Below are 55862 nucleotides of genomic sequence, written 5' to 3'. Positions count from 1 at the left end.
GCATCATGCGAAGCTCCACCTCGTCGTCCTGGACCGGCCGCTCCTGCCGGGGGTCGTCGGCCAGGTCGTACAGGAGGGTGCCGAAGCGGTAGGGGTCGAAGCCGGGCGCGGTTCTGGCCGGGGCCCGCAGCGTGCGGACGCCCTTGGTGAAGGTGAAGGGGCCGGCGAGTTCGGCGTCGACCAGTTCGTGCGGGGCGAAGCGGCCGCGGCCGTGGGTGGGCATCAGGGTGTGCTCGTACAGCGGTGAGTTCGTCGCGTCGTGGCAGGCGCGCATGTAGACCCAGCGGCCGTCGGTGATGTTGACGTGACCGCCGAACATGCCGAAGAGCGCGGACTCGCGCAGCGGCACCTCAGCGCCCGATTCGTCCGTCGCCTCGCACAGGGGACGGCCCTGCATGTCGGGTGTGCGGTCGACGCCGAAGAACTCCAGGAGTGTGGGCGCGAGGTCGATGGTCTGGACGAGCCCGGAGTGACGGCTGCCCGCGAGTGTCGGCCTGCGCGGGTCGTGCACGAACAGCGGTGTGTGCGCGAGTTCGTTGAACCAGGGCTGGACGAGCTTTCCCCACCAGCCCTTCTCGCCGAGCAGCAGGCCGTGGTCGGTGCAGACGACCAGCAGGGTGTCCGACCACATGTCGTACGCGTCCATGGCGTTGAGGACTCGGCCCAACGAGTGGTCGCACATGGAGAGGAGCGCGGCGTACTCCATCCGGGCGTGGCTCGCCTGCTCCTCGGTCTCAGTGACCTTGCCGTAGTCCGGCCAGTCGAAGTGCGGCCCTTCGTAGTCGTGCGGATAGAGGTCCTTGTACTGCTGGTGCGAGAAGAAGGGTTCGTGCGGATCGAAGGTCTCGATCTGTACGAACCAATTGTCCGCGGCCTGGTTCACGCGGAGGAACTCGAGCCCGGCGTCGAAGGTCAGCGTCTGCGGATGCGTCTCCTCGGTGTCCATGTGCGCCCTGTTCACCCAGTCCTGGCGCCACAGATCGTGGCGCTTGCCGCGCAGGTTCTCCGGGATCACCGGGTCGGCGATCTGCCCCTTCCAGGCGTCGCCCTCCTGTCCGCGGAAGAACTCCCAGGTGTTGTAGCGGCCGTGATAGGTGGAGCCGCCGTCCTCCCAGTAGTGCTGGTGGTCACTGGTCAGATGGGTGTACACGCCGCGCTGCTTGAGGAGTTCGGGCATCGAGTCGTCGAACGGTTCCAGCGGGCCCCAGCTGCGGTGCAGGAAGTTGTAGCGGCCCGTGTGCAGTTCGCGGCGCGCCGGCATGCAGGGCATCGACCCCACGTAGCAGTTGTCGTACGCGGTGGAACGGGCCGCGAGGCGGGTGAAGTTGGGGGCATGGGTCCAGTCCGCGCCGTACGGCGGCAGCATGCGCCGGTTCATGCTGTCGAACATGACCATGATGGCCTTCACGGGCGGGCCCTCTCCCTCGTCTCGGTGTTGGTCTCGCATCCGGACTCGATGGCCGCGGGGCGGAGTTGAGCCGCGCGGATGCGTTCCATGTCGAACTTCTCCGAGCGGTCGAAGGCGAAGAGGCCGTTCTCCTCCTGGAAGACGTCGGTGAGCTGCGTGTAGCAGTAGCCGAACATGTCCGGGTGGTCGAGCAGCACACCGACCAGCCCCTCGAACCGGGTGTGAAACTCCTCCTGGGTGCGCACCCGGTCGCCGTAGCCCCACGACCCCGCCCGGGTGTCCGACTGCGGCCGGTCGGCCTCTGCCGGGTTCCACCAGATGCCGCCGAACTCGCTGACGAAGAAGGGCTGTCCTCGGTAGCCGATGGACCAGGACTCGCCAGTGGTGTCGGAGCGGTTCACGTAGGGATCACCGTCGGCCAGTGCCTTGTGGTTGGCGGCGAAGAGCCGCGGGTCCTGCTCGTAGTCGTGACTGTCGAACACGTCCGACTCGGCGACCCGGTGCGCATAGCCGGAGGTGTCGAGGACCGGGCGTGAAGTGTCGTGGGACTTGGTGGCCAGGAACATCGCGCGCATCACGTCGTCGAGCGCGGTGATCCGGTCGCCGTAGTCCTGCCAGGTCTCGTTCATCGGGCACCAGCCGATGACCGACGGATGGGAGTGGTCCCGCTCCAGCACCTCCAGCCACTCCTGTACGTAGGAGGCGTCCGGCTGCTGGTTGGTGGACTGGCCCTGTTCGGTGTTGCAGCCCCAGTCGCCGAACTCGCCCCACACCAGATAGCCGAGGCGGTCGGCGTGGTGGAGATAGCGTTCCTCGAAGACCTTCTGGTGCAGGCGCGCGCCGTTGAAGCCGGCGGCCAGGCCGAGTTCGATGTCACGGACCAGGGCGGCGTCGTCGGGAGCGGTCATCAGGCCGTCGGGGTAGTAGCCCTGGTCGAGGACGAGGCGCTGGAACACGACCTCGCCGTTGATGCATACCTGCTTTCCGGTGACGGCGACACTGCGCAGACCGGCGTACGACTCGACCGTGTCGACCAATTGGCCTTCTGCGTCCCGGAGTTCGATACGCAGGTCGTAGAGGTGCGGGTCCTGTGGACACCACAGCCGGATCCGCTCCGGGGGCAGCGGCAGGCTCAGCCGTGGCGCGAGGTCGAGGTCGGCGCGTACGGAGGGTGGTGCTCGGCGGGCCGCTGTGGGACCGCCTCGGTCCGGCGTTCCTCCCGGTCGTGCCGGACCTCGTGGCGAACGAACTCGTGGCGGCGCGCGAAGGCATCCGCGTCGAGGGTTCCGTGGTGGGGGTCCAAGTCGCCGCTCAGGGTGCCGCGGAACTGGTGATGGACCACTTCCTGGCGCCGCGGGCCTCGGCGCTGATGGTGGACTGAGACCGGTCGGGCCCTGGAGGCCCGCCCCCGCCCACCCCTTGCCCTGAGCCGAGCCCGTATGCGATCTTAAAGTCATCCACATCATGGAAACGTTTCCATGGAATGGAGTCCACGAGGAGGTGGGGCCACGGATGGCCACGATCAAGGACGTCGCGGCGCGGGCCGGAGTCGCTCTGGGGACCGCGTCGCGGGTACTCAGCGGGAGCAGTCAGACCTCGGCGGACTCGCGTCGGCGCGTGCTCGCGGCCGCCGCTGAGTTGGGCTACGTCGCCAACGGGCCCGCCCGCGCGCTGCGGCGCGCACGGACCGACGTACTGGGGCTGCTCGTCTCGGACATCCGCAACCCGTTCTTCTCCGAACTGGCGCACGCCGCCGAGCAGGAGGCCCGCCTGCACGGCTACACCGTCCTGCTGGCCAACGCCAACGAGGATGCCGACCAGGCAGACGCCTACCTGCAGACCTTCGCCTCCCAGCGCATCGACGGCCTGCTGTTCGCGCCGCAGAGCACCGTCTCGCCGCAGCTCGCCGCCACCGTCGCCTCGGGCCTTCCGCTCGTCTTCCTCAACCGCACCATCGACGGCATCGACGCGCCCATGTACGGGACGGACAACGCCCAGGGCGTCGGGCAGGTGCTCGACTGGCTGCGCCGGCGCGGGCATCGCGACGTCGCCTTCATCGGAGGACCCGACACCATCTCCACCGGCGCCGAGCGCCGGGCCGCCTACCTCGCCGGGCGCGAGGAGCACGGCATCAGCACCGCCCAAGGGCTGCTGGAGGCCGGTGACTTCCTCGCCGAGGGGGCGGCCAAGGCCATGAATCGCGTGCTCGACCGGGGCGTCCCGTTCACGGCCGTGTTCGGCGCGAACGGACCGACCACGCTCGGCGCCGTGCGCGCGATGCGCGAGCGGCTCGGCGTCGAAGGGGCGGCCCGTATCGAGGTCGTGTCCGTCGACGACCTCGACTGGTTCGAGTTCGCCTCGCCGCCCATCAGCGCGCTCCGCCAGGACGCGGCGGAGATCGGACGGCTCGGCGTGCGCGGGGTCGTGGACCTCATCGCCGGGCGCGGAGCCACCGGCGAACGCGTGCCCACGTCCTTCGTCGACCGGTCGCCCAAGGCCCAACAGTGAGCGCGCGCAAGGTACTTGTGCACAGTGAAATCCGAAAGGCAGGACAACACATGAGGGTCGCCCTCGGCGCGGACCACGCCGGTTTCGCACTCAAGGACACCGTCCGGCAGGCCATCGAGACGCTCGGGCACGAAGTGGTGGACTGCGGCACCCACGGCAGCGAACCCGTCGACTTCCCCGACATCACCCGCGCCACCTGCGAGCCGGTGCTCAGCGGTGCCGCCGACCGCGCCGTGCTCGTGTGCGGTACCGGGCAGGGCGCCGTCATGGCCGCCAACAAGTTGCCCGGCATCCGCTGCGGTCTCGCCCACGAGCCGTACTCCGCCCACCAGTCGGTCGAGCACGACGACGCCAACGCCATCGCCATGGGTGCCTGGCTGGTGCCGCACGCGCTCGTGCCCGACATCGTCCGCGAGTTCCTCGGCGCCACCTTCGACGACGACGCGGACACCCGCCGCCGCGTCGCGAAACTCAACGCCCTCGACACCCTGACGCCCAGCACCGTCTGACACCCCCCCCGCTCTTCCCGCTCCCGCACCGACTCCCTCCCCACGCCCGCGCACGCACCGCGCCGGGCGTCCCCTCGGCGTACCCGCACGTGCCCCGAACCCGCAGGAGATCCCCATGTCCACCCGCACCCCCGCAGGGCAGCCGAGCGTGCTCGGCTCCAAGGACCGCGTCAAAACCGCGATCGCTGCCGCCTTCGGCACCAGCGTCGAGAACTACGACTTCATCGCGTACGGCACCGCGTCCGCCCTCTACTTCGGCGCCGTCTTCTTCCCCGAAAGCGACCGCTTCGTCGGCACGCTGCTCTCCTTCGCCACGCTCGCGGTCGGCTTCGTCATGCGCCCGCTCGGCGGCGCCGTCGGCGGCTATTTCGCCGACAAGTTCGGCCGCAAGCCCGTCCTCGTCGCCGCGATGATCGTCATGGGTGCGGCCACCTTCCTCATCGGCACACTCCCCACATACGAACAGGTGGGTGTGCTCGCCCCCGTCCTGCTCACCGTGATCCGCATGGTGCAGGGCCTCGCGTTCGGGGCCGAATGGGGCGGGGCGATCACCATGGCGTACGAGCACGCGCCCTGGCACCGGCGCGGCATGTTCGCCGCGATACCCCAGTCGGGCAACCCGCTGGGCATCGCCCTGGCCAGCGGCGTGTTCGCCTGGAGCGCCACCCTGGAGGGCAGTTGGCAGTGGCGGACCCCGTTCCTGGTGAGCGCCGTGCTCGTCGTCGCCGCGCTGATCGTGCGCTCGCGGCTCTCGGAATCCCCCGAGTTCCAGGAGGCCCGGGCCGAGGGCAGGACGGAGAAGAACCCCTTCCTGGCGACACTGGCGGGGGACTGGCGCGGAATCGTGCGGGTCATCGCGCTGCGCGTCGTGGAGTCCTTCACCTACTACTCCACCGCGACCTACTTGCTCAGTTACATCACCGACCACCACCCCGACCTGCGGCCCGTGGCCCTCGGCGCGATCACCGTCGCCAGCGTCCTGGCCATCGGCGTCACCTTCCTGGCGGGCGCGCTCACCGACCGCATCGGACGCCGACCCATCTATATCGCCGGGTGCACGGCCGCCATCCTCTTCGCGTTCCCGATGTATCTGCTCACCAATTCCGCCCAACCCGCCCTGGTCGTCGCGGTGTTCATCATCGGCATCGGCCTCATCCACGCTTCGCTCACCGGCACCCAGGGCTCCCTGCTCACCGAACAGTTCCGCACCGCGACGCGTACATCGGGCGCCTCGCTCGGCTACCAGATTGCGGCGGCCATCGGCGGCTTCGCCCCGCTGCTCGCCGCCGCCCTGGTGGGCGCCTTCGGCTGGCCGGGCGCCGCGCTGCTGTACCTCGCCGCGGCCGTGATCGGCCTCGTCGGCATCCTGGTCACGAAGGAGACCTGGGGCCGCGCCGAACGCGAGCGCGTGAGCGGCCTTGTCGCCGCGGAACTCCGGGCGGCGCCGGCCACTGGGGCTGCGGCGAGTGGTGCGAGGACCTGAGGCGATGCCGGGGGCAACTCCGCGGCTACGATCCCGCGATCGCGACGAGCCCCTCCGTGAAGGGGCCCGGATCTACGTCGTCCCGCACGGCAAGCTGCTGGCTGTAGGCCTGGCAGAGGGCGACGAAGGCCTCGGCGGTCCGGGCCGCGCGTACCGGCTCGTGGTCGGGCAGCAGCGCGGACACCGCCTCGCGCAGTTCCCCGAGTTGGCGGGTGACGAGCGCGGCGAGGCTCGGTGAGACCGCGGCCTCGGCGTAGATCTGGGCGACCAGTCGGGCGTGGCCCTCCTCGCGCGCCAGGGTGCGGATGTGGTCGAGGAAGTCCTGGATGGACTCGGCGGTCAGCTCCGCGGGGAACGCCTGGCTCGACTGTTCGCAGATCGCGGCGACGATCTCGTCCTTGCTCTTGAAGTACCGGTAGATCGCCCCCGTGGAGAGCCCCGAGGCCCGGACGATGTCGGGCATGGAGGTCCGTGCGAAGCCGTCGGCGGCGAAGCGGGCGCGGGCGGCGTCGATGATCTGCTGGCGGCGGGCGTCGAGGTGGGCCTGGCTGACCTTCGGCATAAGAGAATGACCATTCGTTTTACGTGTTAGTGTCGTCGACCGTACCGCAGAATCCGAGGAGGATCACATGCGCTACCAGACTTTCGGACGACACAGCGGCCTGCGGGTGTCGGAGTACGTGCTGGGTACGGCCAACTTCGGTTCGGCCCCGGCAGCGGCGGGCCTGGAGGGGGCCGGAGCGATCTTCGAGTCGTTCGTGGCGGCAGGCGGGACCACCTTCGACGTCTCGAACATCTACCAGAACGGCGAGGCCGAGACCGTCCTCGGCGAGCTGCTGGGCCGCGACCGCGACGACTACGTGGTGATCACCAAGTACAGCGGTACCAGAAGCGCCCAGGTTCGCCCCGGCACCACGGGCAACAGCCGCAAGGCCATGATCCGGTCCCTGGAGGAGAGCCTGCGACGGCTGGGGACCGACTACGTCGATGTCTTCATGCCGCACTTCCCCGATGGCGTGACTCCGCTGCCGGCGATCCTGGCCGCCTTCGAGGACCTGGTCCGGGCGGGCAAGATTCGCTACGGCGGACTGTCGAACTTCCCGGCCTGGCGGGTGGCGGGCGCCGCCGTCAGGTCGGAGTTGGGCGGGCGCATGCCGTTGGTCGGCGTCCAGACCGAGTACAGCCTGGCCGAACGTTCGGCGGAGCGGGAGCTCCTTCCGATGGCCGAGGCGCACGGCCTGGGTGTGGTTCTCTATTCACCGCTGGCCGGAGGCCTGTTGACCGGAAAGTACCGTCATGGCGAGCAGGGGCGGCTCAGCGCCCGGGCCGTGTCCGACGGCACGACCGGCGAGGGCAGCGGGCAACGTACCGCCGTGCTCGACGCCGTCCTCGCAGTCGCCGATGAACTGGGTACCGGCCCGGTCCAGGTCGCGCTGGCCTGGCTGCGTGAACGCGCGGCGCGGGCCGGGACCTCGCTGCTCCCCATCGTGGGGCCCCGCACGCCGGCCCATCTGGAGGGCTACCTCGACGCCCTGAACGTCGAACTCGCCCCGCAGCACTACCAGAAGCTGGACGAGGTCAGCGCGATCCGGCTCGGCGCCCCGCACGAGGACGTGGCCGCCGCGCTGGCCCACGGCGCCGACGGGGACCGGAGTCTTCTCGACGGCCCGGTCGTTCCGGTGGTCTGACACACAGGCCGGCCCGGCGGCCGGTTGCCGGGTCACCCGCCCGCCTCACGCCGTCCCGCGCACCACCAAGCGGTGAGCCACCGTCAGATCCTGTGCGGGCACGGCGTTCTCGGGGCTGTATATGCGGTCGGCCAGGCATTGCGGGGCGCCCAGGGAGAGTTCGTCGCTGAAGGCGAACGCCGTGTCCGGAGGCTCGGGGCCGTCGAGGAGTTCGGTCATGGCGTGGGCGCCGTCCGCCCGGTCCAGTGCCTGGTGGAAGGGGCGTTCACTGGAACGCATCGAGCGGGCACTGCACAGCCCGCTGCCGTTCCGGAAGGCGCTGGAGGAGCGCTGAGACGTGCGCGGCGGTCCCCGTGAAGGGCCTGCTTCAGCGCAGGTCGAGCAGCATCACATCATGGAGGTCGACGTCTGTCCCGCCTCCCGGCCTGCCCTGGCCGATCCTGCGGTACCCCCACGAGCGGTAGGCGGTCGGCGCCGCCCCGCTCGCCGGGTGGACGTTCAACAGGACCCGCTCGGCTCCGATGCCGTCGAGCAGCATCGCGTGCAGACGCCGTGCGACACCCCGCCCGCGCCAGGCGTCGCGCACCGCGAGTTCCATGAGCCCGAAGGTGCGCCGCCCGTCCTCGCGGCGCATGTCGGCGGGCACGGGCTGCTCGATGAGCTCGTCCCACCACACCGTGTCGGGCCTGAGCGGGTGCCCGTACGCCATGCCCACCGGCTCGCCGCCCTCGCTCCGGGCCAGGACGGCGCGGAATCCGTGATTGCGGGCCTGGGCGGGGAAGCGGCGGAAGGCGGCGTCGACGTCGTCCGCGGACTCGTCGTACGGGGGGCCGGCGAATGCCTCGGCGTAGATCAGCCTGAACGCGTCCTCGGCCTGCACCGCCGCGGCCCCGTCCATGTGCTCCATCGAGAGGGGGCCGCGTCGCGTCGTGTGTGTCATGCGCCGACCCTCCCATCCACGTCCCTTGCCGATCGTGCGGGTCGTCGCCCCCCCCGCCGACTCGTCCCTCGTAGGAATGCGGACGGTTCACCTGACGGACCCGACTGTGACCATTGGGTGAGGGCGGCATAACGGTTCGGGCAGGTCCGCGCCCGTGCGCGGTGCAGTGTCGTTTCCCCGGTATGAGCGACACCGTGCGCGCCGAGGAACCGGCCGACCTGACCGAACCGAACGGGCCCGATTCACCTCCGCTCGGGCACGAGCCGCCGCCGTACGAGTGTGAGGGTTCCAGACCGCCCTGGTCCCGGGCGGCGACCCTTCGCCTCGTTCTGGTCGGTCTGGCGAGCGGGCTGATCGTCGTGGGGCTCGCGGTGGCCCTGATGGAGTAGGAGCGCCTGGCGCGCCGTGCCCGCGATGGCCAGATTCTTGCGACCCATGTCCGTCTGGCCACTGATGCCGTACGAGGGCCAGGGCGCACGCTCGAGGCATGAACATCCTCTGGGTCTACGCCCACCCCGAACAGCGCTCACTCAACGGCTCCTTGATGACCGACGCGCTCGTCGCTCTCGATGGGCTCGGGCACGCGTACCAGGTGTCCGACCTGTACGCGATGAAGTGGAAAGCGGTCCTCGACGCCGAGGACTTCGGCGGCGGGCCGCCCGGCGACGACCGGCTCTTCATCGGCGCCGAGCAGGAACGCGCGTACACGACGGGCGAGTTGAGCGCCGACATCCGTGCCGAGATCGAGAAACTGGCCTGGGCCGATGTGGTGGTCCTGCACTTCCCGTTGTGGTGGTTCGGGCCTCCGGCGATCCTCAAGGGCTGGTTCGACCGGGTCCTGGTGCAGGGGCTCGGGTTCGGTGTGAAGGCGGCGGACGGGCACACCCGCCGGTACGGCGACGGGGGTCTGGCCGGAAAGCGGGCCCTGGTCGTCACCTCGGTGGGGGCCAGGGTGTCCGGGTTCGGGCCGCGCGGGATCCACGGGCGGCTGGACCAGGTGCTGTTCCCGCTGCTGCACGGCACGTTCTGGTACACGGGGATGGCGCCGCTCGAACCGTTCGTCGCGTACGGCGCGGACCGGCACGACGCGGCGGACTACGCCCGTACGTCCGCCGCGCTGCGGGAGCGGCTGCGCACGCTGCCCGATGAGGAACCGCTGGCGTACCGGTCCGAGGCGGGCGGCGACTACGACGAGGACCTCGTCCTGCGCCCCGACCTCGCGCCGGGCCGCGACGGCCTCGGGGTGCATCGGTGGTGAGGGCGCGCCGCGCACTCCGGGAGCGTCAGGCCGCCCCGCCGCCGAGGCTGATCTCGTTGCCGTCCGCGTCCCGGTAGCTCACCTTGGTCACGCCGCCGTCGTATGTCTCGCGCTTCGTGGCCTCGATGCCGCGCCGCGCGATCGCGTCGACCCGGGTGTCGAGGTCGTCGACGAACGACAGCACCAGGGCGTGCCCGGCCCGCTCGGGGTCCTCCACGATGTAGACGTAGCGGTGCTCGGCCACCTCCCACACCGCCTCGATGTCGTTCGGCAGAAACGACGGCTCCGCGCCGAAGAACCGCTCGTACCAGGGGAGCGCGGCGGCGTAGTCGGTGACAGGGATGCCGGCGAAGAGATCCAGGGGCATGGCGTTCTCCATGGAGAGTCGAGGGGGCGTGCATGCGGGCCCGTCGTCTGTACTGACCGTGGCGGCGCCCCAAAGTCATCGCGGCGGTGTCGCCCCGCCCACCCTTCGCGTCAACTCCCGCGCCGTCTGCGCCACATGCCCCGCGATCCGCTGCTGCTCCGCCTCGTCGGCCGTCTCCTCGGGGAACGTCACCGCGATCCCGGCGATCGGATGGGCGTGGTGGTCGAGGACGGGGGCGGCGACCGAGGACAGGCCCGGGGTGACCTCACCCTCCTCCGTCGCGTAGCCGCGGCGGCGTGCCTGGGTGAGCAGGGTGCGCAGCGCGGTGAGCGTCGCCGGGCCCGCCCCGTGCCGCTGCACGAACGCCGAGCGGTCGGGGAACAACGCCCGTACCTGCGCGGGCGGAAGGAGCGCGAGGACCGCGCGTCCGCTCGCCGTCAGGTGGGCGGGCAGCCGGACGCCCACCTCACTGATCAACGGCGGACGGCCCGGGGCGCGCTCCTCGATGACGTAGATGACCTCGCGGCCGTGCAGCACGGCGAGGTTCGCGTTGTGTCCCGTGCGGTCGACGAGCGCGGCGAGCGGAGCGCGGGCCAGGCGCTGGAACGGGGCCTGGCGCTCGTAGCCGGAGGCGAGTTCGAAGGCGCTGACCCCGAGCCCGTAGCGCCGCTCCTCCGGCAGATGGACCACGAAGCCGTCCGCCGCCAGGGTGTCGAGCAGGTGGTACGTCGTCGAGCGCGGCAGCCCGACGTCCCGGCTGATGGCGGCCGCGGGCACGGGGGCCGCCTGGCGTGCCAGATAGCGCAGGACGGCCAGGACCTGCGCGGCGGCCGGGACGATGCTCATGGGGCGAGCGTAGACCAGGGATGTCGCAAACCATCTGTCTGGGATCCCAGAGGAAGCGTCTTGGATCCCAGACACAAGACCTGTCGCACGACTCGCGAACCCTTGCCCAACTGCGGCTTCATAGGGGCATGAACGTTGTTGTTGGTGTCGGTGCCCTCGCGGCCGACGAAGTTGTTTCCGTTGCCCGTCACGGCGCCCAGGTGTCCCTCGCCCCCGAGGCCCTCCAGGAGATCGCCCGCAGTCGCGAGGTCATCAAGGCCCTCGCCGACGACGTCAAGCCCCACTACGGCGTCTCCACGGGCTTCGGCGCCCTGGCCACCCGGCACATCCCCACCGAGCTGCGCGCCCAGCTCCAGCGCAGCCTCGTCCGCTCCCACGCCGCGGGTTCGGGTCCCGAGGTCGAGCGCGAGGTCGTGCGCGCCCTCATGCTGCTGCGTCTGTCCACCCTCGCCACCGGCCGCACCGGCGTGCGCACCGAGACCGCCGAGGCCTACGCCGCGCTCCTGAACGCGGGCATCACCCCGGTCGTCCACGAGTACGGCTCGCTCGGCTGCTCCGGCGACCTGGCCCCGCTCGCGCACTGCGCGCTCGCCGTCATGGGCGAGGGCGTCGTGCGCACCGCCGACGGTGAGAAGAAGCCCGCCGGCGAGGCGCTCGCCGCCGCCGGCATCACGCCGGTCGTCCTGGAGGAGAAGGAGGGCCTCGCCCTCATCAACGGCACCGACGGCATGCTCGGCATGCTCGTCCTCGCCGCCCACGACCTGCGCCGCCTGCTGAGCACCGCCGACATCTCCGCCGCCATGAGCGTCGAGGGCCAGCTCGGCACCGACGCCGTGTTCGCCGCCGACCTGCAGGCCATGCGCCCGCATCCCGGTCAGGGCGACAGCGCGGGCAACCTGCGCTCCCTGCTCGCCGACTCGGGGATCATCGCCAGCCACGCGGGCCCCGACTGCACCTACGTGCAGGACGCTTACTCGCTGCGCTGCACCCCGCAGGTCCACGGCTCCGCCCGCGACACCCTCGGACACGCCGAACTGGTCGCCTCCCGCGAGCTCGCCAGCGCCGTCGACAACCCGGTCGTCACCCTCGACGGCCGCGTCGAGTCCAACGGCAACTTCCACGGCGCCCCGGTCGCCGCCGTGCTCGACTTCCTCGCGATCACCGTCGCCGACGTCGCCTCGATCTGCGAGCGCCGCACCGACCGCTTCCTCGACCCGGCCCGCAACCGCGGTCTGAACGCCTTCCTGGCCGACGACCCGGGCGTCGACTCCGGCCACATGATCGCCCAGTACACGCAGGCCGCGATCGTCTCCGAGCTCAAGCGGCTCGCCACCCCGGCCTCCGTCGACTCGATCCCCTCCAGCGCCATGCAGGAGGACCACGTCTCCATGGGCTGGTCGGCCGCCCGCAAGCTGCGCCGCGCCATCGACGGCCTCGGCCGCGTCCTCGCCGTCGAGCTCTACACCGCCGCCCGCGCCCTGGACCTGCGCGCGCCGCTGACCCCCGCCCCGGCCACGGCCGCGGTGCGCGACGGGCTGCGCGAGACCGTCGAGGGCCCCGGCACCGACCGCTGGCTTGCGCCGGAGATCGAGGAGGCCGTCCAGTACGTCGCCTCCGGCCGCGCCCTGGCCGCCGCCGAGTCGGTCACCGGCTCCCTGGTCTGACCTGGCCGCTCCACATCACACCTCCGGGGTCCTGCGGGGCCCCGGAGGTTCGGCACTTCCACCCAACGCCTTCGCGTACGGTCGTCCGCATCACGGCACACGGCCGGGCGCCGGTATCCGGGCGCCGGCCGGAAGAAAGGACAACTCACCTTCATGGCACCCCAGATCCTGCGCGCCCACGAGCGAACCCCCGCACCGTGGAAGAACGGCGGCGGAGTCACCACCGAGGTTCTGGCGCACCCCGAGGGCTCCGGCACGGACGACTTCGCGTGGCGGATCAGCCTCGCCGACGTCGCCGGCAGCGGGCCCTTCTCGGCGTTCGAGGGCGTCGACCGGATCATCACCGTCGTAGAGGGCCCTGGCATGGCCCTCACCGTCGACGGCACGGAGCACGTCGTGGACACCCGCTTCGCGCCGTTCGCCTTCTCCGGCGACGCCACCACCGACTGCCGGCTCCTCGGCGGCCCCCTGGTCGACTTCAACGTCATGCTCCGCCGTACCCAGGCGAAGGGCGACGTCCGCATCGAGCACGGCCCGACGCGCCTCGAACCGGCCCCCGGCACCCGCGTCCTGGCGCTCGTCCTCGACGGCACCGCGACCCTGCACCGGGACTCCGTCCACCTCGACCGCCTGGACGCGGTCCTGCTCCAGGACGACGAGGACCCGGCCGACATCGCCGTCGACGGGGTGCTGGCGGTCGTGTCCCTCACCGCGGTCGACTGAGGTCGACTGAGGTCGATTGAGGTCAATTGAGGTCAATAACCTTTGGCGGAGCGTCAGTTGGATCGGTAGGTTCTCCGCGGTGACCTCGATGGAGACGCAGGGCCTCGCGCCGATGACCGACACGGCCCGGCTGAGCTGGACAGCGCTGGGGGACGACCGGGCCCGCAAACCGCCCGTCGTCCTGCTGCACGGCGGCCCGGGACTGCCGGACTACCTGGGCGAGGTCGCCGCCATGATCGGCGACCTCGCACCCGTGTACCGCTACGACCAGCGCGGCACGGGCCGCTCCCCGTGGCGCGGGCGGCACACCCTCGCCCGGCACGTCGACGACCTCGCCGAGCTGCTCGACACGTGGCACGCGCCGCAGGCCGTGCTGATCGGGCACTCCTACGGCACCGACCTGGCGAGCCGCTTCTGCCTGGCACACCCCGGCCGGGTGGCCGCGACGCTGCTGATGTGCGGGCCGTTCGTGGGTGACTGGCGCACCGGGTACCGGGCGGAGCGGGGCCGCCGCATGTCCGCGGCACAGCAGGCGCGGCGCGAAGCGCTGGAAGAGCTGCCGGACCGCACGGAGGAGCAGGAGGTCGAGCTGCTCACCCTGTCCTGGTTCACCGACCACGCCGAGCCCGAACGCGGGCACCGCTGGGCCGCTCAGGACGCCCGTCGGCGGCGCCCCGTCAACTGGGCCATGAACGCCGAACTCGGCAGTGACGGACGCGCGGACCCGCTCGATGAGCGTCTGGACGAGCTGCGCGCGTGCCTGCCCGCGCGCACCGAACTCCTCGGTGGCGCCGATGATCCCCGTCCCGTAGCGGCTCTCGCATCGCTCGGGCGCCGGCTCGATGTTCCGCTGACACGCATCGAGGGGGCCGGGCACGAACCCTGGCTGGAGCGGCCCCGGGCCGTGCGCGCACACCTTCGCCGATTCGTGCGGGACGCGGTGCCGGGCTAGCGCGGCACCGCGGCTCCGTGCTGCCCCCATAGGATTCGCTGTAGTCAGCAGAAGCCGGTAGCGGGGGAGTGGATGGCGAGGACAGTGGGCGATGTGACGGTGGACCAGGCCGAGCTGGCCCGCTGGTACGAGCGGGGCGCGAGCGGCGCCATGCCCGCGTACCAGCGCGTCAAGGAGCTCGTCGAGCGGCAGATCAGGGACGGCCACTGGCAGGAGGACGACGCCCTGCCCTCGGAGAGCCAGTTCGTCGAGGCGCTCGGCCTGTCGCGGATGACGGTCAACCGCGCACTGCGCGAGCTCGCCGCCGACGGACTCATCCGCCGGGTCATGGGCGTCGGCAGCTTCGTTGCCGAACGCAAAGCCAGCTCCGCGCTCCTGGAGGTCCACAACATCGCCGACGAGGTGCACCACCGCGGCCACCGCTACTCGGCCCGCGTGCTGTCCCTGGGCGAGGAGGAGGCCGACGAGCGGACCGGCGCTCACCTCGGCCTCGGCAAGGGCCGGCCGGTCTTCCGCTCACAGGTCGTGCACTACGAGGACGGGGTGCCGCTCCAGTTGGAGGACCGGTACGTCAACCCGGCCTTCGCGCCCGGCTACCTGGAGCAGGACTTCACGCTGCAGACGCCGTCCACGTTCCTGTCGAAGGTCGCGCCGCTCGGCCGCGGCGAGCACATCGTGGAAGCGGTCCTGGCCTCGCCGGAGGAGTGCGCGATCCTCGACGTCGGCCCGGCCGAGCCGTGTCTGCTGATCCAGCGCCGCACCTGGTCGCGGGACGCCCTCGTGAGCATCGCGCGGCTGCTCCATCCAGGCACCCGCTACCGCCTCGAAGGGGCGTTCGCCACGCACTGACCCTGCCGTGGTAGGCCCGCGAGCGCGAAAGGCGCAGGTCACCGGCTAGAGTGTCCGCTTGCACCAGGCCAGGTCGGCCGACGGGGTACAGCAGGATGTCCAGAGCGCGTCCCACTGTCGGGGACGCGCTCGACGTGGTTCCGGGGGTCGTTCGGGACTGCTCGTGTGTTCACTCATCGGACCACCTCTTGACGGACCTGTATATACAGGAATATACAGGCTGCCGTTCGTCATTGGGAGCCAGGACGACAGGTCATCCGGAACGTCCGTCGGCCCCGCCCCGAAGAGGGAGACACTCGTTTGCGTACCGAAAAGGCCGGCCTGAGCCGTGGGCTCAACTCGCGGCACATCCGCTTCATCGCGCTCGGCTCCGCCATCGGCACGGGGCTGTTCTACGGCTCCTCCGAGTCCATCCAGGCGGGCGGCCCGGCCGTCCTGCTCGCCTATCTGATCGGCGGCGCCGCCGTCTTCCTCGTCCTGAGATCCCTGGGTGAGATGGCCGTGGCCTCGCCCACGGCCGGCTCCTTCGGCGAGTACGCGAACCGGTACCTCGGGCCACTGGCCGGCTTTGTCACCGGCTGGACGTACGCCTTCGAGATGGTCATCGTGGCCGTCGCCGACGTCACCGCCATCGGCGTCTACATGGGCTTCTGGTTCCCGGACGTGCCCCGCTGGATCTGGGTGCTTGCCGCCGTCGTCATCGTCGGCGCGCTCAACCTCGTCAGCGTCAAGGTCTTCGGTGAGCTGGAGTTCTGGCTCTCCCTCGTGAAGATCGTCGCCATCGTCGCGATGATCCTCGTCGGCATCGCGGTCATCGCGTTCGGTCTCGGCAGCGGCCACGTCCACGTCGGCTTCGACAACCTCTGGAGCCACGGCGGCTTCTTCGCGGGTGGCATCGACGGCTTCGTGATCTCCTTCGCCATCGTCATGTTCGCCTTCGGCGGCACCGAGATCATCGGCGTCACGGCCGGCGAGGCGCAGTCCCCGGAGAAGACGATCCCGGGCGCGGTCAACTCGATCCCGCTGCGCATCATCCTGTTCTACGTCCTGACCCTCGCCGTGATCATGTCGATCACCCCCTGGCAGCAGATCGACGACTCGGGCAGCCCCTTCGTGCAGATCTTCGCCGGGGTCGGTCTCAAGTCCGCGGCCGCCGTCCTCAACGTGGTCGTCCTGACCGCCGCGCTGTCCGCCATCAACAGCGACATCTTCGCCGCGGGCCGCACGATGTACGGACTCGCCGAGCGCGGCCACGGCCCCGCCGCGATGCGCCGCACGACGGCCAACGGTGTGCCCTGGGTGACCACCCTCGTCATGATCGGCGCCCTGCTCTTCGGCGTCGTGATGAACGCCGTCGTGCCCGGCGAGATCTTCCTGATCATCTCCTCGATCGCGACGTTCGCCACGGTCTTCGTCTGGGTGATGATCATGCTCACCCACATGAAGGCCCGCAGCTCGATGTCGGCCGAGGAGTCCGCGGCCCTGAAGTTCCCGGCGCCGTTCTGGCCCTACGCCCAGATCGTCACGCTCGTGTTCATGGCCGCCGTGCTGGTCCTGCTCGGCGTCCACGAGAGCACGCGCGTGGCGCTCGAGGTCGGTGCGGTCTGGCTGGCGCTGCTCACGGTGGTCTACGTCCTCGCCGTCCGCCGCCGGACCGGTACGGGCCCGCAGTCCGTACCGGCCGAGGCGGAGGCCGGTGCGGACTCGGAGGATCGTCGGGCCGAGGTCGCGGGCTGAGCGCCTACGTATCGGCAACTCCGCGGGCCCCGACCGCGACGTCGACCGAGCACCTACCGTGCGGTTGACGTCGAAGTCCGGGCCCGCGGACTGTCGGAGACCTGTCGGCGATATGTCGGTAGCGCCTGTCAGTCTGGACGCATGGGTGCTTCCCCAGAGCACACCGCCCCGGACCGCAAGGAGCCCGACACCGTGTCATCCGCATCCCAGCACCGACCGTGGGACGTCCACCGACTGCCGTCCGCCGATGGCCGCACCTTCCTGGTCACCGGGGGAAACGCCGGGATCGGCTACTTCACCGCCGAGCAGCTCGCCGCCACCGGCGCCCACGTCGTCCTCGGCAGCCGTGACCGGGCCAAGGCCGACGCCGCCATGGCCTCGATCCGCTCGTGCGTCCCCGACGCACACACGAGTCACCTCGCACTGGACCTCGCCGACCTGACATCCCTCAAGTCCGCCGTGGACAGGCTGGACCTCGACCGCCTCGACGCGGTGGTCCACAACGCGGGCGTCGCGCTCGACGACCCGCCCCGCAGGGAAACCGCCGACGGCCACGAGCTCATGTTCGCCACCAACCACCTCGGCCACTTCGCACTGACCCAGTGGCTGGCCCCGCTCCTCTCGGCGGCGCCCGCGGGCCGCGTCGTGACGGTGGGCAGCTTCGCGGCGCGCTCCGAGCGACTGGACCTCGACGATCTGCAATCGACCCGGGACTACCGGCCCAAGCGCACCTACGGCCGCTCGAAACTCGCCCAGATGTCTTTCGGCTTCGAACTCGACCGCCGCCTGCGAGCCACCAACAGCACCGTCCTCAGCGTGGTGGCCCACCCCGGCGGCGCCCTGGACTCCCTCACCCCGTCCCGACCGCCGGTATCCGTGACGACACCCGGCGAGCGGCTGCGCGCCCTGCCCGCCGCACTCCTGGTGCAGGGCAAGGAGGCCGGAGCCCGGCCCGTCGTGCGCGCGGTCCTCGATCCGGAGGTGGAGGGAGGGCAGCTGTGGGGGCCGCGGGTCTTCGGACTGCGCGGCACACCGCGGCGTGAGCCCGTCCCGGCGCACATGACCGACCGGGACGTGGCCGCCCGCCTGTGGGTCGCCTGTGGCGAGCTGACCGGCACGGATCCGGACCTCGGCTTTCGGTAGGCGCGGGGCGGGAGCTGGCGACCGGCCGCCGCCCACACCGAGGCACCCACGCCGAGGCACCCACGCCGAGGCACACACCGTGAGGCCTCGGCGGGCGAGGTGAGGATCCTCCGGACCGATCCGTGGTGGCGTCAGCGTCGCGTCGTCGCGCCCAGGGACGAGCCGAAGCGGGCCTTGGCCGCCGGGTGGTCCAGGTCCTCGGGGGTGAAGAGGATCGAGCCCTTTCCGGTCGGGCCGTCCGCCGAGCCGGGGATGACGCTGACCGCGCCGGTGCCGAGGTACTTGCCGGGTGCGCCGACGGTGAGGTCGGCCGTGCCGTCCGCGTCGTAGTCACCGGCGGCCACCGCGGAGCCAAAGAGGTCGTTGCCCTCGCTGGAGCCGGTCACACCGGGCGTGGCCAGGGTGATGGTGTGTGCGCCCCGCGCGTCGAGGCCGGAGTCGGCGCCGGGCACGACCGTGACCGCCCCCGCGTTGTTGAAGCCGTCCGGGTCGGTCGCGGTGGTGTCGGCGGTGACGAGGTCGGCGTGGCCGTCGCCGTCGAGGTCGGCGAGGACACCGGCGTCGCCGGGCTGCGCCTGACCTCCGTACGCGACGCCCTTGCCCATCCCCGAAGCGGTGCCCGGGAACATGCGCAGCAGGAAGTCGTCCGGGCCGTCCGAGAAGCCGGTGTCCACGACGATGTCGTCCTTGCCGTCGCCGGTGACATCACCGGCGACGATGCTGTACCCGGCGAACGGCAGGCCCGTCTTGCCCAGCGTCGTGCCGGTGAGGCCGCCGGCCGACCCGGCAAGGACACCGAGGGTGCCCTCGTCGGCCGCGTCGTCCATGTAGGCGACGGTGGCGAGGTCGGTGTAGCCGTCGCCGTTGACGTCGGCCGCCGCGATCTGGCCGGTACCGGCGCCGCCGCCGGGCGGGGTGAGGGCCTTCATGGCAGGCGTCGGGGTGTCGCGGAGCTTGGCTGCGCCCTTCACCACCTGCACCTTCGTCCCGGCCGCGACCGCGATGTCGGCGCGGCCGTCGTGGTCGAAGTCGCCGACGGCCAGCTGGTCGCCGAAGGCCTGACGGGCCGTCGGGGTCGGGGCGTGGAAGGCGATCGCGTCCGCGCTGAGCCCGCCCTTCGCGCCGAAGACGACGGTGACCGAACCGGCGCCCTTGACGGAGCCGATCGCCTCCCCGCCCGCTCCGATGACCAGGTCCGCGTACCCGTCGCCGTCCACGTCCCCGACGGCCGTCGCCGAACCGAACCGGTCGCCCGCCTCCGGGGTGCCGGGGATGCCCGCGGTGCGCTGGGTGATGCCCTTGTGGCGAGTGGTGCGCACGCCCTGAGCGGTGCCGTACGCCACCGAGACGTAGCCGGCCTTCGCGAACCCGGCGATCGTCCCCTCCGGCGCGCCCACCGCGAGGTCGCCGAAGCCGTCGCCGTCGAAGTCACCCGCGCGGGGCGCCGCGGCCCGGGGTTCGGACTGCGCCGGTCCCGCGACCAGCAGCGTCCCTCCCGTCACCGCCAGCGCCGTCGCGCACGCCGCGAGCAACCGTTGCCGTCTCATGCTGTTCACACACACTCCCGTTGTCCTGTCGCCGTGGTGCCGGTGCGCCGGGATTCCCTGCGGAATGCGGCGCAGCGTCATCACAGCAGACCGCTGAGGGAGGTGACTGGTTGTACACGCCGAGGTGGAAGTGGTGTGAACGCCGGGAGTCGCCGGCCGCCACCGAAGCTGGTGGCAAACAGGCCCGGCGGGCCGCTCCGGCTGTGAGCCCACCCATATGAGCCACGGCACATGCTAAGCGCGGTAGTAATCCCGGCCGGCGTGCGAGGCCGCCACCCGGGGCCTGTCCGAAGTGTCCGATCCGCCGGTTCTGCGTACCCGGGTAGTACGTCACACCTTTGCGTCCCGGAGCCGCTCGCCGCTACCCCTGAGTGAGTCCCCAGCAGCCGGGGCCGGCCGGAGTGTCCGGCAAGCACTGGAACCGGCTCATCGCGCACGACGCACTTCGTGTCGCCCCCGTAGAACCGTTGGAGTTCCCCTCTCATGCTCATGCCCTTTGCCTTTGCCCCGATGCCTGCCCGCGCCGCCAGCCACACCGACCGCGTCCGCAGGATGTCCGTCGCCGGGGTCGCCACGGCGGCTGCCGCCGCCGCGGCACTCACCCTGGTCCCGTCGTCTCCGGCGCAGGCGGCCGAGCACACCGCGCCCGCCAAGCCCGCCACCACGACCAAGACCGCGGCGCCCGCCAAGACGTACTCCAACAACCTCGACGGCTGGATCCGTGAGTCCCTCGACATCATGAAGTCCAAGGGCATCCCGGGTTCGTACGAGGGCCTGCACCGCAACATCATGCGCGAGTCCTCCGGCAACCCGAACGCCGAGAACGGCTGGGACGTCAACGCCCAGAACGGCATCCCGTCCAAGGGCCTGCTCCAGGTTATCCAGCCCACCTTCGACCGGTACCACGTCGGCGGCACGGCCAACGACCTGACGGACCCGGTCGCCAACATCACCGCGGCCGCCAACTACGCCGCCGACCGCTACGGCTCCATCGACAACGTCGACTCCGCTTACTGAGCCACTGGTCAGCGAGCACCGAGCAGCACCTAGCACGTAGCACCATCAGTGAGGAATTCCCCATGCCGCACGAGAGCGGGAACGAGCACCAGGCGCACCCGGCGGACGAACCCGCGGCGCCCGCAGTGCCCGCCTACGGCCCCGCCCGACTGCGCCGCTCCCGGCACCGCAAGCGCAAGCGCGCGCTGCGCTGGATCGCGGGTGGCGCCCTGGGTCTGACCCTGGTCGGTGGCGGCGGCGTGGCCTACGCCTGGCAGCACCTCAACGGCAACATCAAGGGCACGGACGTGGACGCCGCCCTCGGCTCCAACCGCCCGGACGAACAGCGCGACGGCGGCGCGATGAACATCCTCCTGCTCGGCTCCGACTCCCGGGCGGGAACCCACGGCGAGTACGGCAGCGGCGTCATGGGCGCCCGCGCGGACACGGCGATGGTCCTGCACGTCGACAAGACCCACAAGAAGGCATCGGTCGTCAGCATCCCGCGCGACACCGAGGTCGACCGCCACACCTGCAAGACCTCGCACGGCGACGTCCAAGCGGCCCACAAGGCCGTGTTCAACTCCTCGTACGCGCTGGGCGGGCCCGCCTGCACCGTGAAGACGGTCGAGAAGATGTCGGGCGTCCGCATGGACCACTACCTCGAAGTCGACTTCAAGGGCTTCCAAAAACTGATCGACGAACTCGGCGGCGTGGACATCACCACCCGCAACGCCATCCACGACAGCAACAGCGGCCTCTCCCTGGACTCCGGAAAGCACCGCCTGAAGGGCAAGGACGCGCTCGCGCTCGTCCGCACCCGGCACGGCGTGGGCGACGGCAGCGACCTGGGCCGCATCCAGCTCCAACAGGCGTTCATCAAGGCCCTGATCCACCGGGCCGACACGGTCGACCCGCTCGGCAGCCCGAGCAAGTCCTACGCCCTCGCGGACACGGCGACGAAGACCATCAGCGCGGACTCCGAACTGGCCTCCGCCGACAAACTCCTCGGCCTCGCCAAGGAGTTGAAGGGCATCAGCCCCGACCGCACCCACATGGCCACACTTCCGGTCACCTACGACACGCAGGACGCGGGCCGCGTCCTGCCCCTCGAAAAGGCCTCACACCAGGTCTGGAAGTCCCTCCGCCACGACCAGCCGATCCCGAAGACGGCGACGGACGGTTCGGTGGCTGACCGGACGGACTCACCGGTGGTGTCGGGGGCGGGGGTCTGACGTCGGACGCGCTTCGGCCTCTGCGGTGATCGAGTCTCGGAGTGACGTGCTCACCGCGTGGAGGCAGGTGACGAAGTCTTCTTCGCCGCGTGCGTCGACCCAGCGTACGAAGGCGTTCTCGAAGGTCACCGTCGCGATCTGGGCCACCAGTCGTGCGGTCCCGTCGTCCGTGCCGCGGTGGGCGAGTGCGACACGGACCGCGGCGGAAATCTCGGCGAGCTTGGTGCGGTCGCGCTCCTGGAGTTCGGGGCTCGCGTCGATGACCGCACGGCGTTCGGCCGCGTTCTCGATGCGTTCGACGAGGAGCGAGCCGACCGCGGTGAGCGCCTCAAAGGCCGCCGCGAGCGGGGGAGTTGACGCATCGACGGCACGTACGGCCTCACCCACCGCGGGCGGCAGTTCCTCCGAACCCGCGAAGAGCACCTCGCGTTTGTCCGGGAAGTAGCGAAAGTACGAGCGTCGGGTGATCCCGGCCCGCTCGGCGATGTGCGTCACGGTCACGCCGTCGTATCCGCGCTCCGTGAAGAGCTCGAGCGCTGCCTTCGTCAGGCGCTCCTGCGTGCCGGGATCCCATCTGGCCATGGTCGGAGCATAGCAATCGATGTCTCACTGTGTCGTCGGTGCTAGAGTCGGTGATGACACAGTGAGACATCGGTCGGTCCGGGCGTGCCACTTCCCGAGCGCGCCGGCCGGCCCCGCCGTGAAGAGGAGTTCTCCCATGGCCGACACCACGATCCACGCGAGCCACGAAGGCCCCGGTGAGGTCTGGATCCTGGGGGCCACCGGCCGAATCGGACGCGACGTCACCGCGCGTCTCGTCGCGCAAGGGATCGACCCGGTGCTGGTCGGGCGTGACGGCGACCGGCTGCGCGAGGCCGCCGCCGACCACGACGCGAGGACGGTCGTCGCCGACGGTGCCGACAGCATCGCCGCCGAGATCACCCGGCGGCGGCCCTCCGTCGTCGTCAACACCATCGGCGACTACGCCGACACGGCGACCACGGTGGCTCGTGCCTGCCTGCCCGGTGGGCACTATCTGGACCTCGCGGCGGACCTGACCTCGCTGCCCCGGCTGTTCGGCCTGCACCAGGACGCCGTGGAAGCCGGCAGCACGCTGATCACGGGCGCCGGGTTCGGCGTCCTGGCGACCGAGGCCGTCGTGGTGAAACTGTGCGAGGGACGTCCCACCCCGGATCGCGTACGGGTCGACGCGCTGGGCTCCGTGGCCCTCGACGGAGGTGTCGTCGGCGCCGCCTTCGCGGCCTCGATCGTCGACGCCCTGACGACCGGCGGGCGGGCGTACAGCCGTGGCCGCATGGTCGGGACGAGGCTGGGCGCGGCGCCACAGGTGCTTGTGCCACCCGACGGGGAGTCCGTCAAGTCCGCGGGTGCCCCCTCGGGAGAGCTGCTGGCCGCGTACCGATCCAGTGGGGCGCCCGACGTCACCGTCACCACGGCCCTGGCCCCGACGTCACCCGTCGCGCGGGCCGTGCTGCCCCTGGCTGGAAGGCTGCTGTCCATCCCGGCCGTGCGGCGCTTCGCGGTCCAACGCATGGCAGGCATGAGGATCAAGGCGGCGCCCCGTCCCCGGCGGCACTCCTGGGGGCACGCGGTCGTCGACTGGTCCGACGGCACCCGCCGCGAAGGCTGGCTGCGCGCCGACGATGCCATGGACTACACGGCCGCAGTCGCCGCCGAAGCGGCCGCGCGGCTCGCCCGCGGCGAAGGCGTGCCCGGCGCCCACACCCCGGCGGCCGCCCTCGGCCCCGACCTTGCGGCCGCCGCCGGAGGGAACTTCTTCCTCGGCCGGGACGAGGCGTGAGGACCGCGGGGTAGGCGCTTGTCCCGAAGGCCGGGCCTCAGTCCGTATAGACCTCCGCCCGGTCCACGCTCACGAACGAGCCCGAAGAGGACGCGCTCCGGTCGCCGGTCACCCGGACCCGGAGTGTGTGCGGGCCGTTCGCGAGGCGGGGGCTGAGGTACTGGAGGGTTTCGCCGGTGCGGATGGCGCCGTAGAAGTCGACGCGCTGCTCGGGGCCGCCGTCGACGCTGATCGCGGCGATGCCGTTGCCCGTGTCCTGCACGGACAGCAGGGCGATCCGGGTGCCGGTGAAGGAGTACGTCGCGGTGTTGCCCGCCTTGTCGCTCCAGTGGTCGTCGCCCCAGAAGCACTGCGCCGCGCAGCCCGCACCGGAGTTCCACGTGCCGGTGTACTTGACGGAGCCGGATCCGCTGGAGCGGCTGTCGTCGTTGATCCAGTGGTTGCCCGAACCGGGGTCGCCGGAGGGCAGGTCCTGGGTGGCGCCGAGGGCGAGTGGTGTGCCGAGGTTCGGGCTGCCGTCCGCGTTCCAACTGATCTTCTGGGCGCGGGTCGTGCGGTTGCTGTAGGTGTTCGTCGACGTGGTCTTGGCGTGGTAGATCAGCCAGTCCTCCTTGCCGTCGGGGGACTTGAAGAAGGCGTGGTGGCCGGGGCCGAACACACCGCGGTCGTCGGCGCGCTTGAAGACCGGCCCGTCGTGCTGCTTCCAGTTGCCGGGAACCAGCGGATCGGCGCCGTCCGCAAGGGACATCATCCATACCTGGTAGTCGGGCTTGCCCGTGTCGCAGGTCGAATACGTCATCCACGTACGGCCGTTGCGGTTGAGGAACTCCGGGCCCTCGCGGACCTCCGGGCAGCCGCCCGCGCCGTCGATGGCGACCGCGTCGCCCGAGACGGTGTACGGGTTCGACATCGGCGCGATGTTGAGGCCGTTGTGCTGGTACTGGTTGATGCCGCTGTACGCGAGATAGAGCTTGCCGTCGCGCTGGAGGATGCCCGGGTCGATCGCGAAGTCGTCTTTGTGGTTGGGCGGGGTGAGCTTCGCCTTGAAGTGGTACGGGCCCGTGGGATCGTCACCCGCCGACTCCAGGACGTAGAGGCGGTGGTGCTCGTCCGTGCCGTCGTCGGCCGTGTAGTACATGTACCAGCGCTCGCCGGAGCGGTAGAACTCCGGCGCCCAGATGTGCTGGCTCCGCGAGGTGTCGGTGTCCGTCCACACCGTCTTCGGGTCGGCGTCGAGCAGCGTGGCCAGGGAGGGCGAGCTCCACATCTTGATGCCGCCGCCCTGGGTGGTGGTGAGGTGGTAGGCCCCGTTCGCGTAGGAAAGGAACGGGTCCGGGCCGGTGTTGAGCGGATTGCGGAAGGTGCTCGATGCGGCCGCGGCCTGCGCCGGCTTCTGCGCGGAGGCCGGTGCGGACTTCTCCGCGGTGGCCTGTGTCGCGCTGACCAGGCCGGCGAGCAGGGCGATCAACGCGGCGGCCAGAGTGGCGACCAGAGCGGCACGGTGTCGTGCGCGCATGAACGACTCCTTATATCGGTGTCGGTCCCGAGGGCTCTCAACTGGTGCGCATTTTACTTATGTTGATTGAGTGATGCCGCGTTGTGCGCGCTCGGGTCGCCGTTGCACTCCCGCGGTTCTATTCGGCCCAGGCACCGTCCAGCAGGGTGCGGAAGTCCGCGGGCCGACGGCCGAGCAGCTCGGGGAGCGTCGGGTCGACGGCGCTGAACTCGCCGCCCCGCGCCGCCGCGAAGATGCTCAGCATCAGGTCGACCATCGGAGCGGGCGCGCCGTGCGCCAGGGACTGCTCACGGAAGGTGTCGTCCGGGACGACGGTGCGCGTGAAGGGGCGTCCGGCGGCCCGGGACGCGAGCCCGGCGACAGCGTCGAAGTCGAGCGCCGCCGGACCGGTGAGCGGCGGGGTGGGCCCCTCGAAGCGGCCCTCGTCGGTGAGGATCGCGGCGGTGGCCTCGGCGAGGTCGTCGTGGCCGGTCCACGCGACGGGGCCGTCCGCGGGCAGCGCTACGTCGCCGCTGTGGCGGGCGGGCTCCAGGAATTGCAGGGCGCTGGCGGCGTAGAAGCCGTTGCGCAGCGAGGTCCAGGGCAGGCCGGTGGCGCGCAGCAGGTCCTCGGTCCTCGCGTGGTCGCGGCACGACTGGAAGAGCGAGTCGTGGGCGGCGCCCATCTGGCTGGTGTAGAGGATGCGGCCGACGCCGGCCTTCACGGCGGCGTCGATGGCGGTGCGGTGGCCTGCGACGCACTCCTCGCCGATGCGGTCGAGGGAGACGAGAAGCAGCTGCTCGGCGCCTTCGAAGGCGTGCACGAGGGAGCCGGGGTCGTCGAAGCTGCCCTGTCGCACGCGGACGTCGCGGTCGGCGAAGTCCTGGGCCTTGCGGGGGTCGCGGACGCTGACGCCGACGCGCTCGGCGGGGACGCGGTCCAGGAGGCGCTCGACGATGCGGCGGCCGAGCTTTCCGGTGGCTCCGGTCACGATGATCACAGGGGTCTCCCAAATGTTGTTGCCGGTGATGCTTCCGATGGCGTTTCCGGTGGAATCACTGCCACGGTAACACTGGAAATAGCGATGGAAGCAAAAAGTCGATATCGTTGATATATGCCTCCTCGTGACACCGCAGATAGCCCCCGCACCCGCATCGTCGAAGCGGCCGTCGAGCTGCTGGAGCGCGGAGGGCCGGACGCGGTGAGCACCCGCGCGGTCGCCGCCGCGGCCGGGATGCAGCCGCCGGCGATCTACCGGCTCTTCGGGGACAAGGACGGACTCCTGGAAGCGGTCGCCGAGCACGGCTACGACCAGTTCCTGGAGAGCAAGCGCGCACACCTCGACCCCGCGCCGCAGGATCCGGTGGAGGAGTTGCGACGCGGCTGGGACATGGTCGTGGAGTTCGGGGTCTCGCGCCCCGAGCTGTACGCGGTGATGAACAGGTCCACCGGCCGGGAGGCGGACGTGGCGCACCACGCGGGCCTGGAGATCCTCCACGGCCGGGTCCGCAGGCTCGCCGCCGCGGGATGGCTGCGGGTCGACGAGGAGCTGGCGGCGCAGATCATCCAGGCCACCGGTCAGGGCGCCGTCATCACCTGGCAGGCCACCCCGGCGGAACGCCGCGACCCGGCGCTGCTGACCGTCCTGCGCGAATCCATGATCGCTGCCGTCACCCGCGCCGAACCCGTCTTCTCCGCCGCGGAGTCCGGCCCTGCCCCGGCCGCCCGAGCCCTGCGCGCCGCGCTGCCCGATAGGGACACCGGCACCGGCACCGGCAAGGTGGATGTCCTCAGCGAGGCCGAGCAGAGCCTGCTGCGTGAGTGGCTCACGCGCCTGGCGGCGGATGGCGGTACGGACCGGGCCTGACTCGACGTCAGCCGGGGCGGTGGGGGAGGTGTTCGTACTGTTCCGCCTGGAGCCGGTACATCCGTGCATAGCGGCTCATGGGCTCGGCGGCGAACGGTTCGGCGTGACTGCCCTGCTCGATCAGGCGGCCCTCGTGCAGGACGAAGATGCGGTCGGCATGCCGGACCGCGGCCATCCGGTGCGTGACCAGGACGATGATGCGGTCCGGTCCCGCGAGCCCGAGGATCTGGTCGAAGGCACGCTGCTCGGCGTCCGGGTCGAGCGCCGACGTCGGCTCGTCCACGATGATCATGCAGGCGTCCCGGGAGTGCGCGCGAGCCAGACCGGTCTTCTGCCACTGGCCGCCGGAGAGATCGCTTCCGCCACGGAACTCCTTGCCCAGCAGCGTGTTCATGCCGCGGGGGAGCGCCGCGATGTCACGGTCCGCGCCCGCGTACTAGGCCGAGGTGTGCAGCTCGTCGTCGAGGGTTTCGCGGTCTGGCTGGCCGATGCGAATGTTCGCCGCGGCCGTGAACGGCCAGCGTTCGGAGCTCTGCGTGAGCAGGCTGACGTGGGCGAACAGCTGCGCCCGGTCGGCTTCGGCGATATCGATGTCGTCCCAGTGGATGCGCCCCTCCCCGGGCAGATGAAGTCCGCACAACAAGGCGGACCAGGGTCGACTTTCCGGAGCCGTTGGGTCCGACCAGCGCGATGACGCTGCCCAGGGGGATGGTGAAGGGGACATCCGAGAGCGCCGGCTCGTCGCGGCCGGGATAGCGGAAGCCGACCCCGTCCAGGCGGATGGACCGGGGCCGGTCGGGGAGGGGGAGGCCGCCGTCCGGGATGGCCCAGTCGCCGGCCTTCACGAGGAAGTCGGCCAGGTCGTGGACGTACAGGGACTGCTCGTGGAGTTGGCTCATGGTGTTGACCAGGGCGCCGATCCCGGCGGAGCCCGAGTTGAGCGCCATGGCGGCGGTGCCGAAGGCGGCCACGCTCATACGCCCCGACAGGCACAGGCCGATCATCAGCAGAAAGGTCAGCAGATAGCCGACCCCCTGGAGGGCGGAGGCGGCCAGTTCGGTACGGGCCTTGTCCTTGGCCAGACGCTCCTGCTCGGACTCGGCGGTGTGCGACATCCGGTGGAAGGGCCGCAGCAGGAAGCCGCCCACGCCATGGACGCGCACCTCCAACGCGGCCGTGACCGAGGTGAGGAGGCTGGACAGCACGCGGCTCGCCCGCAGGTGCTCGATCCAGGTCATGGTCGAGAGGTACCGCTGCTGGGCCACCCGCATCACGCCCCAGCCCCGCGGCGCCACGATCAGCACCAGCATCGGCAGCAGCACCGGGTTGAGCGCGAGCAGTACCCCGCCGGAGGCGATCAGCGAGAACACACTGTTGATCGCAGCGACACTGGAACCGATCATGTGCCGCGCCTCGTTGGCCCCGTACTGCGCCCGGTCGATCAACTCACGGAACGCGCCGTCCTCGATCGCCGCCATCTCGACGCGCTCGCGGCCCGCCAAGTACTGCTCCGCCGCGGCCCGTTCGACCTTGGGCTCCAGGCTTCCCGCGACCGAGGTCGACCACGATGCCAGGACGGCGTTGACGCTGCTGACGGCCACGAGCAGGGCCCCCGCGGGCAGTGTGGCGCGCAGGCCGCGCACATCGGCACCCGCCGCGAGCACCGCGTGCAGGGCGGCGTTGACCGCGAGCAGCTTCAGCGTGGCCGCGATGCCCTGCCCCACGCAAGGGTGATGGTGTGTCCCTCCAGGCGGGGCAGGGACTTCAGCGCACCCCACAGAGTGAGGTCGAGGCGGGCGTACTCGTGCTTGCTCCAGCCCATGTCGTACTCGCTTGACGTCGCACGCGACCTCCTCGGTCAGCGAACCGGACAGGTGTGCACCTGCCGCTACGGTGCGGCTCGCGTACGGGCCGGCATGGCCGGTTCGCCGAAATGCGAAACGTCAGGGACGAACGAGGCCCGCAGGGGTGAGCGCCCATCGCTTGACGACCGACGCCCGAGAAACTACTTTCCTCTCAGGAAACAAGTTCTGTTGGCGCACATCGATGGAGGTCCCCATGTCCGAGCCTCACAAGTCCCATGAGCCCGCACCCGACGAGGCCGCCAAGGCGGCCCAGGCGCTGCACGGCATCGAGCAACGCCGCGCCCAGGCCCACGACGGCACCGGCACGGCACGCTGGGTGGACATGGTGTTCGGCGTCCTGACCTTCGCGGTGCTCGCCGCCCCCGACTTCTTCGGTTCCGATGTGGCCGGCTGGACCACGCCCGCCTTCTCGGCGCTGGCCATCGCCTATTACGTCCTGCTCAACACCCGCCGCGGCTCGGCGCTGCTCGGACAGCGTGCGCGGCTGCGCCGGAGTGAGATCTCCGGCCGCTTCGCCCTGATCTCGCGGGTGGTGCTCCTCGCGGCCCTCGCGCTCGGCATCGCGGTCGCCCTGCTCCAGCCGGACCTCGGCGTGCACGTCCCGTACTGGCGGACGGCGCTCGGCGTGGTGCTGGGCGGCGCGCTGATCTTCTTCGGTGGACGGATGCAGCGCGCACTGGCGTCGACGGCGACGCGCGAGCGGCACACCGCGGGAAGCGCCCTCAATGGCCACATTTGAGTACGACGCCGTCCTCCTCGACCCGACGCGGCTGACGATCGTGTCGCTGCTGGCGGGCGTGGACTGGGCCGAGTTCGGCTGGCTCCGCGAGGAGGCCGGCGTCTCGGCGTCCGCCCTGTCCAAGCAGGTCAGCACGTTGGAGGCGAAGGGGTACGTCGACGTCAAGAAGGGCTACGTCGGCAAGCGGCCGCGAACCTGGGTGAGTTTGAGCGACGCGGGCCGCGGCGCCCTGGAGACCCATGTCGCCGCCCTGCAGCAGGTCGTCGACGCCTCGCGTCGCCGCGCCGACGAGACCGACACCTGAGGCGCCTCGGCGGCAGGAGCCTGTTCAACTCCGCGACGGTTTCCCGCCTCGTCGTGTTGGCGCAGCACCTTGATCATGTCTGTCGATTCGCGTAAGAACGATCTCGACCTGCTCTCTCTCGCCGAAGGACGAGCACATGCCGGACTGCGCGCAGGGCCTGTCGGACGGCTTGACGTGGGCGTCTCTTGAACTGCCGGTCGGCGCCGACGACATCGGTGATGTCCTTCCCCTGCTTCTCGCACGACGGCCCGACTTGTCACCACCGCAGAACAGGAGAACCCCCCACCCATGACCGCATTCAACCGGCGCCGCTTCCTGCAGATAGCCGGAGCCACCGCCGCCGTCACGGCGCTGAACGGCTCCATCGACCGCGCGGCCGCCATCCCCGCTGCCCGCCGCAGCGGCACCGTCCGGGACATCGAGCACATCGTGGTGCTCATGCAGGAGAACCGGTCCTTCGACCACTACTTCGGCACTCTGAAGGGCGTCCGCGGCTTCGGTGACCCGCGCCCGGTCACCCTGCCCAGCGGCAAGCCGGTCTGGCACCAGTCCAGCGCCGGCAAGGAGACCCTGCCCTACCACCCGGACGCCGACGACCTCGGCATGAAGTTCATCGCGGGCCTCGACCACGACTGGGCCGGCGGCCACAGCGCCTTCGCCGCCGGCAGGTACGACAACTGGATCGCCGCCAAGAGCACGGGCACGATGGCGTACCTGAACCGGGACGACATCCCCTTCCACCACGCCCTCGCCGACCGGTTCACCGTCTGCGACGACTACCACTGCTCGTTCATGGGCGCGACCGACCCCAACCGCTACTACATGCTGAGCGGTTACGTCGGCAACGACGGCACCGGCGGCGGCCCCGTCCTCGGCAACGAGGAGGCGGGCTACGGCTGGACGACGTACGCCGAGCGCCTGGAGAAGGCGGGCGTCTCCTGGAAGATCTACCAGGACATCGGCGACGGCCTCGACGCCGGCGGCGGCTGGGGCTGGATCGACGACGCCTACCGCGGCAATTACGGCGACAACTCGCTCCTCTACTTCAACAACTTCCGCAACGCCAAGCCCGGTGACCCGCTCTTCGACAAGGCGCGCACCGGCACCAACGCCAAGGAGGGCGACGGCTACTTCGACGTCCTCAAGGCCGACGTGAAGGCCGGCAAGCTCCCGCAGATCTCCTGGATCGCCGCACCCGAGGCGTTCTCCGAGCACCCCAACTGGCCCGCGAACTACGGCGCCTGGTACATCTCCCAGGTCCTCGACGCCCTCACCTCGAACCCCGACGTGTGGAGCAAGACCGCGCTGTTCGTCACCTACGACGAGAACGACGGCTACTTCGACCACGTCGTGCCGCCCTACCCGCCGGCGTCCGCGGACCAGGGCCTGTCCACCGTCGACACCAAGCTCGACTACTACCCCGGTGGAACGCGCGCCGCCGGCCCCTATGGGCTCGGCCAGCGCGTCCCCATGGTCGTCGTGTCGCCCTGGTCCACCGGCGGCTACGTGTGCTCGGAGACCTTCGACCACACCTCGATCCTGCGGTTCATGGAGCAGCGGTTCGGGGTGGAGGAGACCAACATCTCGCCGTGGCGCCGCGCCATCTGCGGCGACCTCACCTCGGCCTTCGACTTCTCCCTCAAGGTGACCGACCCGGCCGAGCTGCCCGACACCTCCGGCTACGCGCCGCCGGACCGCGACCGTCACCCCAGCTACGTCCCGAAGCCGCCCGCACAGGGCGAGTTGCCCCGCCAGGAGGCCGGCTCCCGCCCCAGCCGCCCGCTCGCCTACGCCCCGTACGTCGACGGCGTGGCCGACCTCGCGACCGGCAAGTACCGGCTCACCTTCAGCGGCGGCGAGCAGGCCGGAGCCGCCTTCCAGGTCCGCTCGCTCAGCCGCGGCGACGGCCCCTGGACGTACACGGCAGAGGCCGGGAAGTCGATCGCGGACAGCTGGAACTCGCAGTACTCCAAGGGCCGTTACGACCTGACCGTGCACGGCCCGAACGGTTTCCTGCGTTCCTTCCAGGGCGACAACAAGACCGCGGGCCCCGAGGTGACCGCGCGCCACGACGCGAGCACCGGCAACCTCCAACTCACCCTGCTGAACCCGACGTCGGCGGCCGTCCGACTCACCGTCACCAACGGGTACGGCGGTGCCGCGCAGACGTACACCGTGCCCGCGGTCAGCACGGCCCGGCACACCGTCGACCTCAAGGGGACCCGTCGCTGGTACGACCTGACGGTGGCCGCGGAGGGTGTCACCGGGTATCTGCGCCGGCTGGCAGGGCACGTGGAGAACGGGGCGCCGGGAGTCAGCGACCCGGGTATCGCGACCGCCTGAGCCGAGGGGGTCGGACCCCGCCGAGAGGCGAACCGGCGGAAACTGTGAGTGTCTGGATGACGACGGGATGTGAACCCGTCATTCCTTCGTCGACCTCAAGGAGTCTTCATGAAGCCCATGATCAAGCTGGGTCTCGCGGCAGCCGCGGCCGGTGTCGCCGTCCTCGGAACCGCCGGCATGGCCTCCGCCGACACCGACCCGTTTGGCGTGGCTCAGAACTCGCCGGGTGTGGTCTCCGGCAACGTGACCCAGATCCCTGTCCACGTCCCGGTCAACGCCTGTGGCAACAGCGTCAACCTCGTCGGCCTGCTCAACCCGGCGTTCGGCAACTACTGCCGCTGACGCACACCCCCGTGCGGTGAACATCCCGCGCCGGCCCCGGCAGCTTCATTCCGGAGAGTCGGCGCGGGATGTTCCACGTCGTAACGCACCGGCCGCCCTCACCGCTGCGTCGCCCTCACCGCTGCGTCGGCATCGCGTACAACCCGGTGGACCGTACAGCCTTCGGCTCATAGTCGACGGTGACGGTGACCCGGGCGCCCAGACCCTCCGCGTAGAGCTCCATCGTCTCCAGGTCGAGTATCTCGCCACCCTCTATCTGGGCCGCCCACAACCGGGAGATCCCCGCCGTCGCGGCCGCCTGCCCCAGCGGCACTCCTTGTTCCTGACGGATCTGCCGCAGGCGCTGCCCCAGGACGTAGGTGCGCGCCGCATTCATACCGCCCCTCCGTAGATCGCCGTGTGGGTGCGAGTGAAGGGCGGTCGACCGTCCATGGTGACGGTGCGGGCACTGGTGGACAGCTCCAGTGTGATGTACATGAGGGGGCTCCGATGGGACGTCTGGGCTACAAGGGCGGGTGTGGCCCTTGTGGCGTGAGACCACCCATGTGGCGCTGCATTACGCGGGTCGCGGCAGTTATTTCATGTGATCTGTATCACTGCTGGCGGCATCGTTGGAAACACCCCCTGCCAGACGCGGGACCGCCACCGCTAGGGTCCGGGCATGCCGGCTCCAGGAAACGTGTTCGCCTCACTGCTCCGGCAGGGCTCGCGCCACCGCGGCCTCGTCCGAGCGCTCGCGGTCGTTCTGGTGCTCGCGGGGGCGATCAACGATCCGGATCACGACGGTGTCAGCTCCGTGGTGTTCAGCGACGGCGACAAGGCCGACGTCGGCGACGTCCGCGGCACCTGGGCGAAGCTGCGCGGGGCCATCCTCGAGGACATGACGACGCGGGGCAGCGTCGGCGACTTCGACGGCGACGGGTATGTCGACCTCGCCGTCTTCTACAGCCAGGACGGAATAGGCGATTCGCCTCGGGAAGCCATGCTCGTTCACGAGGTCCACTACGGGCCGCTCGCCCGCGACCTGACCAGTGAGCGGACCGGGAACATCCGCATCGGCAGCAAGACGTTCGTCGACGGTGTCCGTGCATCCGACCAGGACCACGACGGCAGGGCAGAGCTCCTGATCGTGCAGTCCATGGGCGACGGGACTTCAGAGATGCGTACCGGCGTCCAGAAGGACGGCGGAATCTCCGTGGCCGACAAGGTGTCCGACGAGCAGACCGACTCCACGACCGAGGGGAGCTGGCCGCACAACGCGCACGGATGGCGGGACTTCCGAAACACGCCCTAGCTGTCCAGGAACTCACCGCGCGGAGGGTCGGTGGTGAGGCCGCGTCGAGCCGGCTGAGATGCGCGCCATCACGGTGTACGAACGCCCTGACGCGTCTTCACCGTGTCCTGCCTTGTTCGAGAACGGTGTGCAGCAGGGCTTCCGGCGCGATGGACCGGGCACGGCGCAGTCGTTCGCCATACTCCGCGTCCCCCAGGAGCTCCCTGGCCTGAGCCCGGGTGCTTTCGCACAGCGGCAAGGCATCGGGGGTTCCGCGCCGGAGCAGACCGACCGCGTTCCAGAACTGGTTGCTCGCACCGATCGCCGAAACGGCCCGACCGGGGTCGCCCTGCGCAGACCAACTCGCGGCCAACAGGTCGAGGCCCATCGCGATACCGAACTGGTCCCCGATGCGCCGCTTCGCATCCAGCATGTCGCGTGCATGAGCCCCCGCCTCATCGGGCCGCCCCTCGAACAAGGCGATCAGGGCCAGCTGGTAGTCCAGATAGGAGCGGGTCCAGTACTCCCGCGACCGCACGCAGAAGTGGCGCAGGGCCTCTGCTTCTTGGCGTGCCTCGTTGAAGCGCCTGGCTCCTGTGAGGGCAAAAACGCGAACAAGCCGGCACAGATTCTCGCCGACCGTGAGGGGAGCTGCCGGCCTGTCCGTCGCCCCTCCGTCGGCGTCGCGCGGCATGGGCACTTGCCTGCGCAGGGCCTCATCGGCCCGGTCGAGGGCCTCGATCGGCGCACCGTCCAGGAGGGCGACCAGCCCTTCGAGATAGGCGGCCTGTCGTACGCCTTCTGCATCACCGGCGCCGAAGGCGGCCTGCAGGCTCTCGCCCGCGAGACGACGCCCTTGCGCATGCTGACCCTGCAGAATCCGGGCCAGGCCCAAGGACCACAGCCCACGTGCCCGCCGCGGGTCCGAGTCCGACGTGAGGGGGAGGCTGAGCTGTGCGAAGTGCGCCACGTCATGCAGGTGGCCCGAGCAGACCCAGAAGAAGGCGACGTTGCCCAGGAGTTCAAGCGCCTCCGTACTGTGGGAACGCAGCAGGAACTCCATTGCGGCACAGACATCGCGGTAGAGATCCCGCATACGGGCATACCAGTACTGTTGTGCCGAGCCCATCCATTCGCCCCTCGCGCGAGCGGTCGTCTCCAGCAGTATCGCCGCGTGTCCTGCGGCCACGGTTGTCTCTTCGCCCAGTTCACGGAGCCACATGCGGCCGTAGGCACGCACGGAGTCCAGCATGCGATACCTGCCGTCGACCGCTGTGACCACGGACTTGCGCACGAGCCCGGCCAGCGCGTCACTCAACACCTGTGCTGTCAGCGGCCCGCCGACGCACACGGTCCCTGCGAGCTCGGCGTCGAACGCCCCCGGGAACACCGAGAGCCGCGCCCACAAGAGGCGTTCGGCGGGCCGGCACAGTTCGTGGCTCCACCCCACGGCCGTGCGCAGTGCGCTGTGCCGGGACGGACGCAGGCCCGGCTGCTCCAAGGCGTCCAGCCCGGCCTCGGCCAACTCCCAAGTCTCCTCAAGAGTCCGGCTGTGCAGCAAGCCGGCGGCCAACTCCAGGGCCAGCGGTACACCTTCCAAATGGGCGCACAAGCGCTCCACCAGAAGGCGGTCCGTCATGTCTCGCAGCGGGCGGCCCACGGTGGCGGCTCGCGACTCGAAGAGTGCGAGAGCTTCGGTCGCCGGGTCGAGCGGCCCCAGGCCGACCACTCTCTCGCCCTCCACGTCCAGGGGCTCCCTGCTCGTGACGAGCACCGTGAGACGAGGGCAAGCGCTCAGGAGGCTCGCCACGAGGTCCCGGGTCGCTTCGACGAGATGCTCACAGGAGTCCAGGACCAACAGCACGCGCTGGTCCGCGATCCAGTGGCGCACGACCTCCGCCAGAGTGCGCGACGTGTGGTCCGAGAGGTTCAGCGCGTCCGCGACGGAGGCGGTCAGCAGCTCGTCCCCGAGCAAAGGCCATAGATCCGTCCAGCACACAGCGGTGAATCCTGCCCAGTCGCGGCTGCGCACGGTCCGCAGCGCCAGCCGTGACTTGCCCATGCCTGCCCCGCCAACGACCGTCACCAGGCCGGGTTCCTCAAGGGCCGCCGCGAGCTCGGCGAGCTCATCGGTCCGGCCTACAAACTGTGTCGTCTCGTTCGGGAGATTCGTCAGCACGGACCGAGTCTGCTCGAACGTCGCGAGCCCCGTGACCGACTTGATGGAAACCTGCCGATCGGGGTCGACCCACCAGTCGCCCGTCGCCACTGATCCGGACCGTGCTCGCAGCCTGTGGGGCCGACGCCGAAGTCGTCGGCCCACAGGGGCAGGCGGCAGGTCCGCATCTCGACCGGCCGAAGCCGGACGGCGACTGGTGACTACGCGCTACGGCGTCCGCGGCGGCGCACCGTGTAAAGGAACACGCCGCCGACGCAGGCCAGCGCGGCGCCGATTCCGGCGATCAGCGGGGTGGTGGAGCTGCCGCCGGTCTCCGCCAGGTCCTTGTCCTTCGCCTGCCGCGACGCAGCGGGCGTGCCGACGTCGGAGCCCTTTTCGGAGACGGGAGCGCCCTCCTCACCCTGGGTCTGCGGGGCGGGCGCGGCGGTGTTGCCCTGCTTGGCGCCACCGGCCGCGTCGGGAGCGGGGACGCCGTCGAGGCCGACCGACACGGTGGCCGATCCGCCACCGGACCGGCCGACCTCGATCTCGACGTTGTTCTTCTTGTCGGTCAGCGTGCTGACGGCGTCCTCCTTGCCCTTGCCCTCACCGGGAGTCGGGTCGAGGAGGCGAGACTTGTTGTAGTCGCCCTCGGGCGCGAGGTAGGCGTACACGCCTTCGAGAGCGGCGTCGAGGTTGCCGTCCTCGTCGTCCTTGTTCGTCGGGTCCTCGTGGCGGTACTCCACGACCAGCCGGTCGTTGCCGAGCGGTATGTCCAGGGCCCGGGCGCCGCCGGTCTTGCCGCCGTAGAGGGAGTTGAGGGTGAAGGTGGCGGACTTCTTCACGGTGACGGCCTGGCCGCCGGGCAGCCAGCCCTTGCTGATCAGTTCGGGAGCGGCGAAGCCGACGCCGGGGCCGCCGCCGCCCATGGGGGTCTTGGAGCTGTAGCCCTCCGCGGTGGTGCAGCTGTCGAGGTCGCCGCCCGGGCACTCGTCGCGCTCGTGGTGGCTGTAGCCCTGGTTGTGCCCGAACTCGTGGACCGCGGCACCCTTACTGATCTTGCTGTCCTCGCCGACCATTATCCAGGTGTTCGGACCGGGGACGGAGCCGAGTCCGGCCCAGCCGCAGTCGCTTCCGGCGCTCGGCTGCAGGATGGAGATGCTGTCGTAGTCCTCGTCCGCCGTGTAGCCGTCGGCCTCCGCGGCCTTCGCGGCCGCCGTGCGCACGGCTCCGGCGTCGCACGGGTTCTGCGGCAGATCCAGTTCGTACGGGCCGACGACCCCGTCCTTGGCGGCCGGTACGTACGTGAAGGCTCCCTGGGAGACCTTGGAGTAGTAGCCGGCGATCGACTGCGAGCCGCCGAAGTACTCCTTCCTGGCGTTCTCCTTGACCGCGTCGGCGTCGGAGTGCTTGACGTCCTTGAAGTCGACCACGACCACGAGGACCCGGTTCTTGGCCGGGGTCTCGTCGGCAGCGTGGGCCGTGGTGATCGTCGCGCCGCCGGCGAACACGGCGGAGGCGGCTGCGACGGTGGCGATTCTCTTGCGGGCGCGCTGGTACATGGGGGTCCTTGGGGGGATCGGTGGAACGTTTGCGGGGATAGGGAGTGTGCCCGTGCACCCACGTCCCGCGGCTTTGCCGATCTTTTACCAAGTCGTTCGTGACGGCGTCAGCCGGATGCGGCGGTGCCGTCCGCGGGAAGCCCGGCGAGACGGCCGTCGAACAGCGCCCCGTCGTAACGGAAGCCGAACGAAGGGGAGGCGTAGTAGTGGTGGTTGGTGCCGATGTCGGTGGTGTGCTGCACGCCGTCCTCGGCGTTCTTCCAGTCGTTCAGCCCCAGGTACATCCGGTCGCCCTGCTGTCGGAACCGCACCTCGCTGGAGCCCTCCGGCTGCCACGGGCCCCACACCTGGTGGGGGTCGGCGGCGGAGCAGGCGCGCTGGACGACCGGGGCGTCGTCGGTCTCGGTGCCCTGGTTGGCCAGGCACTTGCCGGTTCCGGTGTTGCGGATCTGCACCCGCCCGTCGTCGTTGGGCCGCAGCAGGTCCCACGCCTGGTAGCGGGCGCCGTCGCAGGGCGCCTCCCGCGCCTGCACGCCGGCGGCCGTGCTGCCGCCGGGGATCTCCATGCACCGGCCGGTGGACGACAGCCGGAGCCGGGTGCGGTCCTCGGCCGCCGGGAGCCATGTCCGCGGTGACGGCGAGGCGCTCACGGAGACAGAGGGGCTCGTGCTGGGGCTGCGACTGGCCCGGGGGCTGTGCGACGTCGGGGGCGCCGCCTTCGTGGGGCGCGCGACAGCGCCGGCGGGCCGGGACGCGTCGGCCGTCGGGGACTCCTCCTCCCCGCCGCCGGGCAGGAGGAGCAGGCCGCCGACCACCAGACCGGACACGGTGACCGCGACGGCGCCCAGCAGGGCCGCCTTTCCGCCCGCGGCACCCGCGGCGGAGGTCCCGGACGCCCCGCCACCGCCCGCCACCGACACGGCCGCCGAACCTGCCGCCGCGCCGCCGCCGGCCGCTCCGAGCTGGGCGGTGACGTAGGCATGACCGCCCCAGAGCAACAGCCCGGCCGGCAGAACGGCACCCAACCGGCCGTCCAGATAGGTGAGTTCGGTGAGCGCGCGCCGACAGTTCTCGCAGTCCCGCAAATGCCGGCCCAGCCGCCGGTCGCGCCGGGCGCCGCCACGCCGGACGGCCGCGGCGAGCAGCGAACCGTGACGTCGGCACTCCTCGCTGCTGCTGCCGCTCTCGGCGTGCGCGCCCAGGTACGCCTCGCGCAGCCCCTCGCGGGCCCGCGCGGTGAGCGAGGTGACGCCGCTCGGGCTCAACCCCAGCAGCACGCCGATCCGTTCGGCGGACTCGCCCTCCACGACGCTGTGCCACAGGGCCGCCTGCCAGCGCTCCGGCAGGGCACGGAACCCGCGGACGATCATGTCCCGGTCCTCCATCGCGACCATCCGCTCGTCGCCGCCGGCGTCCTGCGCACCCCAGGTTCCCGCGCCGACGGCTGTCGCCCCCGAGTCGAGCCACTGCTCGAAGTCCTCGCTCAGTTCGGTGCGCCGGGCCGTGGCCGCCCATTCACCTGCGGTGTTGCGCACAACGGTGAGCAGGTACGGGCGCCAGGCCGCCTCCGGCCCGGTGCCCGATCGCACCGCGCGCAGGACGCGGGCGAATGCCTCCGAGGCCAGGTCCTCGGCGGTGTGCGGATCGCGGGCGAAGGTCCGGGCATAGGTGAGGACGGCCGGGTGGTGGCGTCCGTACAGCTCGGCGAGCGCCGCCGGGTCCCCCGTCCCCCTGACCTCACGCCCGAGTTCCGCGTCCGAACGCGGGTCGACGGGCACCGTCGGGTCGGTGCGGCGGTGTCGCTTGTCTATGCCAGTCATGCGGAGACCTTGTCCAGGACGCTGATTCACGGGATGACGCCGCCGTCCCGACCGGACCCGTCGGCCCCTCCCGGCGGAGCCCGGAGCGACGACGGTACGGGCACCGCACACGGTAATATCCGCCCACTCCAGATCTTCAAATCGCCCTACTACTTGATTGGTCGATGCCCTTCGTGGGGTTGGCGCGCCCAGGGGTGCCGGGTGCGGTGATCAGGTTCCTCTACGGCATGACCGGTGCCGGCAACGTCGTCGGGTTCGGCGAGGACGCGGGCACGAACACGGGCGAGACGTGCGCGGGCGTCGACGGCGAAGGGCGTCAACGCCCGGGGTGATGCCCCAGGCCCGGCCGGGGGCAGAGCGATCCGCCTCTGGTGGGCGTTCGCACTCGGTGCCGACCCAGCTCGAACCCGGTCCACGGACAGTGGGCCAGGTTGGATGTGGATCTTGCTCGGAGAGGCCGCCGTGCATGCTTGCGTTCGGCTACCGCCATGCAGGCGAGATGTACGGGCGTCGTAGGGTCTCGGCATGGACCGATTCGACGTCACGCCGACCCGCTTGGCCGGCACCTGGCACATCATCTGTTCCTCGTTCCCCATGTGGCAGGGGGAACGGCGCACTGGCGCGACGTTCACCTATGACCCGCTACCGAGCGGCAGTTCAGGCAAGCAGATGATGAACGACGTGGTGGGCTACCGCACTCGGAGCGGGCGGGAGCGCCGCATTCTCGGTGTCGACACGCGTCTCACCAGACGTCCGGGATCTGTCTATCGGTGGCGCGGCCGCGGAGCGCTGGCGGTGCTGTCGAGCGAATGGGAAGTGCGGGAGATCGGAAAGGACGACGCGTGGGCGGTGATTCTCTTCAGCCGGTCCCTGGTGACGTCGGCCGGAGCGGACATCGTTGTACGCGCTGACCGACTCGACGATGCCGCAGTGATCGAAGAGGCGATGGCAGCCGGCAGGCGCTACCACGCGCCGCAGGTGTCGTGAGAAGCAGGCGAGAAGTTGCTGTCGCCTCTGTTGAACGCAGTCCCGTCCGCTGTGCAATGTCGCGGCCGGCGGTCCGAAGGCGTGCTCGGGGCGGCGAGGGCAGTCGTCGGGATCCATGGCCGCCGCAGAACACTTCTAGGCGGAACTTCCTCATGACGACGCCCAGGACCGCTGGTTGCTACCCATGTGGTACCAGCGGCAGCTGGTCTTGACGGTCCACCACCCCTGCTGACCAGCCACTTCAAGATGGCGCAGCCTCACTGACGCCAGCCGGTCAGAGCGAACCGAGCCGGCCACCACACAAGCCGTGGCACGGCAGGTCGGACCGCAGCGGGGGCGCCTACTCGGCGGGCGGGGAATCCGGCGGCCTCACGTTCGCCCGGCAACCGCGCGGCAGTTGCTCCATGGTCGTCTGTGTTCATTCCCGGGACGGGGGCACCCGCCGACCCGAGGAGCGCCGGTATCACTGGACACGGCACTCCAGGCCGTACATCGTCGATGAAGGAGCCGAACGTGAACGAGAACATGTGGGGCTATCCGCCGACGAGCGGCCACACCCAGGGAGCCGACCTGATCGGCTTCAAGGTGGAGGCCACCGACGGTGGCATCGGCAAGGTCGACAAGCACTCGGACGAGGTCGGCTCCGCCTACCTCGTCGTCGACACCGGCGTGTGGATCTTCGGCAGGCATGTCCTGCTTCCCGCAGGCACAGTGACCCGGATCGACACCCAGGACAAGGCGATTCACGTCGACCGCACCAAGGCACAGATCAAGGACGCCCCCGAATTCGACAAGGACAAGCACGTCGGGGACGCCGGGTACCACGACCAGATCGGCGCCCACTACGGCAAGGGCCGCATCTGAGTTTCCGCACCCTCACAACCACCGGGGCCGGCCGAGCACTTCGGCCGGTTTTGGTGCCCTGCGGGGATGGAGTTCCCACTCTTCCTCACCCGGGCGGCGAGCACGCCACCGCTCTCACTCGTGGGCCTGGACCTCGCCCAGAAAACAATCGTTCACGTGCGCCAACCGGATCCGATGTCAACGGCGATTGAATCGTCCCTGCGGGGGTCCCGTATTCCCGCCAGTGACAGGGGGCTTGCGAGGGCGGCTATGCTGTCCGTGGGGCGTCGGGTTTCGACAGCCTCCGTCCCCAGCCCCGGACACCTCCTTCGTTCCGGCTACGTGGCTTGTGGGAAGCCGTGTGCAACGGCCATGCGATCCCGTCTTTCTGTTCTTCTCAGGGTCTTTCACAGCCCAGAGTCCGGATAGGCGGATGGGTGCGCCTCGATCCGCAGCCGGGCGTGGACAGTTCTGAAAGGCCGGGTACATGGCCACTTCCGCGCTCTCAGAGCAGAAGTCAGAGAAGAAGATCGACCGAGGGAGCGACTTCACGCTTCTGTCGAAGAGGATCAAGGCCGCCGGGCTACTGGTGCGACGCCCGGGGTACTACGCAGCACGCATCGCCCTCGTCGTCACTGCCTACGTACTGTCCTGGACGTCGTTCGCACTGGTCGGTGACAGCTGGTGGAATCTGGCCGTTGCTGCGGTGCTGGCGTTCATCTTCGGACAAGTGGCCCTGCTTGCCCACGATGTGGCGCACCGTCAGGTTTTCCGGTTGCGCTCGACCAGCGCACGGGCCGGACGCGCACTGGGCAACTTCGGCATCGGCATGGGTTACGGGTGGTGGCAGGACAAGCACTCCCGTCATCACGCGAACCCCAACCATGCGGACCTGGACCCGGATGTGCGGCCCGACATCCTGGTGTGGAGCGCGGCTCAGGCTGAGCAGGCCAAGGGGCTGCCTCGTCTGCTCGGGGGCAGTCAGGCGTATCTGTTCTTCCCGCTGCTGGCCCTGGAGGGCTTCAACCTGCACGTGTCCGGGCTGCGGTCCCTGACGGGGCCGGCCCTGAAGCAGCGCCGATCGGAAGCCCTGCTGCTCGGCTGTCACTTCGTGCTGTATCTCGGCGCGTTGTTTGCCGTGCTTCCGGCGGGCAAGGCGGTGATGTTCCTGCTGGTGCACCAGTGCCTGTTCGGCCTGTATCTGGGAACCGTCTTCGCGCCGAACCACAAGGGCATGCCGATGTTCACCGGGCAGGAGCGGCCCGACTTCCTACGGCGCCAGGTCCTGACATCACGCAACGTGCACGGTGGCCGCATCACCGATCTCATCATGGGCGGGCTCAACTATCAGATCGAGCACCACCTCTTTCCGCACATGCCCTCGCCCCACCTACGAAAGGCGCAACTGATCGTCCGTGCCCACTGCGAGGAACTCCAGGTGCACTACGTACAGACAGGACTTCTTGACTCCTATCGGCTGGCGTTGAAGAGCTTGCACGCGGCCGGCGCACCCCTGCGCCGTTCATGAGCGGCAACGTGAGGCGGGTGGGCCTCAGCCCGAACCCCGCAGTTTCACGCGGTTCCAGCACAGCCCGACACGCGAACGTACGCGACTGAGACTGACGAAAGAATCCCCAGTACGGTCGGCGCCCACGGAGCGGCTTGGCATCCCCGGCTGCTGCGCGCACACTGACGGAGTGGGCCAAGGCGATCCAGAAAACGATCCGTGCGCCGGTGACCAGGAAGAGCGCGGCCGGGTTGCGGACCGGCGTGATGCTCGCGCCGACCAGCGAGACGACGAAGCCTCTCTCCGCGACAGCCGTGCGGACGAGCGCGAGGAACTGGCCGACGAGCGTGAACAACGCCTCGACGAAACAGAGGCAAAACAGGACCGCCGCGCCCGGGTCGTCGGCATACCGACGACCACCCTGCGTCAACGCGCCTTCGAGGCGCTGGAACGCTCCCACGCCGCCGTCAAGAGGTCCGGCGCTCGGCTGCGACGCACGGATGCAGCTCTGCAACGTGCGGACGAGGACGACGCGCGCGAACGAGCGTCATCGCCCGAGAAGCGGCCGAGACAGAGCATGCGCACGGTGCGCAACCCGAGCAACAGACCCGCGACTCGGACGACGGCACCACCGCATAAGGTCTGCCCGCCTGCCATGCAGTTCAGGGAGGTACCGAGGGGCGAGCCGACGTCTTAAGAGGGCGGTGCGAGCCCGGCACCTGCGAGCCGGGGCCGAACCTCTCGGCGCGCGGGACGGTGCTGGTGTCGATGCCCTGCGCTGCGTGCCCGGGGCGACTCCCGCACTGGTAAAACCGCTGATCAGCGGACACGTCCCCGCGGTTTCAACGGCACAGGCGGCAGCTCCGGTGCGTCCAGCCGCTCCCCGTCGTAACCCTTCACTTCCCCAAATCGCGACCCGTTCATCCAGTCCTCACGTGCCTGGCTGATATCGTCCTGCGACCGCCCGATGAAGTTCCAGAACATCACCAACTCCTCCTCGAACGGCTCCCCGCCGAGCAGCATCAGCCCCGCGTCCGAGCCCGCGCGCAGCGGGAGTTCCGTGCGGCCGCAGCCGAGGTAGAGCATCGAGCCGGGGACGAGCGGGACGTCGTCGACGTGGGCCTCGCCGGACATCGACAGGACCGCGTACTCGAAGTCGGGGTTCAGGGGGAGGCGGGTCTCCGTGCCGTGAGCGAGGGAGAGGTCCGCGCCCACGATCGGGGTGTACGTGGTGCCGGGGGACACCGCGCCGTCCAGTGAACCGAGGAGGACTGTGGCCGTCAGGCCCGGCGCCGTCACCGTCGGCAGCGTCCCGTGGTGCTCGAAGTGCGGGTCCACGTGGCGGTGGGAGTCGGGGAGCGCCACCCAGAGCTGGGCTCCGTGCAGGAAGCGGGCGTGCGACGCCGGGCTCTCCTCGGAGTGGGAGATCGCCCGGCCCGACGTCATCAGGCCCAGTTCGCGGGGGCGGATCGTCTGGAGGCTGCCCGTCGAATCACGGTGCAGGACCTCGCCGTCGTGCAGCCAGCTCACCGTCTGCAGACCCATGTGCGGGTGCGGCGGCACCTGCATGCCGGGCTCGTCCGCGATGTCGTCCGGCCCGTAGTGGTCGACGAAGGCCCACGCGCCGACCATGCGGCGGCCCAGGTTCGGAAGGAGCCGGCGCACCTCCGTGGACTCGCCGAGCTTCACGCGGCGCGGGGTGAGGAGTTCGCGTACCGGCTCCGCCACGACGAAGCCGCGTCCGCCGCACACCGAGGGCACTGGCTCGCGGTCAAGATTGCTCATGACGCAGACCCTAGCCCTGGCACCGCGCCACGTCAGGTGTGTAGCGCGGGGAAGACGGAGCGACGCCCATACGGGTCACCCGGCGCGCCGAGCGCGGGCCGAGCCACTGGAATGGTCGGGTGCGCCTCGTGAACGGTGGGCCCGGCACTTCGCCGCCCGACGACTGTCTCGCCCGCAACGACTGGATCTGCGGCGAGTATCTGAGCACGCGTCGGCACATGCTGGTGGACGCCACGGTGCAGCACTTGGAGATCACGCTCGTCGCCGTCGCCATCGCCGTGGTCATCGCCGTGCCGCTCGCGCTGCTCGCGCGGCGGTGGGGATGGGCCGCCGGGCCCGTGCTCGCCCTGACGACCGTGCTCTACACGATCCCGTCGCTCGCGATGTTCTCGCTGCTGCTGCCCGTGTACGGGCTGTCCGCCACGCTGGTCATCGCCGGGCTCGTCCTCTACTCGCTCACCCTCCTCGTACGGAACATCCTCGCCGGGCTGCGGTCCGTGCCCGAGGACACCCGGCAGGCCGCGCGCGGCATGGGGTACGGGCCGATCCGGCTGCTCCTGACGGTTGAGCTGCCGCTCGCTCTGCCGGCGGCGCTCGCCGGGCTGCGGATCGCGACCGTGTCCGCCGTCTCGCTCGTGACCGTCGGCGCCATCGTCGGCTACGGAGGTCTCGGCAATCTCATCTACAGCGGCATGAACACGTACTTCAAGGCGCAGGTGCTCACAGCCTCCGTGCTGTGCGTCGTCATCGCGCTCGTCGCCGATGTGGTGCTCCTTGCCATCGGGCGGGCGCTCACCCCCTGGACGAGAGCGAGCCGCGCGTGAAGCTCCTCTCCGACTCCTGGAACTGGCTCGCCGACTCCGCGAACTGGGCCGGCGACAACGGCGTCTGGCACCGGCTCGCCCAGCACGTGACACTGACCGTCGTCTGTCTCGTCATCAGCTGTCTCATCGCGCTGCCGATCGCCCTGGTCCTCGGGCATCTCGGGAAGGGCGGGGCGCTCGCCGTCAACATCGCCAACGTGGGGCGCGCCGTGCCCACCTTCGCCGTGCTCGTGCTGTTGCTGCTCACGCCGCTCGGGCAGTACAGCGAGGGGCCCACCGTCGTCGCCCTCGTACTGTTCGCGGTGCCGCCGCTGCTCACCAACGCGTACGTGGGGATGCGCGGCGTCGACCGGGAGGTCGTACGGGCCGCGCGGGGCATGGGGATGACGGGGCGGCAGATGCTGCTGAGGGTCGAGGCGCCGCTCGCGCTGCCGATGATCCTCAACGGTGTGCGGATCGCCGCCGTGCAGCTGGTCGCCACGGCCACCATCGCCGCCATCGCCGGGGGTGGCGGGCTCGGCCGGATCATCACAGCAGGGTTCAACCTCGCCAGTACACCGCAGGTGGTCGCGGGCGCCGTGCTCGTCGCCGTCTTCGCGCTCGTCGTCGAGGCGCTGTTCGAGCTCGTCGAGCGGTTCGGTCCCGGACGGCTGCGGGGGAGGAGGGCCTGATGAGCGGGTTGTTGCGTCGAGTGGCCCTGTTCCTGGGGCTCCTGCTGCTGGTCGGCGGGTGCACCAGTGGGCCCTCCCTGGAGGACCAGGGCGAGGTGACCGCGCCGCCCGGCGACAGCAAGCACCTCGTCATCGGCTCCGCCGGATTCACCGAGAGCGATCTGCTGGCCAATATGTACGCGCTGCTGCTGAAGCAGGCGGGGTACGAGACCGAGCTGCTGTCCGTGGGCAACCGCGAGCTGTACGAGCCCGCCCTGGAGTCCGGGCAGATCGACGTCGTGCCCGAGTACGCCGCCACCTTCGCCGACTGGCTCAACGCCAAGAAGAATGGCGCCGACGCGAAGCCCGTCGGCTCGCCCGACCTCGGCGCCACCATGAAGAGCCTGCGGGCACTCGCCGCGCCGCGCGGGCTCGATGTGCTCGACGCGGGCAAGGCCGTCGACCAGAACGCGTTCGCGGTGACCGAGGCCTACGCGAAGAAGCACGACCTCAAGACGCTCAGCGACCTCGGCGCCTCCGGGCTGAAGGTGCGGATCGCCGCCGGCGACGAGTGCGTACAGCGGCCGTACTGCCAGCCGGGCCTCGAGAAGGTCTACGGCATCGACGTCACCGGGATCGACCCCAAGGGCGTCGGCACCACGCAGGCCAAGAACGCCGCCCAGAACGGGCAGGTCCAGATGGTGCTCACCACGACCACCGATGCCACCCTCGGCGACTTCGGGCTCGTGCTGCTCGACGACGACAAGAAGCTGCAGAACGCCGACTACCTCGTGCCCGTCGTCAACCGCTCCCGGGCCGGAAACGCGAAGGTCGCGAAGGCGCTCGGCGCGCTCAACTCCGTACTCACCACCGACGACCTCGCCTCCATGAACCAGCAGGTCGACAGCTGGCGCCGACTCCCCGAGGACGTCGCGCGGACCTACCTGGAGGACAGGGGGCTGCTGCGGCGGCAGGGCGGCTGAAAGGTGTGTGCCGAGGCGGCCCACATCGGGGTGCTCACCCTGACCGGACTCTCAACCTCAACTTTAGGGTTACTTCTGCGGGGTGTGTGTAGCCCGATCAGGCGTCCGCCACCGAGTCGAACTCCACCTCGTCCCGCGCCACGCCCTGTGCGTCCGCGTCCACCGATCGGCGCAGCGCCTCGTGCAGCTTGGCCGGGGTCAGGACGCCGAGGAAGCGGGCGTCGTCGAGGACCGCCACCCAGCCCGCGTCGTGCTGGAGCATCTCGCCGAACGCCTGCTTGAGGGGCGCGCCGACCGGCACCCACGCCCGCATCCGGTGCGCCAGATCGCCGACCCTGCCGTCCGGACCGGCGAGCGACGCCTCGTCGACGCCGACCCAGCCGTGCAAGTCACCGCCCTCGTCGAGGACGACGGCCCACCGCACCCCGTCCTCGCGCATCCGGGCGGCGGCCCGCGCGGGCGACTCGTCGAAGCGGGCCACCGACGGCTGCTCCAGGTCGTCCGGCTCGATCTCGGTGACCGACAGGCGCTTCAGGCCCCGGTCCGCGCCGACGAACTCGGCGACGTACGGAGTGGCGGGCGAGCCGAGCACCGCGCCAGGAGTGTCGTACTGCTCGATGCGGCCCTCGCCGTACACCGCGATGCGGTCGCCGAGCCGGACCGCCTCCTCGATGTCGTGCGTGACGAGGAGGACCGTCTTGCGCACGGCGGCCTGCATCTTCAGGAACTCGTCCTGCAACTGCTCGCGCACCACCGGGTCGACCGCGCCGAACGGCTCGTCCATCAGGAGCACGGGCGGGTCGGCGGCGAGGGCGCGGGCGACCCCGACCCGCTGGCGCTGGCCACCGGAGAGCTGCTCCGGGTAGCGGCTCCCGTACGTGGACGGGTCCAGGCCCACCAGATCGAGCAGCTCGGCGGCGCGCGCCCTGGCCTTGGCCTTCTTCCAGCCGATGAGCGCGGGCACGGTCGCCGTATTGTCGAGGATCGTGCGGTGCGGGAAGAGACCGACCTGCTGGATGACGTAGCCGATGCGGCGGCGCAGTTGCACCGGGTCGACGCCGGAGATGTCCTCGCCGTCGACGTGGATGTGACCCGACGTCGGCTCGATCAGCCGGTTCACCATCATCATCGTGGTGGTCTTGCCGCAGCCGGAAGGGCCGACGAGCGTGACCAGTTCACCCTCGTTCACCTCGAACGAGAGGTCGTTCACCGCCATCGTGCCGTCCGCGTACCGCTTGGTGACATGGTCGAACCGGATCATGACACCAACGCTAGCCGCGCCCCTCAGCCACCGCTCACCAGGACGACCTCCAGGGTGCGCGGTCCGTGCACGCCCTCGACCCGGTCGAGCTCGATGTCGCTGGTCGCGGACGGGCCCGAGATCCAGGTGAGCGGCCGGGTCGGGTCGAGCCGTTCGAGGGCCTGCGGGACCGAGGACACCACCTGCTCCGGGACCCGGACCACGCAGATGTGGTGGTCGGGCACGAGGGTGATGCGGCGGCGGCCCTGGTCGGGGGAGCCGTCGAGGACGATCGTGCCGGTCTCGGCGATGGCGACCGCGCAGGCGGTGACGACGCTGTCGACTCCGTCGAGCTCGGCGGGGGTGTGCTCCGGGCTGTCGGTCACCGGGGTCGCCTCCGCCTCGGCCAGCCAGCCGTCCGGCAGCCCGGACGGCACCACCACGGTCCGCGACCCGTGCCCGGCGAGCAGCCGCGCGAGGGTGGCAGGCAGCTCCTTGCTGGTGGCCCGGTGCACGATCGCCCGATAGTCGGCGAGGTTCTCCGCGAGGAGTTCCACCTGCTGCTCCGTCGTCCGGGTGCCGTGCTCGCGCAGGTATCCGCGGTCGATGTCCGTGGCGTACGTCCCCGGTGTCTCGACCGGGCCGCCGAGGGCGCGGCGCACCCGGCCCAGGATGACGTCTCTGCTGCTCACTTGTTCGTCTCCTTGCCGCCGTTCGTACGCTTCCACCAGTCGCGGAAGGGTTCCGCGGGCACCGTGGGCAGGTCGCGGGTATCCGTCCACGCCTTGCCGGGGCCCGGCACCGTACGCGGGTGGAAGCGGCGGGTGCGCGAGGCGAGGCGCTGGCCTGTGGCGAGGGCCGCCGGGTGGGTGAACGCCCAGGTGGCGGCGCGCATCGCGGCGCGTTCGGCGGCGTGGCCCTTGGCCGGGCGGAGCATGACCTTGTTGCCGTGCCGGGTGGCGGGGCCGCCCGCGACCACGCGTTCGCGCAGGTGGACGAGGACCTCGGGGATGTCGATGGCGACCGGACACACCTCGTAGCAGGCCCCGCACAGGGACGACGCGTAGGGGAGCGAGGCGTCGATCTCGCTGCCGGTGCCGCGCAGTTGCGGGCTGAGGATGGCGCCGATGGGGCCCGGGTAGACCGAGCCGTAGGCGTGGCCGCCGGCCCGCTCGTAGACCGGGCACACGTTCAGGCACGCCGAGCAGCGGATGCAGCGCAGGGCCTGGCGGCCGACCTCGTCGGCGAGGGTGTCGGTGCGGCCGTTGTCGATGAGGACGAGGTGGAAGTTCTGGGGGCCGTCGGAGTCTGTGGTACCCGTCCAGGTGGAGGTGTACGGGTTCATGCGCTCGGCCGTCGAGGAACGCGGCAGCGTCTGGAGGAACACCTCCAGGTCCTGCCACGTCGGCACGATCTTCTCGATGCCGACGACCGAGATCAGTGTCTCGGGGAGTGTGAGACACATGCGGCCGTTGCCCTCGGACTCGACCACCACGAGGGTGCCGGTCTCGGCGACCATGAAGTTGGCGCCGGAGATGCCGACCTTGGCGCGCAGGAACTTCTCGCGCAGGTGCAGGCGGGCCGCCTCGGCGAGTTCGGCGGGGGTGTCGGTCAGGTCTTCCGGGGCAGGGCGGCCCCAACTGCCCATCTCCTTGCGGAAGATGTCGCGGATCTCGCCCCGGTTGCGGTGGATGGCGGGGACCAGGATGTGCGAGGGACGGTCGTTGCCGAGCTGCACGATGAGTTCGGCGAGGTCGGTCTCGTAGGCGTGGATGCCCTCGGCTTCCAGGTGTTCGTTGAGACCGATTTCCTGGGTGGCCATCGACTTGACCTTGACGACCTCATGCTTCTCGATGTCACTGCCGCCGGTCTCGCGGACCAGGGCCGTGACGATCCGGTTGGCCTCGTCGGCGTCGCGGGCCCAGTGCACGGTGCCGCCGGCGGCCGTGACCGACTCCTCCAACCGCACCAGATAGTGCTCCAGATGGGCGAGGGTGTGGTCCTTGATCTCCTTGCCGGCCTGGCGAAGGTGTGCCCAGTCGTCGAGTTCGGCCACGGCGCGCTCGCGCTTGTCGCGGATGGTGTGCGTGGCGTGCTTCAGGTTGGCGCGCAGGGTGGTGTTGCGCACGGCGTCGTGCGCGGCCTTCGGGAAGGCCGGCATCCCGACAAACGTTCCGCCGCTCATGCCAGGGCCCCCTCTTCTTCCGTGTGGGCTTCTTCCGTGTTGGCGAGGATCTCGGCGATATGGACGGGCCGCATGCCGACCTTCAGGCGGGACATGGTGCCGCCGATGTGCATCAGGCAGGAGTTGTCGGCCGCGCACAGCACGTCCGCGCCCGTCGACTCGGCGTTGCGGACCTTGTCGGTGCCCATCGCCGATGACACGTCCGCGTTCTTGACGGCGAAGGTGCCGCCGAAGCCGCAGCACTCGGCCGCACCCGGCAGCTCGACCAGCTCAAGTCCCTTGACTTCGCTGAGCAGTTGAGTGGGTCGGTCGCCAAGCCCGAGGGAGCGCAGGCCGTGACAGGTGGGGTGATACGTCACCTTGTGCGGGTAGTACGCGCCGACGTCGGTCACCTTCAGTACGTCGACCAGGAACTCGGTCAGCTCGTACGTCTTCGGGATCACCGGCGCGAGCGTGGCCGCGAGGCGTCCGCCACGGCCCTCCGAGCGGGCCCGCTCGCCCATCCGCGGGTACAGCTCGCGGACCATCGCCGCGCACGATCCGGACGGCGTGATGATTGCGTCGTAATCACCTGCGGCGAGGCCGGGGCCGAAGGTGTCGGCGTAGTGGGTGGCCATCGGCTCGGCCTCGCGGCGGTAGCCGGTGTTGTAGTGCGGCTGGCCGCAGCAGGTCTGCGCGGCGGGGAAGTCGACCTCCACGCCCAGCCTGTTGAGGAGCTTGACGACGGCGCGGCCCGTGTCCGGGTAGAGCGTGTCGTTGACACAGGTCAGGAAGAGCGCGACACGCATCGGGGCCCCTTCGGTCGGTCGGATTCGGTCGGCGCGGGTGATACGTCGGTGATCATCGGTCGGGTGCAGCGTACGTCGTGAGCGGGGGCTGGTCACGGGGTGCGGACACGCGCCGCTGCCGCGTCCCACGTGCCACTACCGCCGCTCGGCTCGTAGCGCGCCAACGGCTGGGTGTCGGCGACGAGCCGGCGCATCGCGGCCCGGTCGCCGATGACCCCGTCTGCCCGCGCCTGAACGAGTACATTGCCCAGCGCGGCGCCCTCGGCGGGGCCCGCCACGACCGGCAGCCCGCAGGCGTCGGCCGTGAGTTGGCACAGCAGGGCGCCCCGGGCGCCGCCGCCCACGATGTGCACCACGTCGACCGGGCGGTCGGCGATGCGGGCAGCGTCCTCGATGGCGCGGCGGTGGGCGAGGGCGAGCGAGTCGAGGATGCAGCGGGTGGTCTCGGCGCGGGTGCGGGGTTCCGGCTGGCCGGTGGCGCGGCAGGCGGCGGCGATCCGGTCGGGCATGCCGCCGGGCGGCAGGAACGTGGGGTCGCCCGCGTCGACGACCGAGCGCAACGGGGTCGCCTTCGCGGCCTCGTCGAGGAGAGCGGTCAAGTCCGGCTGGCTCCACGTGCGTTGGCATTCCTGGAGCAGCCACAGGCCCATGATGTTGCGGAGGTAGCGGACGGTGCCGTCGATGCCGAGCTCGTTCGTGAAGTTCGCGGCGCGGCTCTCCTCCGTGAGGACGGGCGCGTCCAGTTCGAGGCCGGCAAGGGACCAGGTACCGGTGCAGATGTACGCGAAATTCTCCTCGGTGGCCGGGACCGCGGCCACGGCCGACGCCGTGTCGTGCGACGCGACCGTCGTGACCGGTACGGGGCCGGTGAGACCTGTCTCGTCGAGGACGTGGGGGAGGAGTTCGCCCGCGGGGTCGCCGGGGCGGCGGATCGGGGCGAAGAGGTTCACGTCGATGCCGGCGCGGGCGGCGATGTCGTGGGCCCAGTCGCCGGTGCGGGGGTCGATGAGCTGAGTGGTGGAGGCGTTGGTCAGCTCGGTGCCCTGTCGGCCGGTCAGCCAGTATGCGAGGAGGTCCGGGATGAGCAACAGGCGGTGGGCGGCTTGGAGTTGGTCCGTGTCGCGGGCCGCCGTGAGCTGGTAGATCGTGTTGAACGGGACGTACTGGAGGCCGGTGGCCGCGTACAGCTCCGCCGGGGGGATGGTTGCCCACAGTGTCTCGGCGGTGTGGTCCGTGCGGGAGTCGCGGTAGTGGTACGGGTTGCCGAGGAGGGCGTTGTCCGCGTCGAGCAGGCCGTAGTCGACGGCCCAGCTGTCGATACCGACGGAGCGGGCCGGACCGGTCCTCCGGAGGCCCTCCAGGATGCCTGCGTACAGCCCGAGGATGTCCCAGTGGAGGCCGTCGGGAGTGCGGACCGGGGTGTTCGGGAAACGGTGGGCTTCCGCCAGGGTGAGGGTGTCCCGGGTGACGCGGGCCGTCATGACCCGGCCGCTGGAGGCGCCCAAGTCTATGGCGGCGTAGGGGGTGGTGGGCATGAGGTTGGCCTTTACGAGTGTGCGGTGTGGTGGGTGGCGGGGGGAGTGAAGTCGCCCCCGCCTCCCCTTCCCGTCCCGAAACCGGGGGCAAGCCCCCGGACCCCGTGGCGGACCGCCGGGGCTGGGGTGCGCAGTTCCCCGCGCCCCCAAACAGCGAGACTTCGCGCCCCGGGTGGGCAAAATCAAGCCCCGCTCTGGGACGAGAGCCAGCGGGGTCCGGGGCGGAGCCCCGGGGTTAGCGGAGGAACGCTGCCGCTACACCTGCGTCCACGGGGACGTGCAATCCCGTCGTATGCGTAAGGTCCCCGCCGGTGAGCGCGAACACGGCGTTGGCCACGTGTTCCGGCAACACCTCCCGCTTCAACAACGTCCTCTGCGCATAGAACTCCCCCAACTTCTCCTCCTCCACCCCATACACCGCCGCGCGCTTCGCCCCCCAGCCCCCCGCAAAAATCCCGGACCCGCGCACCACACCATCCGGGTTGACCCCGTTGACCCGGATCCCGTCCCCACCCAACTCCGCCGCCAGCAACCGCACTTGATGCGCCTGGTCCGCCTTCGTCGCCGAGTACGCCACATTGTTCGGGCCGGCGAACACCGCGTTCTTGGAGGCGATGTAGACGATGTCGCCGCCCATGCCCTGCGCCCGCATCACCCGCGCCGCCTCCCGCGCGACCAGGAACGAGCCGCGCGCCATGATGTCGTGCTGGAGGTCCCAGTCCTTGACCGTCGTCTCCAGGAGCGGCTTCGAGATGGAGATGCCCGCGTTGTTGACGACCAGGTCGACACCGCCGAAGGCCAGCGCCACCGCCTTGAAGGCCTCCGCGATCTGCTCCTCGGACGTGACGTCGACCTTGACCGCGACCGCCTTGTCGGGACCGCCCAACTCCTCGGCCACCGCCGCCGCGCCGTCCGCGTTCACATCGGCGACGACCACACAGGCACCCTCGGCGACGAGCCGGTGCGCGATGGCCTTGCCGATGCCGGAGCCCGCGCCCGTCACCAGAGCCACCCGCGTGGCGAGGGGCTTCGGCGCCGGCATCCGCTGGAGCTTGGCCTCCTCCAGTGCCCAGTACTCGATGCGGAACTTCTCCGACTCCTCGATCGGCGCGTACGCGGAGACCGCCTCGGCGCCGCGCATCACGTTGATCGCGTTGAGGTAGAACTCGCCCGCCACGCGCGCCGTCTGCTTGTCCTTGCCGAACGAGAACATGCCGACACCCGGTACGAGCACGATCGCCGGATCCGCGCCGCGCATGGCAGGCGAACCTTCCACCGCATGCCGGTCGTAGTACGCCGCGTACTCGGTGCGGTAGTCGGCGTGCAGCTCCTTCAACCGCTCGGCCACCGTGTCGAGTTCGGCCGTGGGCGGCAGGTCGAGGACGAGCGGGCGGACCTTCGTACGAAGGAAGTGGTCCGGGCAGGAGGTGCCGAGCGCGGCGAGGCGCGGGTGCTCGGCGGACGCCAGGAAGTCGAGCACGACACCCGAATCGTCGAAGTGCCCGACCTGCGGGCGGTCCGTGGAGGCCAACCCCCGGATGAGCGGGGCGAGTTCGGCCGCCCGCGTCCGGCGCTCGGCCGCGCACAGGGCCGCGTAACCGTCCACGACCGGGCCGAACGGCTCCTCCTTGCCTCGCTCGGCGAGGAACGTCTCGGCCGTGCGGATCATGTGCAGCGAGTTGGCCTCGCATTCTTCGGCCGTGTCGCCCCACGCCGTGATGCCGTGGCCGCCGAGGACGCAGCCGATCGCCTCCGGGTTGGCGGACTTGATCGCGGCGATGTCCAGGCCGAGTTGGAAGCCGGGGCGCCGCCACGGCACCCACACGACCTTCTCGCCGAAGCACTCGGCGGTCAGCTTCTCCCCGTCGGTGGCGCAGGCCAGCGCGATGCCGGAGTCGGGGTGCAGGTGGTCGACGTGCGCCGCGTCCACCAGGCCGTGCATGGCCGTGTCGATGGACGGCGCGGCGCCGCCCTTGCCGTGCAGGCAGTAGTCGAACGCGGCGACCATCTCGTCCTCGCGCTCCACGCCCGGGTACACCTCGGTCAGCGCCTTGAGGCGGTCGACGCGCAGGACGGCGAGCCCGGCATCCTTGAGAGTGCCCAGGTCGCCGCCGGAGCCCTTGACCCACATCAGCTCGACGTCGCCGCCGGTCACCGGGTCCGTCCCGGTGGCCTTGGCTGAGGTGTTGCCGCCGGCGTAGTTGGTGTTCCGGGGGTCGGCGCCGAGCCGGTTCGAGCGGTCGATGAGGGCGGCAACCTGGGGGTGCGTAGCCATGAAAGGTCCTAAATTCCTGAGGAGTTGACGGTGACGGACTGCACGGAGGTGGTTACGCGCCCCACCCCGCCTGCTCCCCACCGACCCGCTCGGCCACGATCCGCTCCTGCCACCCGTCGGCGGCGTACGCGGTGACAGGGTTCGCCGCGAGCCCCTGCTCCTCGCGCCACTCGGCCAGCAGCGGACGCACATCGGTGTTGTACGCGTCCATGATCACGGAGTTGGCGGTCAGGACGTCGCCCGTGGCCTGCGCGGCACTCAGCGCCTCCCGGTCCACGAGGAGCGCCTTCGCGGTCGCCTCCTGCACGTTCATCACGGAGCGGATGACCGCCGGGATCTTCGCCTCGATGTTGTGGCACTGGTCGAGCATGAAGGCGACATTCGTGGCCGGGTCGAAGCCGCCATTCTTCGCGACCTCGTGCAGGATGCGGAACAGCTGGAACGGGTCGGCGGCGCCCACCATCAGGTCGTCGTCCGCGTAGAAGCGGGAGTTGAAGTCGAAGCCGCCGAGCTTCTTCTCGCGCAGCAGCAGCGCCACGATGAACTCGATGTTCGTGCCCGGCGCGTGGTGGCCGGTGTCGACCACGACCTGCGCCTTGTCGCCGAGCTTGAGGCACTGCATGTAGGAGGTGCCCCAGTCCGGGACGTCCGTCGTGTAGAAGGCAGGCTCGAAGAACTTGTACTCCAGGAGCAGCCGCTGGTCGTGGCCGCGCCCCCCGGAGAAGGCGGCCCGCGACGCGGCGCGGGGGGGCGGGGGGGCGCCCCAGTAGGGCCGGGCCCGGGAGGTTGTGGCGGCGCGCCGCCCCATAAAAATGTG

Annotated in this window: 53 protein-coding genes and 2 pseudogenes (1 of these 55 running past the window's edge); 30 read left to right on the top strand and 25 right to left on the bottom strand. The window is 70.5% G+C overall.

Annotated features, from left to right (window positions below; genetic code table 11):
* Positions 1 to 1408, bottom strand: the 5' portion of a protein-coding gene (locus ABT004_RS15130) for a sulfatase (protein WP_351336138.1). Its footprint begins 401 nt before the window's first position; only the first 1408 of its 1809 coding nucleotides appear in the window; it begins with the start codon at positions 1406 to 1408; the stop codon falls past the left edge of the window.
* Positions 1405 to 2577, bottom strand: a pseudogene (locus tag ABT004_RS15125) (glycoside hydrolase family 2 TIM barrel-domain containing protein); the annotation flags it as partial. The gene ABT004_RS15130 and the pseudogene ABT004_RS15125, both read right to left, overlap by 4 nt.
* Between ABT004_RS15125 and ABT004_RS15120 the strand changes: the two are divergent.
* From ABT004_RS15120 to ABT004_RS15105, 4 genes are all read left to right on the top strand, one after another.
* A complete protein-coding gene (locus ABT004_RS15120) occupies positions 2547 to 2789 on the top strand; it encodes a hypothetical protein (protein ID WP_351336210.1) in 243 nt (80 codons plus the stop codon). The pseudogene ABT004_RS15125 and the gene ABT004_RS15120 sit on opposite strands and share 31 nt — an antisense overlap.
* A gap of 131 nt (positions 2790 to 2920) precedes the next feature.
* Positions 2921 to 3916 (top strand): LacI family DNA-binding transcriptional regulator, encoded by a 996-nt coding sequence (locus ABT004_RS15115; RefSeq protein ID WP_351336136.1) that lies wholly within the window; start codon positions 2921 to 2923, stop codon positions 3914 to 3916.
* A 50-nt stretch (positions 3917 to 3966) separates the two neighbouring features.
* Complete coding sequence (locus ABT004_RS15110; protein ID WP_351336133.1) at positions 3967 to 4425, top strand: RpiB/LacA/LacB family sugar-phosphate isomerase; 459 nt, start codon at positions 3967 to 3969, stop codon at positions 4423 to 4425.
* A 115-nt stretch (positions 4426 to 4540) separates the two neighbouring features.
* On the top strand, positions 4541 to 5908 hold the full coding sequence (locus ABT004_RS15105; protein ID WP_351336130.1) for an MFS transporter: 1368 nt from the start codon (positions 4541 to 4543) through the stop codon (positions 5906 to 5908).
* Positions 5909 to 5933: 25 nt separating this feature from the next.
* Here ABT004_RS15105 and ABT004_RS15100 read toward each other — a convergent pair whose 3' ends face one another.
* Positions 5934 to 6470 carry a TetR/AcrR family transcriptional regulator gene (locus ABT004_RS15100; protein WP_351336128.1) on the bottom strand — a complete coding sequence of 179 codons (537 nt, stop codon included), beginning with the start codon at positions 6468 to 6470 and terminating at the stop codon, positions 5934 to 5936.
* A 67-nt stretch (positions 6471 to 6537) separates the two neighbouring features.
* Here ABT004_RS15100 and ABT004_RS15095 point away from each other — a divergent pair, with 67 nt between their 5' ends.
* Positions 6538 to 7596 carry an aldo/keto reductase gene (locus ABT004_RS15095; RefSeq protein WP_351336125.1) on the top strand — a complete coding sequence of 353 codons (1059 nt, stop codon included), beginning with the start codon at positions 6538 to 6540 and terminating at the stop codon, positions 7594 to 7596.
* 45 nt (positions 7597 to 7641) lie between these two features.
* Here the strand turns inward: ABT004_RS15095 and ABT004_RS15090 are convergent, their stop codons facing one another.
* A complete protein-coding gene (locus ABT004_RS15090) occupies positions 7642 to 7875 on the bottom strand; it encodes a hypothetical protein (protein WP_351336122.1) in 234 nt (77 codons plus the stop codon).
* An 88-nt stretch (positions 7876 to 7963) separates the two neighbouring features.
* A complete protein-coding gene (locus tag ABT004_RS15085; RefSeq protein ID WP_351336119.1) occupies positions 7964 to 8536 on the bottom strand; it encodes a GNAT family N-acetyltransferase in 573 nt (190 codons plus the stop codon).
* Positions 8537 to 8718: 182 nt separating this feature from the next.
* Between ABT004_RS15085 and ABT004_RS15080 the strand changes: the two genes are divergently transcribed.
* Positions 8719 to 8925, top strand: a complete 207-nt coding sequence (locus tag ABT004_RS15080) for a hypothetical protein (RefSeq protein ID WP_351336117.1) — start codon at positions 8719 to 8721, stop codon at positions 8923 to 8925.
* Positions 8926 to 9023: 98 nt separating this feature from the next.
* Positions 9024 to 9794 carry an NAD(P)H-dependent oxidoreductase gene (locus ABT004_RS15075; protein ID WP_351336114.1) on the top strand — a complete coding sequence of 257 codons (771 nt, stop codon included), beginning with the start codon at positions 9024 to 9026 and terminating at the stop codon, positions 9792 to 9794.
* 25 nt (positions 9795 to 9819) lie between these two features.
* Here ABT004_RS15075 and ABT004_RS15070 read toward each other — a convergent pair whose 3' ends face one another.
* Both ABT004_RS15070 and ABT004_RS15065 read right to left on the bottom strand, forming a co-directional pair.
* Positions 9820 to 10161: a VOC family protein gene (locus ABT004_RS15070; protein ID WP_351336111.1), complete on the bottom strand. Its 342-nt coding sequence runs from the start codon at positions 10159 to 10161 to the stop codon at positions 9820 to 9822.
* A 75-nt stretch (positions 10162 to 10236) separates the two neighbouring features.
* Entirely contained in the window at positions 10237 to 11007 is a 771-nt protein-coding gene (locus ABT004_RS15065) for an IclR family transcriptional regulator (protein WP_351336108.1), read from the bottom strand.
* 128 nt (positions 11008 to 11135) lie between these two features.
* Between ABT004_RS15065 and hutH the strand changes: the two genes are divergently transcribed.
* The 6 genes from hutH (at position 11136) to ABT004_RS15035 (ending at position 18075) form a co-directional block, all read left to right on the top strand.
* A complete protein-coding gene (gene hutH / locus ABT004_RS15060) occupies positions 11136 to 12671 on the top strand; it encodes a histidine ammonia-lyase (protein WP_351336105.1) in 1536 nt (511 codons plus the stop codon).
* 153 nt (positions 12672 to 12824) lie between these two features.
* Positions 12825 to 13394, top strand: coding sequence for a HutD/Ves family protein (locus ABT004_RS15055; protein WP_351336103.1), 570 nt, complete (start codon positions 12825 to 12827; stop codon positions 13392 to 13394).
* An 88-nt stretch (positions 13395 to 13482) separates the two neighbouring features.
* On the top strand, positions 13483 to 14346 hold the full coding sequence (locus tag ABT004_RS15050) for an alpha/beta fold hydrolase (RefSeq protein WP_351336207.1): 864 nt from the start codon (positions 13483 to 13485) through the stop codon (positions 14344 to 14346).
* 72 nt (positions 14347 to 14418) lie between these two features.
* Positions 14419 to 15195, top strand: a complete 777-nt coding sequence (hutC, locus tag ABT004_RS15045) for a histidine utilization transcriptional repressor HutC (protein WP_351336101.1) — start codon at positions 14419 to 14421, stop codon at positions 15193 to 15195.
* 300 nt (positions 15196 to 15495) lie between these two features.
* Positions 15496 to 16932, top strand: a complete 1437-nt coding sequence (locus tag ABT004_RS15040) for an amino acid permease (RefSeq protein ID WP_351336098.1) — start codon at positions 15496 to 15498, stop codon at positions 16930 to 16932.
* Positions 16933 to 17124: 192 nt separating this feature from the next.
* Positions 17125 to 18075, top strand: a complete 951-nt coding sequence (locus ABT004_RS15035; RefSeq protein ID WP_351336203.1) for an SDR family NAD(P)-dependent oxidoreductase — start codon at positions 17125 to 17127, stop codon at positions 18073 to 18075.
* A gap of 131 nt (positions 18076 to 18206) precedes the next feature.
* On the opposite strand, the gene ABT004_RS15030 is transcribed toward ABT004_RS15035, so the two are convergent.
* Positions 18207 to 19622 (bottom strand): FG-GAP-like repeat-containing protein, encoded by a 1416-nt coding sequence (locus ABT004_RS15030; RefSeq protein ID WP_351336200.1) that lies wholly within the window; start codon positions 19620 to 19622, stop codon positions 18207 to 18209.
* 510 nt (positions 19623 to 20132) lie between these two features.
* On the opposite strand from ABT004_RS15030, the gene ABT004_RS15025 reads away from it, so the two are divergent.
* Both ABT004_RS15025 and ABT004_RS15020 read left to right on the top strand, forming a co-directional pair.
* Positions 20133 to 20639, top strand: a complete 507-nt coding sequence (locus ABT004_RS15025) for a transglycosylase SLT domain-containing protein (RefSeq protein ID WP_351336095.1) — start codon at positions 20133 to 20135, stop codon at positions 20637 to 20639.
* Positions 20640 to 20701: 62 nt separating this feature from the next.
* Positions 20702 to 21853, top strand: coding sequence for an LCP family protein (locus ABT004_RS15020; protein WP_351336092.1), 1152 nt, complete (start codon positions 20702 to 20704; stop codon positions 21851 to 21853).
* Here ABT004_RS15020 and ABT004_RS15015 read toward each other — a convergent pair.
* Complete coding sequence (locus ABT004_RS15015) at positions 21824 to 22435, bottom strand: TetR/AcrR family transcriptional regulator (RefSeq protein WP_351336089.1); 612 nt, start codon at positions 22433 to 22435, stop codon at positions 21824 to 21826. The two genes, ABT004_RS15020 and ABT004_RS15015, sit on opposite strands and share 30 nt — an antisense overlap.
* 136 nt (positions 22436 to 22571) lie before the next feature.
* Here ABT004_RS15015 and ABT004_RS15010 point away from each other — a divergent pair, with 136 nt between their 5' ends.
* On the top strand, positions 22572 to 23675 hold the full coding sequence (locus ABT004_RS15010) for a saccharopine dehydrogenase family protein (RefSeq protein ID WP_351336086.1): 1104 nt from the start codon (positions 22572 to 22574) through the stop codon (positions 23673 to 23675).
* Positions 23676 to 23712: 37 nt separating this feature from the next.
* Here ABT004_RS15010 and ABT004_RS15005 read toward each other — a convergent pair whose 3' ends face one another.
* Together ABT004_RS15005 and ABT004_RS15000 are read right to left on the bottom strand one after the other, a co-directional pair.
* Entirely contained in the window at positions 23713 to 25191 is a 1479-nt protein-coding gene (locus tag ABT004_RS15005; RefSeq protein WP_351336083.1) for a glycoside hydrolase family 43 protein, read from the bottom strand.
* 118 nt (positions 25192 to 25309) lie between these two features.
* Positions 25310 to 26170 carry an SDR family oxidoreductase gene (locus ABT004_RS15000; protein ID WP_351336081.1) on the bottom strand — a complete coding sequence of 287 codons (861 nt, stop codon included), beginning with the start codon at positions 26168 to 26170 and terminating at the stop codon, positions 25310 to 25312.
* Positions 26171 to 26284: 114 nt separating this feature from the next.
* On the opposite strand from ABT004_RS15000, the gene ABT004_RS14995 reads away from it, so the two are divergent.
* A complete protein-coding gene (locus ABT004_RS14995; RefSeq protein ID WP_351336078.1) occupies positions 26285 to 27037 on the top strand; it encodes a TetR/AcrR family transcriptional regulator in 753 nt (250 codons plus the stop codon).
* Positions 27038 to 27044: 7 nt separating this feature from the next.
* On the opposite strand, the gene ABT004_RS14990 is transcribed toward ABT004_RS14995, so the two are convergent.
* Both ABT004_RS14990 and ABT004_RS14985 read right to left on the bottom strand, forming a co-directional pair.
* Positions 27045 to 27431, bottom strand: coding sequence for an ATP-binding cassette domain-containing protein (locus ABT004_RS14990; protein WP_351336076.1), 387 nt, complete (start codon positions 27429 to 27431; stop codon positions 27045 to 27047).
* Between the two features lie 22 nt (positions 27432 to 27453).
* Positions 27454 to 28761 carry an ATP-binding cassette domain-containing protein gene (locus ABT004_RS14985; RefSeq protein ID WP_351336073.1) on the bottom strand — a complete coding sequence of 436 codons (1308 nt, stop codon included), beginning with the start codon at positions 28759 to 28761 and terminating at the stop codon, positions 27454 to 27456.
* Positions 28762 to 29095: 334 nt separating this feature from the next.
* On the opposite strand from ABT004_RS14985, the gene ABT004_RS14980 reads away from it, so the two are divergent.
* From ABT004_RS14980 to ABT004_RS14965, 4 genes are all read left to right on the top strand, one after another.
* Positions 29096 to 29641: a hypothetical protein gene (locus tag ABT004_RS14980; RefSeq protein WP_351336070.1), complete on the top strand. Its 546-nt coding sequence runs from the start codon at positions 29096 to 29098 to the stop codon at positions 29639 to 29641.
* Positions 29628 to 29945 (top strand): winged helix-turn-helix domain-containing protein, encoded by a 318-nt coding sequence (locus ABT004_RS14975; RefSeq protein ID WP_351336067.1) that lies wholly within the window; start codon positions 29628 to 29630, stop codon positions 29943 to 29945. The genes ABT004_RS14980 and ABT004_RS14975 overlap by 14 nt, the downstream gene beginning before the upstream one ends.
* Positions 29946 to 30233: 288 nt before the next feature.
* Entirely contained in the window at positions 30234 to 32288 is a 2055-nt protein-coding gene (locus ABT004_RS14970; protein ID WP_351336064.1) for a phosphocholine-specific phospholipase C, read from the top strand.
* Positions 32289 to 32396: 108 nt separating this feature from the next.
* Positions 32397 to 32630, top strand: a complete 234-nt coding sequence (locus ABT004_RS14965) for a chaplin (protein WP_451187221.1) — start codon at positions 32397 to 32399, stop codon at positions 32628 to 32630.
* A gap of 115 nt (positions 32631 to 32745) precedes the next feature.
* Here ABT004_RS14965 and ABT004_RS14960 read toward each other — a convergent pair whose 3' ends face one another.
* Positions 32746 to 33006, bottom strand: coding sequence for a helix-turn-helix domain-containing protein (locus ABT004_RS14960; RefSeq protein WP_351336061.1), 261 nt, complete (start codon positions 33004 to 33006; stop codon positions 32746 to 32748).
* A gap of 285 nt (positions 33007 to 33291) precedes the next feature.
* Between ABT004_RS14960 and ABT004_RS14955 the strand changes: the two genes are divergently transcribed.
* Positions 33292 to 33924: a hypothetical protein gene (locus ABT004_RS14955; protein ID WP_351336059.1), complete on the top strand. Its 633-nt coding sequence runs from the start codon at positions 33292 to 33294 to the stop codon at positions 33922 to 33924.
* Between the two features lie 97 nt (positions 33925 to 34021).
* Here the strand turns inward: ABT004_RS14955 and ABT004_RS14950 are convergent, their stop codons facing one another.
* The 3 genes from ABT004_RS14950 to ABT004_RS14940 form a co-directional block, all read right to left on the bottom strand.
* Entirely contained in the window at positions 34022 to 36172 is a 2151-nt protein-coding gene (locus ABT004_RS14950; protein ID WP_351336057.1) for an ATP-binding protein, read from the bottom strand.
* 110 nt (positions 36173 to 36282) lie between these two features.
* Complete coding sequence (locus ABT004_RS14945; RefSeq protein ID WP_351336055.1) at positions 36283 to 37623, bottom strand: LAETG motif-containing sortase-dependent surface protein; 1341 nt, start codon at positions 37621 to 37623, stop codon at positions 36283 to 36285.
* 107 nt (positions 37624 to 37730) lie between these two features.
* Positions 37731 to 39443, bottom strand: coding sequence for a sigma-70 family RNA polymerase sigma factor (locus ABT004_RS14940; RefSeq protein WP_351336052.1), 1713 nt, complete (start codon positions 39441 to 39443; stop codon positions 37731 to 37733).
* Between the two features lie 206 nt (positions 39444 to 39649).
* Here ABT004_RS14940 and ABT004_RS14935 point away from each other — a divergent pair, with 206 nt between their 5' ends.
* The 5 genes from ABT004_RS14935 to ABT004_RS14915 all read left to right on the top strand — a co-directional run bounded on the left by ABT004_RS14935 (position 39650) and on the right by ABT004_RS14915 (position 43477).
* Positions 39650 to 39775 (top strand): hypothetical protein, encoded by a 126-nt coding sequence (locus ABT004_RS14935; RefSeq protein ID WP_351336050.1) that lies wholly within the window; start codon positions 39650 to 39652, stop codon positions 39773 to 39775.
* A 193-nt stretch (positions 39776 to 39968) separates the two neighbouring features.
* Positions 39969 to 40430 carry a hypothetical protein gene (locus tag ABT004_RS14930; protein WP_351336047.1) on the top strand — a complete coding sequence of 154 codons (462 nt, stop codon included), beginning with the start codon at positions 39969 to 39971 and terminating at the stop codon, positions 40428 to 40430.
* A 513-nt stretch (positions 40431 to 40943) separates the two neighbouring features.
* Positions 40944 to 41294, top strand: coding sequence for a PRC-barrel domain-containing protein (locus ABT004_RS14925; protein ID WP_351336044.1), 351 nt, complete (start codon positions 40944 to 40946; stop codon positions 41292 to 41294).
* 466 nt (positions 41295 to 41760) lie between these two features.
* Positions 41761 to 42801 (top strand): fatty acid desaturase family protein, encoded by a 1041-nt coding sequence (locus ABT004_RS14920; RefSeq protein ID WP_351336041.1) that lies wholly within the window; start codon positions 41761 to 41763, stop codon positions 42799 to 42801.
* 169 nt (positions 42802 to 42970) lie between these two features.
* Positions 42971 to 43477 carry a hypothetical protein gene (locus ABT004_RS14915; RefSeq protein WP_351336038.1) on the top strand — a complete coding sequence of 169 codons (507 nt, stop codon included), beginning with the start codon at positions 42971 to 42973 and terminating at the stop codon, positions 43475 to 43477.
* Positions 43478 to 43599: 122 nt separating this feature from the next.
* Here the strand turns inward: ABT004_RS14915 and ABT004_RS14910 are convergent, their stop codons facing one another.
* On the bottom strand, positions 43600 to 44565 hold the full coding sequence (locus ABT004_RS14910) for a pirin family protein (RefSeq protein WP_351336035.1): 966 nt from the start codon (positions 44563 to 44565) through the stop codon (positions 43600 to 43602).
* Positions 44566 to 44693: 128 nt separating this feature from the next.
* Here ABT004_RS14910 and ABT004_RS14905 point away from each other — a divergent pair, with 128 nt between their 5' ends.
* Genes ABT004_RS14905 through ABT004_RS14895 form a run of 3 tightly spaced genes read left to right on the top strand, consistent with a single transcriptional unit; the run spans position 44694 to position 47022 of the window.
* Entirely contained in the window at positions 44694 to 45389 is a 696-nt protein-coding gene (locus tag ABT004_RS14905) for an ABC transporter permease (protein ID WP_351336032.1), read from the top strand.
* The gene (locus tag ABT004_RS14900) at positions 45386 to 46060 is read left to right on the top strand and encodes an ABC transporter permease (protein ID WP_351336029.1); all 675 of its coding nucleotides are present in this window, start codon (positions 45386 to 45388) and stop codon (positions 46058 to 46060) included. The genes ABT004_RS14905 and ABT004_RS14900 overlap by 4 nt, the downstream gene beginning before the upstream one ends.
* Positions 46060 to 47022 (top strand): ABC transporter substrate-binding protein, encoded by a 963-nt coding sequence (locus ABT004_RS14895; protein ID WP_351336027.1) that lies wholly within the window; start codon positions 46060 to 46062, stop codon positions 47020 to 47022. The genes ABT004_RS14900 and ABT004_RS14895 overlap by 1 nt, the downstream gene beginning before the upstream one ends.
* 97 nt (positions 47023 to 47119) lie before the next feature.
* Here ABT004_RS14895 and ABT004_RS14890 read toward each other — a convergent pair whose 3' ends face one another.
* From ABT004_RS14890 to ABT004_RS14860, 7 genes and pseudogenes are all read right to left on the bottom strand, one after another.
* Positions 47120 to 48283, bottom strand: a complete 1164-nt coding sequence (locus tag ABT004_RS14890) for an ABC transporter ATP-binding protein (protein WP_351336025.1) — start codon at positions 48281 to 48283, stop codon at positions 47120 to 47122.
* Positions 48284 to 48306: 23 nt separating this feature from the next.
* Positions 48307 to 48954: a LutC/YkgG family protein gene (locus ABT004_RS14885; protein WP_351336023.1), complete on the bottom strand. Its 648-nt coding sequence runs from the start codon at positions 48952 to 48954 to the stop codon at positions 48307 to 48309.
* Positions 48951 to 50447 (bottom strand): lactate utilization protein B, encoded by a 1497-nt coding sequence (locus ABT004_RS14880; RefSeq protein WP_351336021.1) that lies wholly within the window; start codon positions 50445 to 50447, stop codon positions 48951 to 48953. Before ABT004_RS14880 ends, ABT004_RS14885 begins: the two co-directional genes overlap by 4 nt.
* Positions 50444 to 51235 carry a (Fe-S)-binding protein gene (locus tag ABT004_RS14875; protein WP_351336018.1) on the bottom strand — a complete coding sequence of 264 codons (792 nt, stop codon included), beginning with the start codon at positions 51233 to 51235 and terminating at the stop codon, positions 50444 to 50446. The genes ABT004_RS14880 and ABT004_RS14875 overlap by 4 nt, the downstream gene beginning before the upstream one ends.
* Positions 51236 to 51327: 92 nt before the next feature.
* Positions 51328 to 52770 carry a rhamnulokinase gene (locus ABT004_RS14870; protein ID WP_351336016.1) on the bottom strand — a complete coding sequence of 481 codons (1443 nt, stop codon included), beginning with the start codon at positions 52768 to 52770 and terminating at the stop codon, positions 51328 to 51330.
* A 235-nt stretch (positions 52771 to 53005) separates the two neighbouring features.
* The gene (locus ABT004_RS14865) at positions 53006 to 55045 is read right to left on the bottom strand and encodes a bifunctional aldolase/short-chain dehydrogenase (protein WP_351336013.1); all 2040 of its coding nucleotides are present in this window, start codon (positions 55043 to 55045) and stop codon (positions 53006 to 53008) included.
* Positions 55046 to 55097: 52 nt separating this feature from the next.
* A pseudogene (locus ABT004_RS14860) lies at positions 55098 to 55754 on the bottom strand (L-rhamnose isomerase); the annotation flags it as partial.
* Positions 55755 to 55862: the final 108 nt, after the last annotated feature.

Source organism: Streptomyces sp. NPDC002790 (assembly GCF_040295505.1).
In the GTDB taxonomy this organism is placed as follows: Bacteria; Actinomycetota; Actinomycetes; order Streptomycetales; family Streptomycetaceae; genus Streptomyces.
The sequence above is the reverse complement of the archived record's forward strand: the minus strand, read 5'-3'. Positions and strand labels throughout refer to the sequence as shown.

Excerpts from the sequence above, each read along its gene's own strand:
- ABT004_RS15115 (WP_351336136.1), top strand. The coding sequence starts at position 2,921 with ATGGCCACGATCAAGGACGTCGCGGCGCGGGCCGGAGTCGCTCTGGGG.
- ABT004_RS15110 (WP_351336133.1), top strand. The coding sequence starts at position 3,967 with ATGAGGGTCGCCCTCGGCGCGGACCACGCCGGTTTCGCACTCAAGGAC.
- ABT004_RS15105 (WP_351336130.1), top strand. The coding sequence starts at position 4,541 with ATGTCCACCCGCACCCCCGCAGGGCAGCCGAGCGTGCTCGGCTCCAAG.
- ABT004_RS15100 (WP_351336128.1), bottom strand. The coding sequence starts at position 6,470 with ATGCCGAAGGTCAGCCAGGCCCACCTCGACGCCCGCCGCCAGCAGATC.
- ABT004_RS15095 (WP_351336125.1), top strand. The coding sequence starts at position 6,538 with ATGCGCTACCAGACTTTCGGACGACACAGCGGCCTGCGGGTGTCGGAG.
- ABT004_RS15090 (WP_351336122.1), bottom strand. The coding sequence starts at position 7,875 with ATGCGTTCCAGTGAACGCCCCTTCCACCAGGCACTGGACCGGGCGGAC.
- ABT004_RS15085 (WP_351336119.1), bottom strand. The coding sequence starts at position 8,536 with ATGACACACACGACGCGACGCGGCCCCCTCTCGATGGAGCACATGGAC.
- ABT004_RS15080 (WP_351336117.1), top strand. The coding sequence starts at position 8,719 with ATGAGCGACACCGTGCGCGCCGAGGAACCGGCCGACCTGACCGAACCG.
- ABT004_RS15075 (WP_351336114.1), top strand. The coding sequence starts at position 9,024 with ATGAACATCCTCTGGGTCTACGCCCACCCCGAACAGCGCTCACTCAAC.
- ABT004_RS15070 (WP_351336111.1), bottom strand. The coding sequence starts at position 10,161 with ATGCCCCTGGATCTCTTCGCCGGCATCCCTGTCACCGACTACGCCGCC.
- ABT004_RS15065 (WP_351336108.1), bottom strand. The coding sequence starts at position 11,007 with ATGAGCATCGTCCCGGCCGCCGCGCAGGTCCTGGCCGTCCTGCGCTAT.
- hutH (WP_351336105.1), top strand. The coding sequence starts at position 11,136 with ATGAACGTTGTTGTTGGTGTCGGTGCCCTCGCGGCCGACGAAGTTGTT.
- ABT004_RS15055 (WP_351336103.1), top strand. The coding sequence starts at position 12,825 with ATGGCACCCCAGATCCTGCGCGCCCACGAGCGAACCCCCGCACCGTGG.
- ABT004_RS15050 (WP_351336207.1), top strand. The coding sequence starts at position 13,483 with ATGGAGACGCAGGGCCTCGCGCCGATGACCGACACGGCCCGGCTGAGC.
- hutC (WP_351336101.1), top strand. The coding sequence starts at position 14,419 with ATGGCGAGGACAGTGGGCGATGTGACGGTGGACCAGGCCGAGCTGGCC.
- ABT004_RS15030 (WP_351336200.1), bottom strand. The coding sequence starts at position 19,622 with ATGAGACGGCAACGGTTGCTCGCGGCGTGCGCGACGGCGCTGGCGGTG.
- ABT004_RS15025 (WP_351336095.1), top strand. The coding sequence starts at position 20,133 with ATGCCTGCCCGCGCCGCCAGCCACACCGACCGCGTCCGCAGGATGTCC.
- ABT004_RS15020 (WP_351336092.1), top strand. The coding sequence starts at position 20,702 with ATGCCGCACGAGAGCGGGAACGAGCACCAGGCGCACCCGGCGGACGAA.
- ABT004_RS15015 (WP_351336089.1), bottom strand. The coding sequence starts at position 22,435 with ATGGCCAGATGGGATCCCGGCACGCAGGAGCGCCTGACGAAGGCAGCG.
- ABT004_RS15010 (WP_351336086.1), top strand. The coding sequence starts at position 22,572 with ATGGCCGACACCACGATCCACGCGAGCCACGAAGGCCCCGGTGAGGTC.
- ABT004_RS15005 (WP_351336083.1), bottom strand. The coding sequence starts at position 25,191 with ATGCGCGCACGACACCGTGCCGCTCTGGTCGCCACTCTGGCCGCCGCG.
- ABT004_RS14995 (WP_351336078.1), top strand. The coding sequence starts at position 26,285 with ATGCCTCCTCGTGACACCGCAGATAGCCCCCGCACCCGCATCGTCGAA.
- ABT004_RS14990 (WP_351336076.1), bottom strand. The coding sequence starts at position 27,431 with ATGAACACGCTGCTGGGCAAGGAGTTCCGTGGCGGAAGCGATCTCTCC.
- ABT004_RS14980 (WP_351336070.1), top strand. The coding sequence starts at position 29,096 with ATGTCCGAGCCTCACAAGTCCCATGAGCCCGCACCCGACGAGGCCGCC.
- ABT004_RS14975 (WP_351336067.1), top strand. The coding sequence starts at position 29,628 with ATGGCCACATTTGAGTACGACGCCGTCCTCCTCGACCCGACGCGGCTG.
- ABT004_RS14970 (WP_351336064.1), top strand. The coding sequence starts at position 30,234 with ATGACCGCATTCAACCGGCGCCGCTTCCTGCAGATAGCCGGAGCCACC.
- ABT004_RS14965 (WP_451187221.1), top strand. The coding sequence starts at position 32,397 with ATGAAGCCCATGATCAAGCTGGGTCTCGCGGCAGCCGCGGCCGGTGTC.
- ABT004_RS14960 (WP_351336061.1), bottom strand. The coding sequence starts at position 33,006 with ATGAATGCGGCGCGCACCTACGTCCTGGGGCAGCGCCTGCGGCAGATC.
- ABT004_RS14955 (WP_351336059.1), top strand. The coding sequence starts at position 33,292 with ATGCCGGCTCCAGGAAACGTGTTCGCCTCACTGCTCCGGCAGGGCTCG.
- ABT004_RS14945 (WP_351336055.1), bottom strand. The coding sequence starts at position 37,623 with ATGTACCAGCGCGCCCGCAAGAGAATCGCCACCGTCGCAGCCGCCTCC.
- ABT004_RS14940 (WP_351336052.1), bottom strand. The coding sequence starts at position 39,443 with ATGACTGGCATAGACAAGCGACACCGCCGCACCGACCCGACGGTGCCC.
- ABT004_RS14930 (WP_351336047.1), top strand. The coding sequence starts at position 39,969 with ATGGACCGATTCGACGTCACGCCGACCCGCTTGGCCGGCACCTGGCAC.
- ABT004_RS14920 (WP_351336041.1), top strand. The coding sequence starts at position 41,761 with ATGGCCACTTCCGCGCTCTCAGAGCAGAAGTCAGAGAAGAAGATCGAC.
- ABT004_RS14910 (WP_351336035.1), bottom strand. The coding sequence starts at position 44,565 with ATGAGCAATCTTGACCGCGAGCCAGTGCCCTCGGTGTGCGGCGGACGC.
- ABT004_RS14895 (WP_351336027.1), top strand. The coding sequence starts at position 46,060 with ATGAGCGGGTTGTTGCGTCGAGTGGCCCTGTTCCTGGGGCTCCTGCTG.
- ABT004_RS14890 (WP_351336025.1), bottom strand. The coding sequence starts at position 48,283 with ATGATCCGGTTCGACCATGTCACCAAGCGGTACGCGGACGGCACGATG.
- ABT004_RS14880 (WP_351336021.1), bottom strand. The coding sequence starts at position 50,447 with ATGAGCGGCGGAACGTTTGTCGGGATGCCGGCCTTCCCGAAGGCCGCG.
- ABT004_RS14875 (WP_351336018.1), bottom strand. The coding sequence starts at position 51,235 with ATGCGTGTCGCGCTCTTCCTGACCTGTGTCAACGACACGCTCTACCCG.
- ABT004_RS14870 (WP_351336016.1), bottom strand. The coding sequence starts at position 52,770 with ATGCCCACCACCCCCTACGCCGCCATAGACTTGGGCGCCTCCAGCGGC.
- ABT004_RS14865 (WP_351336013.1), bottom strand. The coding sequence starts at position 55,045 with ATGGCTACGCACCCCCAGGTTGCCGCCCTCATCGACCGCTCGAACCGG.